We start from the raw sequence: 50,192 nt of genomic DNA, 5'->3' as shown, positions 1-50,192 counted from the left end.
GCACCAATACCATCGCGCGATAATCCAAGCCGGTCTCAACCATGACGACAAAAATCGAAGCCCTCGAACTCGCCCTGAAAAATGCACTGGGCGAGGGCGCTGCCATTACCGTGGCGCTGGGCGAAGTAACGGTAGTTGTGAAGGCCAGTGAATATCTGGCCTCCATGCGAAAGCTGCGCGACGATCCCGCGCTGCGTTTCCAGGAACTCGTCGACCTGTGCGGCGTCGACTATTCGTCCTACGGCGAAGGCACGTGGGACGGACTGCGTTTCGCAGTCGTCTCGCACCTGCTGTCGATCGAACACAACTGGCGCGTGCGCGTCCGCGTGTTCTGCCCGGACGACGACATGCCGCTGGTCGAATCCGTCACCGGCGTCTGGCGCAACGCCAACTGGTTCGAGCGTGAAGCGTTCGACCTGTTCGGCATCCTGTTCGAGGGCCACGGCGACCTGCGCCGCATCCTCACCGACTATGGCTTCATCGGCCATCCGTTCCGCAAGGACTTCCCGGTTTCGGGCTATGTCGAGATGCGTTACGACCCCGAGCAGAAACGCGTGATCTACCAACCCGTGACGATCGAGCCGCGCGAGAACATTCCGCGCGTGATCCGCGAAGAAACCTACGGGATGAAATAATGGCTGAGCTTAAGAATTACACCCTGAACTTTGGTCCGCAGCACCCGGCAGCGCACGGCGTGCTGCGTCTCGTGCTGGAACTGGACGGCGAAGTGATCCAGCGCGCCGACCCGCACATCGGCCTGCTGCACCGCGGCACCGAGAAGCTGGCCGAGACCCGCACCTACCTGCAGTCCGTGCCGTACATGGACCGCCTCGACTACGTCTCGATGATGTGCAACGAGCACGGCTACGTGCTGGCCATCGAGAAGCTGCTGGGCATCGACGTGCCGATCCGTGCGCAATACATCCGCACGATGTTCGACGAGATCACCCGCATCCTGAACCACCTGATGTGGCTGGGCGCGCACGCGCTGGACATCGGCGCCATGGGCCCGTTCCTGTACGCGTTCCGCGACCGCGAAGACCTGTTCGACGTGTACGAAGCCGTGTCGGGCGCGCGCATGCACGCGGCCTACTACCGCCCGGGCGGCGTGTACCGCGACCTGCCGGACGTGATGCCGAAGCACCGCGAATCGCCGCTGCGCAGCAAGAAAGCCATCGACGAACTGAACGAGACCCGCCACGGCTCCGTGCTGGACTTCATCGAGTCGTTCACGAAGCGCTTCGACGGCTATGTCGACGAATACGAAACCCTGCTGACCGATAACCGTATCTGGAAGCAGCGTACCGTCGGCATTGGCGTCGTGACGCCGGAAGACGCGATGGGCATGGGCTTCTCGGGCCCGATGCTGCGCGGTTCGGGCATCGCCTGGGACCTGCGCAAGGTCCAGCCGTACGCGGCCTACGACAAGGTGGAATTCGACGTCCCGGTCGGCACCAACGGCGACTCGTACGACCGTTACCTCGTGCGCGTGGAAGAGATGCGCCAGGCCAACCGCATCATCAAGCAGTGCGTCGCCTGGCTGAATGCCAATCCGGGCCCGGTCATGACGAGCAACCACAAGGTCGCCCCGCCGTCGCGCGTGGACATGAAGACCAACATGGAATCGCTGATCCACCACTTCAAGCTGTTCACCGAAGGCTTCCACGTCCCGCCGGGCGAGGCCTACGCGGCCGTCGAACATCCGAAGGGCGAGTTCGGCATCTATATCGTTTCGGACGGCGCCAACAAGCCGTACCGCCTGAAGATCCGCACCCCGGACTATGTCCACCTGCAGAGCCTCGATGAAATGGCGCGCGGTCACATGATCGCCGACGCCGTCACCATCATCGGTACGCAGGACATCGTGTTCGGCTCGATCGACCGATAAGAAGGGTAGAAAAGATTATGTTATCTGAGCAGTGCTTGAAAAAAATCGACCGCGAGTTGGCCAAGTACCCGGCCGACCAGCGCCAGTCGGCCGTGATGGCCGCGCTGGCCCACGCACAGGTCGAACTGGGCTGGCTGTCGCCGGAAACGATGCAGGAAGTGGCCGACTACATCGGCATGCCCGCGATCGCCGTGCAGGAAGTCGCCACCTTCTACAACATGTACAACATCAAGCCGGTCGGCAAGCACAAGATCACCGTGTGCACCAACCTGCCGTGCGCCCTGTCGGGCGGCGAGCGCGCCGGCCAGCGCATCAAGGATGCCCTGGGCATCGAATGGCGCGAGACCACCGAGGATGGCCAGTTCACGCTGCTGGAAGGCGAGTGCATGGGCGCCTGCGGCGACGCGCCGGTCATGCTGGTGAATAACCATCGCATGTGCTCGTTCATGTCGGACGAGAAGATCGACGCCCTGCTGGAGGAACTGAACAAATGACCAGCCTGCACGACCGCCACATCAATCCGCTGATCCTGAAGGATCTGAACGGCGACAACTGGCACCTGGAAGACTACGTCAAGCGCGGCGGCTATTCCGCGCTGCGCCGCATCCTGGAAGAGAAGATCGCCCCCGAGGCCATCATCGCCGACCTGAAGACGTCCGGCCTGCGCGGCCGCGGTGGCGCGGGCTTCCCGACCGGCCTGAAGTGGAGCTTCATGCCGCGCCAGTTCCCGGGCCAGAAATACCTCGTCTGCAACACCGACGAAGGCGAGCCGGGCACGTTCAAGGACCGCGACATCATCCGCTACAACCCGCACGCGCTGATCGAAGGCATGGCCATCGGTGCGTACGCGATGGGCATCACCGTGGGCTACAACTACATCCACGGCGAGATCTTCCAGGAATACCTGCGCTTCGAAGAGGCGCTGGAAGAGGCGCGCGCCGCCGGCTTCCTGGGCGACCGCATCCTGGGCACGGATTTCTCGTTCCAGCTGCACGCGCACCATGGCTATGGCGCCTACATCTGCGGTGAAGAAACCGCGCTGCTGGAATCGCTGGAAKGCAAGAAGGGCCAGCCGCGCTTCAAGCCGCCGTTCCCGGCCTCGTTCGGCCTGTATGGCAAGCCGACCACGATCAACAACACGGAAACGTTCGCAGCCGTCCCATTCATCCTGAACATGGGCGCCGCCGATTACATGGCGCTGGGCAAGCCGAACAACGGCGGCACGAAGATCTTCTCGATCTCCGGCGACGTCGAGCGTCCGGGCAATTACGAAGTCCCGCTGGGCACGCCGTTCGCCAAGCTGATGGAGCTGGCCGGCGGCATGCGCGGCGGCAAGAAGATCAAGGCCGTCATCCCGGGCGGTTCGTCGGCGCCGGTCGTGCGCGGCGACGTCATGATGCAGACCGACCTGGACTACGACTCGATCGCCAAGGCCGGTTCGATGCTGGGTTCGGGCGCCGTGATCGTCATGGACGAGACCCGCTGCATGGTCAAGTCGCTGCTGCGCCTGTCCTACTTCTATTACGAGGAATCGTGCGGCCAGTGCACGCCGTGCCGTGAGGGCACGGGCTGGATGTACCGCATGGTCCACCGCATCGAACATGGCCAGGGTCGTCCGGAAGACATGGACATGCTGAACTCGATCGCCGACAACATCCAGGGCCGCACCATCTGCGCACTGGGCGATGCCGCCGCGATGCCGGTCCGCGCCATGATCAAGAACTTCCGCGAAGAATTTGAATATCACGTCGAGCACAAGCACTGCCTGGTGCCGACTTACCTCTAAACCAGGTCAGGTAACGATCAAATGGTTGAAATCGAATTAGACGGCAAGAAAGTCGAGGTCCCACCAGGTTCGATGGTGATGGACGCCGCAAACAAACTGGGATCGTATATCCCGCATTTCTGCTACCACAAGAAGCTGTCCATCGCGGCCAACTGCCGCATGTGCCTCGTGGAAGTGGAAAAAGCGCCGAAGCCGCTGCCCGCCTGCGCTACCCCGGTCTCGCCGGGCATGATCGTGCGCACGCACAGCGACAAGGCCGTGCAGGCGCAGAAATCCGTCATGGAATTCCTGCTGATTAACCACCCGCTGGATTGCCCGATCTGCGACCAGGGCGGCGAATGCCAGCTGCAGGACCTCGCCGTGGGCTACGGCAAGAGCGAATCGCGCTACGCGGAAGAGAAGCGCGTCGTGGCGCCGAAGGAAGCCGGCCCRCTGATCTCGATGGAAGAGATGAGCCGCTGCATCCAGTGCACCCGCTGCGTGCGTTTCGGCCAGGAAGTGGCCGGCGTGATGGAATTCGGCATGGTCGGCCGCGGCGAGCACTCGGAAATCACGACGTTCGTCGGCAAGTCCGTGGACTCGGAAGTGTCGGGCAACATGATCGACCTGTGCCCGGTCGGCGCGCTCACGAGCAAGCCGTTCCGCTATTCCGCACGTCCGTGGGAACTGCAGCGCCGCCGTTCGGTGTCGCCGCACGACTCGCTCGGTACCAACCTCATCGTCCAGGTCAAGGGCGGTAAAGTGATGCGCGTGCTGCCGCTGGAAAACGAGAACATCAACGAGTGCTGGCTGTCCGACAAGGACCGCTTCTCGTACGAAGCCCTCGACAACGCCTCGCGCCTGACGCAGCCGATGATCAAGCAGGACGGCAAATGGATCGAGACCGACTGGCAGACGGCGCTGGAGTACGTCGCCCACGGCCTGCGCAACATCCGCCACGAGCACGGCGCCGACTCGATCGCTGCCATCGGCACCGCGCACTCGACCGTGGAAGAACTGTATCTGCTGCAGAAAGCCATGCGCGGCTTCGGCATCGAGAACGTCGACTTCCGCCTGCGCCAGACCGATTTCGCGCTGGACGGCACCGTGGTTCCACACCTGGGCATGCCGATCGCCGAGCTGTCGAACCTGAAGCGCGTGCTGGTCGTCGGCTCGTTCCTGCGCAAGGATCACCCGCTGGCCGCGACGCGCCTGCGCGCCGCCGTCAAGTCGGGCGCCAGGCTCTCGATCGTCCACGGCTCCGCTGACGACAACCTGATCCCGACCGCGAACCGCTTCATCGCCGCGCCGAGCGACTGGCTGGCCGCGCTGTCGGAAATCGCCGTGGCCGTCGCCGCTGCGAAGAGCGTCGCCGCGCCGGCCGGCCTGGAAGGCGTGACCGCGGGCGATCTGGCCAAGGCCGTCGCCGCGACACTGGTCGTCGAGAACGCCGCGGATCCGGCGGCCGCTGCCGTGCCGGGCGCCGTCCTGCTGGGCAATGCCGCGATGTACCACCCGCAGGCTTCGAAGCTGCACGCCATCTCGCAATGGATCGCCGAACAGACCGGCGCGAAATTCGGTTACTTCGTCGACGCCGCCAACACGGTCGGCGGCTACCTGGTGAACGCCACGTCGAAGAATGCCGCGAACCTGTTCGCGCAGCCGAAGAAAGCCTACGTGCTGCTGAACGCCGAGCCGGAACTGGATGCGGCCAACCCGGCGCAAGCCATCAAGGCCCTGCGTGGCGCCGAGATGGTCGTCGCGATGTCCGCGTTCAAGCACGGCACCGACTATGCCGACGTGCTGCTGCCGATCTCGCCGTTCAGCGAAACCGCCGGCACCTTCGTCAACTGCGAAGGCCGCGCACAGAGCTTCAACGGCACCGTCAAGCCGCTGGGTGAAACCCGTCCGGCCTGGAAAGTGCTGCGCGTGCTGGGTAACCTGCTGGGCCTCTCCGGCTTCGACTACGAGAACTCGGAAACGATCCGCGACGAAGCACTGGGCAAGGGCACCATGGACCTGTCCTCCAGGCTGAACAGCCAGGCAAAGATCGCCGTGGCCGGCGCCTTCTTCGGCAACGGTGAGCAGTTGGAGCGCCTGGCCGACGTGCCGATCCACTTCGCCGACGCCGTCGCGCGCCGTTCCGAACCGCTGCTGCGCACGGCCGACGGCCAGGCGCCGCTGGCGACCATCTCGGCCGCGCTCGCTGAAAAGCTGGGTGTCAATGCCGGCGACCAGGTCACCGTGTCGCAAGGGCAGGGCAGCGTCGTGCTGACGGCCAACATCGACGCGCGCCTGCCGGCGAACGTCGTGCGTGTCGCGGCCGCCCATGAATCGACGTCGGTACTGGGCGACATGTTCGGTCCGATCAACGTAGCTAAAGCATAAAGCAGGGGAGCCCAAGCAAAATGTCGGTACCTGACATGATCAACAACCTGAACAGCGCCGGCGCGAGCCTGGTGGGCCCGGCCCTCTGGCCCGCCGCGTGGACGCTGCTGAAAATCGTCGTCGTCCTGCTGCCGCTGATGGGCCTCGTGGCCTATCTCGTGCTGTGGGAGCGCAAGCTGATCGGCTGGATTCACATCCGTATCGGCCCGAACCGCGTGGGCCCCGGCGGCCTGCTGCAGCCGATCTCCGATGCCCTGAAGCTGCTGCTGAAGGAAATCGTGATCCCGGCGAAAGCCACGCCGAGCCTGTTCGTGATCGGCCCCCTGATGACCATCATGCCGGCACTGGCCGCGTGGTCCGTCATCCCGTTCGGCCCGCAGGCCGCTCTCGCCGACGTGAACGCCGGCCTGCTGCTGCTGCTGGCGATCACGTCGATGGAGGTGTACGGCATCATCATCGCCGGCTGGTCCGCCAACTCGAAGTACTCGTTCATGGGCGCGATGCGCGCATCGGCGCAGATGATCTCGTACGAAATCCCGATGGGCTTCGTGATGGTCGTCGTGCTGATGGTGTCGGGTTCGCTGAACTTCTCGGACATCGTCGGCGCCCAGACCCGCGGCTGGGCCGTCGATCACGGCATCAACATCCTGTCGTGGAACTGGCTGCCGCTGCTGCCGCTGTTCGTCATCTACATCACGTCCGGCCTGGCGGAATGCAACCGCCACCCGTTCGACGTGGTGGAAGGCGAATCGGAGATCGTGGCCGGCCACATGGTCGAATACTCGGGCATGTCGTACGCGATGTTCATGCTGGCCGAGTACGCCAACATGATCCTCGTCGCCACCCTGGCATCGATCATGTTCCTGGGCGGCTGGTCCGCACCGTTCTCGTTCCTTGAATTCGGCGGCGGTTTCGGCGGTTTCTTCTGGCTGTTTGCCAAGATGTTCCTGATCGTCTCGCTGTTCATCTGGGTCCGCGGCACGTTCCCGCGCTACCGCTATGACCAGATCATGCGTCTCGGCTGGAAAGTGTTCATTCCGCTGACCCTGATCTGGCTGGTGCTGGTCGCCGGCTGGATGCAGACGCCGTGGAACATCTGGAAGTAAGGAAGCACACAAAATGACACGAGTTAAAGAGATCCTCGGCAGCCTGATGCTGTCCGAGCTGATTAAAGGTCTGGCCCTGACCGGCAAGTACGCGTTCTCGCGCAAGATCACGGTCCAGTATCCCGAGGAAAAGACCCCCATCTCGCCGCGCTTCCGCGGCCTGCATGCGCTGCGCCGCTACCCGAACGGGGAAGAGCGCTGCATCGCGTGCAAGCTGTGCGAAGCCGTGTGCCCGGCGATGGCCATCACGATCGAATCGGCGCAGCGCGAAGACGGCACCCGCCGCACGACGCGCTACGACATCGACCTGACCAAGTGCATCTTCTGCGGCTTCTGCGAAGAATCGTGCCCGGTCGACTCGATCGTCGAGACGCAAGTGCTGGAGTACCACGGCGAGAAACGCGGCGACCTGTACTACACCAAGGAAATGCTGCTGGCCGTGGGTGATCGCTACGAGAACGACATCGCCGCCGCGCGCGAAGCCGATGCCAAGTACCGCTAACAAAAAAAGGGCTCCTGCGTAAAGTCATGGAATTTACAACTGTTCTGTTCTACGCGTTCTCGGTCGTGCTGGTGCTGGCCGGGTTGCTCGTTATTACCGCCAAGAACCCGGTGCACGCCGCGCTGTTCCTGGTGCTCGCGTTCTTCAACGCTGCCGGTCTCTGGATGCTGCTCAAGGCCGAGTTCCTGGCCATCGTGCTGGTACTGGTCTACGTCGGCGCCGTGATGGTGCTGTTCCTGTTCGTCGTGATGATGCTCGACATTAACATCGACCGCATGCGCAAAGGCTTCTGGGGCTACCTGCCGGTGGCGTCCGGCGTCGGCGCGCTGATCGTGCTGGAAATGGCCACCGTCCTGTGGCGCGGCTTCCTGGGCCAGGGCGACGCCCCGGCCGAGGCTTCCGTCGGCCACATCGGCGGCACCCACGAACTGGGCCGCCTGATCTACACCCAGTACATCTACGGTTTCGAGATCGCCGGCCTGATCCTGCTGGTCGCCATCATCGCCGCCGTGGCGCTGACCCTGCGCAAGCGCAAGGACACCAAAGCCATCGACCCGGGCCTCGCCGTCCGCGTCAAGCGTAACGACCGTCTGAAGATCGTCAAGATGCAGACGGTGAATCAGAAAGCAATCGACGAGGCCGCCATTGCCGCTGCCGCCGCTGCTGCACAAGCGAACACCAAGGAGGCGCAATGACCCTGTCGCTCGCTCATTACCTGATCCTGGGCGCGATCCTGTTCGCGATCTCGGTGATCGGCATTTTCCTGAACCGGAAGAACATCATCATCCTGCTGATGGCCATCGAACTGATGCTGCTGGCGGTGAACCTGAACTTTGTGGCGTTCTCGCATTATCTGGGCGACGCGGCAGGGCAGATCTTCGTGTTCTTCATCCTGACTGTCGCGGCCGCCGAATCGGCGATCGGCCTGGCGATCCTGGTGGTCCTGTTCCGTAACCTGGACACGATCAACGTGGAAGACCTCGACAGCCTGAAGGGCTAAGCGGTTTGTCTGTCAACCTCCTGATCTCCTGATAAATACGACAAAGGTTCAAAATGGCGGGGCAAATTAACCCTAATCTCTTGCTGGCGGTGCCACTGGCGCCGCTCGCGGGCTCGGCGATCGCCGGCCTGCTCGGCACCAAGTTCTTCGGCAATGTGGTCGGCCGGGTGGTATCGCATTCTGCGACCATCCTGGGCGTGTTCATCGCCATGGTCATCTCGATCATGACGCTGAACCAGGTCATCGATGGCGCCACGTACAACGGCGACGTCTACACCTGGATGACGGTCGGCACCATGAAGATGACGGTCGGCTTCAAGATCGACGCGCTGTCCGCGATGATGATGTGCGTCGTCACGTCCGTCTCGCTGATGGTCCACATCTACACGATCGGCTACATGGCGGAAGACGACGGCTACAACCGCTTCTTCTCGTACATCTCGCTGTTCACGTTCTCGATGCTGATGCTGGTCATGTCCAACAACTTCCTGCAGCTGTTCTTCGGCTGGGAAGCGGTGGGCCTGGTCTCGTACCTGCTGATCGGCTTCTGGTACACGCGTCCGACCGCGATCTTCGCGAACATGAAGGCATTCCTCGTGAACCGCGTCGGCGACTTCGGCTTCATCCTCGGCATCGGCCTGCTGCTGGCCGCCACCGGCACGATGAACTACGACGAGACGTTCGCGAAATCGGCGCAACTCGCCGGCATGACCGTGCCGGGCATCGGCTGGCCGCTGCTGACGGCTGCCTGCATCTGCCTGTTCATCGGCGCGATGGGCAAGTCGGCGCAGTTCCCGCTGCACGTCTGGCTGCCGGACTCGATGGAAGGTCCGACCCCGATCTCGGCACTGATCCACGCCGCAACGATGGTGACGGCCGGTATCTTCATGGTGACCCGCATGTCGCCGCTGTTCGAGCTGTCGGATACGGCACTGTCGTTCATCGTAGTCATCGGCTCGATCACCGCGCTGTTCATGGGCTTCCTGGGCATCATCCAGAACGACATCAAGCGCGTCGTCGCGTACTCCACGCTGTCGCAGCTGGGCTATATGACGGTCGCACTGGGCGTCTCGGCCTACAACGTCGCCGTGTTCCACCTGATGACCCACGCGTTCTTCAAGGCGCTGCTGTTCCTCGGTGCCGGCTCCGTCATCATCGGCATGCACCACGACCAGGACATGCGCAACATGGGCGGCCTGCGCAAGTACATGCCGATCACCTGGATCACGTCGCTGCTGGGCTCGCTGGCACTGATCGGTACGCCGTTCTTCGCCGGTTTCTACTCGAAGGATTCGATCATCGAAGCGGTTGCTGCCGCCAAGGAAGCGGGCATGGCCGGCGCGGTCTTCGCCTACGTCGCCGTGATCGCCGGTGTGTTCGTGACCGCCTTCTACTCGTTCCGCATGTACTTCCTCGTGTTCCACGGTGAAGAGCGTTTCGGCAAGGCGCACGGCGAGGCGTCGCACCGGCACGACCACCACCACGCGCACCATGACGACCATGCTCACGATGGCGAAGGCAAGGACCCGACCGCACTGCACGAGGCCACTGCCCATCACGAAGAGGACGAGGACGACCACGGCCACCACGGCCTGGCCCCGGGCCAGAAGCCGCACGAGTCGCCGTGGGTCGTTACGCTGCCGCTGGTCCTGCTGGCGATCCCGTCCGTCATCATCGGCTTCTTCGCGATCGGCCCGATGCTGTTCGGCGACTTCTTCAAGAACGCCATCGTCATCAACGCGGAGCGTCACCCGGCAATGGAAGAACTGGCGCACGAATTCCACGGCGCCGCCGCGATGGGCGTGCACGCGTTCACGTCGCTGCCGTTCATCCTGGCCCTGGGCGGTGTCGTCGCCGCGTACTACTGCTACATGGTGAACCCGCGTGTGCCGGCCTGGTTCTACAAGACCCTGCGTCCGATCCACACGCTGCTGGACAACAAGTACTACATGGACAAGTTCAACGAGATCGTCTTCGCCGGCGGCGCACGCCTGACGGGCAAGGGCCTGTGGCAGGTGGGCGATCGCGCGCTGATCGACGGCCTCGTCGTCAACGGCTCGGCGAAGCTCGTCGGCTGGTTCTCGACCATCGTCCGTACGTTCCAGACTGGTTACATCTACCACTATGCGTTCGTGATGATCCTGGGCGTGCTGGGTACGCTGCTGTACTTCTTCCCGTTCTGGCACGCTTAAAAGAGAGAAAAACAAGATGCAGTCTACGATTTCTACCTTTCCTCCTTACCTGAGCCTGTCAGTATGGCTGCCGATCCTGTTCGGCGTGATCATCCTGGCGGTGGGCCGCGACAGCAAGGCGGGCTTCACCCGCGTGCTGTCGCTGGTCGGCGCGATCGTCAGCTTCCTGCCGACGATCCCGCTGTTCACGCAGTTCAGCACTACGGCCCACGGCCCGCAGTTCGTGGAAAAAGCCGCCTGGATCGAGCGTTTCAACATCCAGTACTACCTGGGCATCGACGGCCTGAGCCTCTGGTTCGTGCCGCTGACCGCGTTCATCACGATCATCGTCGTGATCTCCGCCTGGCAAGTGATCGAGGAACGTGTCGCCCAGTACATGGGTTCGTTCCTGCTGCTGTCGGGCCTGATGATCGGCGTGTTCGTCGCGCTGGACGGCCTGCTGTTCTACTTCTTCTTCGAGGCGACGCTGATCCCGATGTTCATCATCATCGGCGTGTTCGGCGGCCCGAACCGCGTGTATGCGGCATTCAAGTTCTTCCTGTACACGTTCATGGGCTCGCTGCTGACGCTGATCGCGATCATCTACCTGTACAACAAATCGAACGGCAGCTTCGACATCCTGGCATGGCATCAGCTGCCGCTGTCGATGAAGGAACAGGTCCTGATCTTCCTGGCGTTCCTGATGGCGTTCGCCGTCAAGGTGCCGATGTGGCCGGTGCATACCTGGCTGCCGGATGCCCACGTGGAAGCGCCGACCGGCGGTTCCGTCGTGCTGGCCGCGATCATGCTGAAGCTGGGCGGCTACGGTTTCCTCCGTTTCTCGCTGCCGATCGCGCCTGACGCCTCACACTACCTGGCCCCGCTCGTCATCGTCCTGTCGCTGATCGCCGTGATCTACATCGGCCTCGTCGCCATGGTGCAGGCCGACATGAAGAAACTGGTCGCGTACTCGTCGATCGCCCACATGGGCTTCGTCACGCTCGGCTTCTTCATCTTCAACGAGATCGGCGTGCAGGGCGGCATCGTCCAGATGATCTCGCACGGCTTCGTGTCGGGCGCCATGTTCCTGTGCATCGGCGTGCTGTACGACCGCATGCACTCGCGCCAGATCGCCGACTACGGCGGCGTCGTCAACACGATGCCGAAGTTCGCCGCATTCTCCGTGCTGTTCGCGATGGCCAACTGCGGCCTGCCGGCCACCTCGGGCTTCGTCGGTGAATTCATGGTCATCCTGGGCGCCGTCAAGTTCAACTTCTGGACCGGCTTCCTGGCCGCCACCGCCCTGATCCTGGGCGCGGCGTACTCGCTGTGGATGGTCAAGCGCGTCGTGTTCGGCAAGATCGGCAACAAGCACGTGGCCGAACTGCTGGACCTGAACGGCCGCGAATTCGCCATGCTGGGCGTGCTCGCCCTGCTGACCATCTACATGGGCCTGTACCCGGCGCCGTTCACCGACACGATGCAAGTGTCCGTGGCCGACCTGCTGCAGCACGTGTCGGTCAGCAAGCTGCCGGCGCAGGCCGTCGCCACGGTCGCCGCGCACTGATCGCGCATTGACTCGATAGGGCACAACAACGAAATGAATCCGATGATTAACACCCAAGCCGTGCTGGCCGCCAACAACCTGGGGCCGGTCTCTGCAGAAATCTTCCTGGTCATCGCGTCCTGCGCCATCCTTCTGATCGACATGTTCCAGAAGGAGGGCAAGCGCACCCTGACTTACATCCTGTCGCTGCTCACGCTGGTGGGCTGCGCAGTGATCACCTATGCCGACTTCAAGGCCGGCACGACGACCTACACGTTCTACAATATGTTCGTGTCGGATCCGATGGCGAACCTGCTCAAGCTGTTCACCTACCTGGCGGTCGGCGTCACGCTCGTGTACTCGCGCCAGTACACCGGCGAGCGCGGCATGATGTCCGGCAACATGGGCGGCGAGTTCTACGTGCTCGCGCTGTTCACGATGCTGGGCCAGATGATCATGATCTCTGGTAACAACATGCTGCCGATCTACCTGGGCCTGGAAATGATGTCGCTGTCGCTGTACGCGCTGGTGGCAATGCGCCGCGACCACGCGACCTCGACCGAAGCCGCGATGAAGTACTTCATCCTCGGTTCGCTTGCGTCGGGCTTCATGCTCTACGGTATCTCGATGATCTACGGCGCCACCGGTTCGCTGGACATCACGACGATCGCCAAGCTGGTGTCGAGCAACGCCGCCAACCACACGATCCTCGTGTTCGGCCTCGTGTTCGTCGTGGCCGGCATGGCCTTCAAGCTGGGCGCCGTGCCGTTCCACATGTGGGTGCCGGACGTGTACCAGGGCTCGCCGACCGCGGTCACCCTGCTGCTGGGCGCCGCGCCGAAGCTGGCCTCGTTCGCGATGATGATCCGCATCCTGGTCGAAGGCCTGCTGCCGCTGGCGATCGACTGGCAGCAGATGCTGCTGGCCCTGGCCGTGGCGTCGCTCGTGATCGGTAACCTGACCGCGATCGCGCAATCGAACCTGAAGCGCATGCTGGCCTACTCGACCATCGCGCAGCTGGGCTTCGTCCTGCTGGGCATGATGGCCGGCGTCGTCGGCACCCGCGATACCGCGAATTTCGCGAACATCGCCACCGCCTACAGCGCCTCGATGTACTACACGATCACCTACGTGCTGACCACGCTGGGCAGCTTCGGCATCATCATGATGCTGGCGCGCTCGGGCTTCGAAGCGGACACCCTGGCCGACTTCAAGGGCCTGGCCAAGCGCAGCCCGTGGTACGCGCTCGTCATGACCGCCCTGATGTTCTCGCTGGCCGGTGTGCCGCCGATGATGGGTTTCATGGCCAAGTGGGCCGTGCTGGATGCCGTCGTCGGTTCGGGCCAGCTGTGGCTCGCGATCATCGCCGTGGCGGCCTCGCTGGTGGGTGCGTTCTACTACCTGCGCGTCGTGAAGGTCATGTGGTTCGACGAGGTGGCCGATGCGTCGCCGATCTCGACCCCGCTCGACATGCGCGTCGTGCTGTCGCTGAACGGCATCCTCGTCGTCCTGCTGGGCGTGCTGCCGGGCCCGCTGCTGGCGGCTTGCCTGTCGGCCATGACGCTGACCCTGAAGTCGTAAGGCCTCGGTGGACGTCTCCCTGGCCAGCTGGTTGGTGATCGCGGTCGCACTCGCGTTCGCCAACCTGCCGTTCCTCAACGAGAGCATGTTCGGCTTCATTCCCGTGAAGCCTCTACTGAACAGGAAGCACGGGAAATACTTCGTCGTGCGCCTGTTCGAGTTGGCTGTTTTATACTTCATCGTCGGCGCGCTGGCCCACGCCCTCGAATCCCGCATCGGTACCGCGTTCACCCAGACCTGGGAGTTCTACGCGATCACCGCCTGCCTGTTTCTCGTGTTGGCCTTTCCGGGTTTCGTTTTAAGATACCTCCGCAAGCGCCGCGGCTGAGCACCGACGTCCATGGCGCCGGTGCATTCAACAACAAGTACCGGAGCCTCCATGGACGATCATCTCAAAGAAGTACAAGTCGACAGCGAGCTCGCCTACGACGGCCATTTCCTCAAAGTCTCGCGCGACCGCGTGAAACTCCCCGACGGCAAGATCACGCAACGCGAATTCATCCGCCATCCCGGTGCCGTCGTGATCCTCGCGCTGTTCGACGACGGCCGCGTGCTGCTCGAACGCCAGTACCGCTATCCGAACGACCAGGTCTTCATCGAATTCCCGGCCGGGAAGATCGACCCGGGCGAAGCCTCGCTCGCGTGCGCCAAGCGCGAACTGGAAGAGGAGACGGGCTATACCGCGACGGATTGGCATTACGTCTGCACGATCCACAATGCCATCGCATATTCCGACGAGCACCTCGACCTGTTCCTCGCGCGCGGCCTGACCGCGGGCGACGCGAAACTGGACGACGGCGAGTTCCTCGAGACCTTCACGACCACGATCCCCGAGACGCTGGAGATGGTCAGGCGTGGCGAGATCACCGACGTGAAAACGGTGATCGGCACGTTCTGGCTGGAGAAGTTTGCCGCCGGTACATGGAAGCCTGAATAAGGTGCACGTCGCCGCGCTAAGCCTGGCGCTGCTCGCGGCGAGCGGCCTCGCGTCCGCGCGCACGACGTTCGAGGCGGATTGCGACGACGCGGCCCGCGACGCCGGTGCCACGTTTTCCACGCGCGCAAGCGGCTGGCACATCGACAACACGGTGTCCTACCGCGACCTCACGCGGATGAAGCGTCCGGGCGTGCGCAACGGCTTTGTGCTGGGCCTGACGCGCACCGAATCGCGCGTGGCGATCCAGGTCGACGGCACGCTGCTGGCGTCGCCGGGCGGCCGCACCGAATGCGTGATGCCGCGCATCGCCGTTACCCTGTATTACCAGCCCATCGTCGTGTACGTCGGCCGCGAGTTCGAGCCGGAGTCGTGCGCGTACCGCGAAATACTTGCGCACGAAATGCGCCATCTCAAGTCTTACCTGGACTATCTGCCGAAAGTGGAAGAGCGGGTGCGCGCGAGGCTGGGCGGGCGTTTTGCCGGCAAACCGTTGTATGCGCGCACCGGTGAATCGCGCATCCTGCTCCAGCGCGAGATCGACCGCAACTGGATGCATTACATTAAAGGAGAAATGGGCCGCGTGGAAAAGCTGCAGGTCGCCATCGACAGCCCGCAGGAATATGCGCGACTGAGCAAAGTTTGCCAAGGTGAGGTACAGTCCCTTATTGGATCGACAAGACGTCCGCGATCGTAGACTAATTTACATGACTCAAGCACCACGTTATTTCGCCCTCATTCCCGCTGCCGGCGTCGGCGCCCGCATGGGAGCGAGCAGCCCCAAGCAGTATCTGAAGATCGGCGGCAAGCCCATGCTCAGGCACACGCTCGATGCCTTCCTGTCCAGCGAGCTCATTGCACACACATTTGTCGTCGTGAGCCCGGACGACCCCTATATCGACACCGTCGCGCCAAACCACGGCGTGACGGTCCTGCGCTGCGGCGGCGCCAGCCGCATGGAGTCCGTGCGCAACGGCCTGGCCGTGCTCGCGAATACGCTGTCTAGCTCCGACTGGGTGCTCGTACACGACGCCGCGCGTCCCGGCCTGACGGCCGAACTGATCGAGAAACTGATCACGGACACGGGCGACCACCCGGCCGGCGGCCTGCTGGCGCTGCCCGTGGTCGACACGGTCAAGCGYGGCATCGATGGCGAGGCGTGCGGGACCGTGCCCCGCAACGGCCTGTGGCTGGCCCAGACCCCGCAGATGTTCCGTTATCAATTGCTGCGCGAAGCGCTCGCGGCCGCTAAAGATCCGGCGGCGATTACCGATGATGCCAGTGCGGTTGAAGCCCTCGGATTGAGCCCAAGATTGGTGGAAGGGCATCCCCGCAATCTCAAAGTGACGCTGCCTGACGACATCCGGATCGCCGAGATGTACCTGACAGTGTCCCAACCTGAATTCGTGTAAGGCGTGTAAAGAACATCATGGCTCTCGCATCGTACAACCCGACTCCGCCGTTCCGTATCGGTACCGGCTATGACTGCCACGCGCTCGTCGAGGGGCGCAAACTGATCGTCGGTGGCGTCACCATCCCGCACCGTCTGGGCCTGCTGGGCCATTCGGACGCCGACGTGCTGCTGCACGCCATCATCGACGCGCTGCTGGGTGCCGCCGGCCTGGGCGATATCGGCAAGCATTTCCCGGACACCGACCCCATGTTCGCCGGCGCCGACTCGCGCGTGCTGCTGCGCGAAGCGGCGAACCGCGTGCTGGGCACCGGCTACACCATCGGAAACGTCGACGCGACCATCATCGCGCAACAGCCGAAGATGGCGCCGCACATCCCGCAGATGGTGTCGCGCATCGCCGAGGACATCGGCGTGTCGCCGCAGCAGGTGAACATCAAGGCCAAGACGAACGAGAAGCTCGGCTTCCTCGGGCGCGAAGAGGGCATGGCGGCGCAGGCGACGGCGTTGCTGATCCGGGCGCAGGCCTGAGCGTCCGCATCGGGGACGTTGGGTGGGCACCCCGTGCCCACGCGAACGCATGCGGGCGGCGAACGTCCGCGTGGGCACAGGGGTGCCCACCCTACGCCGTTGGTGGAATGATGGCATCATGTCGGTTCCGCAATAATTTGGGGACGACATGACCGCGACCAACCCGCGCGCCGCCTGGGGTTTGATCCTGGCCGCCAGCGCCATCCTGATGATCACGATGGCCGCGCGCCTGACGACGGGCCTGTTCCTGTCGCCGCTGAACACGGCGACCGGCCTGGGCGTCGCCTCGATCAGTTTCGCCATGGCCGTCGGCCAGTTCATGTGGGGCGCGTCGCAACCCGTGTTCGGCGCCGTCGCCGACAAATACGGCTCGGCACGCGTGATCGTGCTGGGCGCCGTACTGCTGGCCGGCGGCCTCGCGGCCACGCCGTTCGTCTCCACGCAATGGGGCCTGCTCGTCACGCTGGGCATCCTGTCGGCCAGCGGCGCCGGCGCGGGCAGCTTCTCGATCCTCATCGGCGCCACGGCGCAGCGCCTGCCGCCCGAACGGCGCGCGTTCGCGTCCGGCTTCATCAACGCCGGCGGCTCGTTCGGCCAGTTCGTGTTCGCACCGCTCGTGCAGATGCTGATCGCCAGCGCGGGCTGGGTCACGGCGATGCTGGCGCTGGCCGCCACCACATTGTTCACGATCCCGCTGGCGTGGCCCCTGCGCGGCAGACCGCCGGCACAGACCGCCATCGGCCACGGCGCCGTGCCCGACGTCACGCTCGGGCGCCAGGTGCGCGACGCGTTGCGCGACCGCAGCTACCTGTGCCTGCATGCCGGCTTCTTCACGTGCGGCTTCCACATCGCCTTCCTCGTCACGCACCTGCCCGGCGAGGTGGCGTTGTGCGGGTTGCCGGCCGGCGTCTCCGCCACCGCGCTCGGCCTGATCGGCCTGTTCAACATCGCCGGCTCGCTGACGGCAGGCAGCCTGGCGCAGCGCTACCGCATGAAATGGCTGCTTGCCTTGATGTACGGCAGCCGCGCCGTCATCATCGCCGCGTACCTGCTGGCGCCGAAGTCGGCGTGGACGTTCTACGTGTTCGCGGCCGCCCTCGGCTTCACCTGGCTCGCCACGGTGCCGCCGACGGCGGGCCTCGTCGGCAAGCTGTTCGGCATGCGTTACCTGGCGACATTGTTCGGGCTCACCTTGCTGTCGCACCAGATCGGTGGCTTCTTCGGCGCGTGGCTCGGCGGCCTCGCGTTCGTGCGCTTCGGCGACTACACGTGGATGTGGTACGCGGACATCGCGCTGGCGTTGCTGGCTGCCCTGGCGAACCTGCCGATCCGCGAGGCGAAACCGGCCTCCGCGCCGGGCGCCGCGGCCGCAGCGGCGGAAGCGTAAGCGATGGCGCGCGATCCGTGGGCCTACCGCGACGTGGCCGTGGAATCGGTGCCTGACGCGCGCACGGGCCGGCTGCGCATCAAGCCGATGGCGGGGCAGGCCTATGCGACGTCGATGCGCGTGCAGTGCTCGCGCGCGCTGTCCGACCCGGCGCGCTACCCGGCCGGTACACGCTTCCTGATCCGCGCCAGGCTGACGGACCGTGCCGGCGGGCCGCCGTTCCTGTACGCGTGGCATGGCGACCCCGTGCGCGTGCTGACGCCGCGCGAGGTGCGCACCTTCCTCGACGAATACCGGCGTAGGCGCATCTGAACGGCGGAAAGGGCGGAAAATACGGTCCGCGCGGAAAATCGTTAAACTTTAGGCATTGCAGGACAACCATGGAACGAAAGGACCGTCATGGCAACACGTAAGATCGCAGTGCTCGTCGGCAGCCTGCGCAAGGAGTCGTACACCCGCAAGCTGGCCAAAAGCCTGATGCTGGCCGCGCCGCCCACGCTGGAACTGGACATCGTCGACATCTCCCAGCTGCCTCTGTACAACCAGGACGACGAGACCGATACGCCGCCCGCCACCTGGGCCGAGTTCCGCACCCGCATCCGCGAGGCCGATGGCGTCCTGTTCTGCACGCCGGAATACAACCGTTCGCTGCCGGGCGTGCTGAAGAACGCGATCGACGTCGGCTCGCGCCCCTACGGTCAGGCCGCCTGGACGGGCAAGCCGTGCGCCGTCGTCAGCAACTCGCCGGGCGCGCTGGGCGGTTTCGGCGCCAACCACGCCTTGCGCCAGTCCCTCGTGTTCCTCAACATGCCCTGCATGCAGTCGCCGGAAGCCTATATCGGCGGCATCGGCAACAAGTTCGACGGCGACCAGCTGACGGACGAGAGCCTTAAAACGTTCCTGCAGCAGTTCATGGAATGCTTCGCGACGTGGGTGGAACGCCATGCCGACTGATGCCGCACGCAACCCGATCGCGGTCCGGGAAATCGACCACATCGTGCTGCGCGTCGTGGATCTCGCGCGCATGCTGCGCTTCTATGGCGACGTGCTGGCTTGCCGCGAAGTGCGGCGCCAGGACGAGATCGGTCTCGTGCAGTTGCGGGCCGGCAGCTCGATGATCGACCTGATCCCGATAGCCGGCAAGCTGGGCGCGATGGGCGGCGTCGCGCCCGGCAGGGAAGGGCGCAACGTGGACCATTTCTGCCTGCGCGTCGAGCCGTTCGACGAGGCGGCGATCCGCGCCCACCTGACTGCGCACGACGTGGAGGCGGGACCGGCGGCACCGCGCTTCGGCGCCGAGGGCGAAGGCCCGTCGATCTACCTGCAGGACCCGGAAGGCAATACCATCGAGCTGAAAGGGCCGCCCACGACGCCGTTCGCACCATGACACCCGAGGGCGACGGCGAAGGCACGCGGCCGTACGTCCAGCAGGCCCCGGTCGCGTACGGCAAGCCGCCGCCGGGCCTGCGGCGGCGCATGTACGACGTCATCTTCGAGGCCGACACCCCGGCCGGCCGCCGCTTCGACATCGCCCTCGTGGCCGCGATCCTGGCGAGCATCCTCGTCGTCGTGCTGGACAGCGTGCCCAGGCTGCACCGCGACCACGACGCGCTGCTGGGCGCGTGCGAATGGGGCTTCACCCTGCTGTTCACGGCGGAATACGTGGCGCGCCTCGTGTGCGTGCAGCGGCCGTGGCGCTACGCGGGCGGCTTTTTTGGCGTGATCGACCTGCTGGCCATCCTGCCCTCGTATTTTTCGCTGCTCATGCCGGGCGCGGAATTGCTGCTCGACATCCGCATCCTCCGCCTGCTGCGCGTCTTCCGCATTTTCAAGCTCACCTTGTACATCGAGGAATACACGCGCCTGGGCGAAGCGCTTGCGGCCAGCCGCCGCAAGATCCTCGTGTTCCTGTCCGTCGTGCTGATGGCGATCCTGATCCTCGGCACCATGATGTACGTCGTCGAGGGGCCGAAGAACGGCTACACGAGCATTCCCGTCGCGATGTACTGGGCGACGGTGACGATGACGACGGTGGGCTATGGCGACATCACGCCGCATACGAACCTGGGCAAGGCGATCGCGTCGTTCATGATGCTGCTCGGCTGGGGCATCCTGGCCGTGCCGACCGGGATCGTGACGGCCGAGATGACCTTGCGCCGCAACGATCGCCGCGGCGGCGCGGCGCGTGCAGCGCGCCCGCCACGCGCCTGCGACGCCTGCGGCAGTACGGGTCACGAGGCCGACGCCAGGTTCTGCAAGGATTGCGGGGCGGCGCTGCCGGCGCGATCAGGTAGTTCAGGAAAGATTTGGTGCCAGAAAACCACATCAGCATTTGACGGTTGTCAGTATATTAGGATTTGATAGAATTGACGTACACACGGTGTCCCTGCGAGTTGGATTTTCTCAGCGGACGGCCCCGATCATGAACGTTGCTGAGCTCCTGTTGGTATTATGACAATTCCTGTCTTGCCATCGGATGTGGACACTCCGACCGTCCTGATTATCGACGACACACCCGCCAATGTCGGGATCCTGGTGGAGTATCTCGAAGGCCGCAAGGTTCGCGTGGCCGTCGCCCAGGAAGGCGAGGAGGGGCTGGCGCGCGCCGAATTCGTGCGGCCCGACCTGATCCTGCTCGACGTGATGATGCCCGGCATGGACGGCTTCGAGACCTGCCGCCGCCTGAAGGCCTCCGAGACGACGCGCGACATTCCCGTGATCTTCATGACGGCCCTGTCCGAAGTCCAGGACAAGATCTCGGGCTTTTCCTCCGGCGGCGTCGACTACGTCACCAAGCCCTTCCAGATCGACGAAGTCTGGGCGCGCGTCACGACGCACCTCGCGCTGCGTCACGCGCAGAAACTCCTGGCCGAACAGAACGCGCAGCTGCAGCAGGAAATCGCCATGCGCCGCCGCGCCGAAGAAGACCTGCAGGCCGCCAACAATGCGCTGGAAGAGCGGGTGGCCGAGCGGACCGCCGAACTGGTCCGGACCAATACCATCCTGGAAGAAAAGATCGCCGCCTACAACCAGGCAGAACGGCGGATCGACTTCATGGCGCACCACGATGCGCTGACGGGACTCCCCAACCGCCTGTTGCTGGAAGACCGGATCAACCAGGCGATCGCCCAGGCGCGCCGGCACCAGGACGAACTGGTCGCAGAGCTGCACATCGACCTGGACCACTTCAAGACCATCAACGATTCCCTGGGCAACCAGGTCGGCGACCGCCTGCTGCAGGCCGTCGCGGCGCGCCTGCAGGAATGCACGCGCGAGGGCGACAGCCTCGGCTGCCTGGGCGGCAATGCGTTCGGCATCTGCCTGGCCGCGCTGCGCGGCAGCAACGACGCCGCGCTGGTGGCCAACAAGATCCTCGAAGGGCTTAGCCAGCCGTTCTTCGTCGACGACAACAAGCTGCACGTCGGCGCCAGCATGGGCGTGAGCCTGTTCCCGTCCGACGGCAGCGATGCGTCCGCGCTGCTGCGCGCGGCCCACGCGGCCATGTACCAGGCCAAGCAGAAAGGCCGCGGGAATTACCAGTTCTTCACGCCCGCGCTGCACGAGGCGGCCAAGCGGCGCATGGCGGCCACGAACCAGCTGCGCCAGGCGCTCGCGCAGAACGAGTTTTCCGTGTACTACCAGCCTCAGGTGGACATGGAGAGCGGCCGCATCTTTTCGGCGGAAGCGCTGCTGCGCTGGACGCCGCCCGGCAAGGCGCCGCGTTCCTGCGCCGAGTTCATCGCCATCGCGGAAGAAACGGGGATCATCGTGCCGATCGGCGAATGGGTGCTGCGCCAGGCCTGTGCTCAACTGAAGCGCTGGCGCGACAGCGGCCATCCGGACATGCGGATCGCGGTCAACCTGTCGGCGATCCAGTTCGCCCAGGGCAACCTGACGCATTGCGTGGCCCAGGTGCTCGACGAGACCGGCCTGCCGCCCGATGCGCTCGAGCTGGAAATCACGGAAAGCATCACGATGCAGCCCAGCGACGAAAACATCGCGGTGCTGAGGCAGCTCAGCGGCATGGGCGTGCAATTGTCGATCGACGATTTCGGCACCGGCTATTCCAGCCTCTCCTATCTGCATAACTTCCCGATCCACGCCCTCAAGATCGACCGCTCGTTCGTCATCGGCATCAACGAGGATGCGCATGATGCGCCGATCGTCACGGCCATCATCGCGATGGCGCACAGCCTGCACCTGAACCTCATCGCGGAAGGGGTCGACAGCGCCGAGCACGTGTCCTTCCTCACGTCGCATGGCTGCCCGTCCGCGCAGGGCTTCTATTACAGCCAGGCGGTGCCGGCGGAATCGATGACCCTGCTGTTGAACCAGAACTATGTGGCGGCGACTGGCGGCGGCAGGATGAGCGCCGCATTGCGCTAGTCAAGGCTGCGGATCCGGCGCCCGCGCCGCCTCGTGCGCCTTGCGCAGCCGTCCCACCAGGGCCAGGATGGCTTTCGACTGATAGCTTTCCGCCAGCGCGCGCAGCTGCTGGGCGAAGGCGCCGTACCGCGCATCCAGGCCTTTCAGGTAATCCGCGCGGGCACACAGGCTCTGCATGTTGCCCACCATGGCCAACTGGTACAGCGCCTCGATCTCGTCCTCGGGCAGGACGACGGGCTCGACGTCCTGCGCGGCGCCCGCGTCCGTCGCCGGCGCGCCCGGGGCAGGTTCCGTCGTCGTCGTCCAGGTCAGGGACAACCGTTCGCCGATGATCTTCAGCAGCGCGTCGTTGTCGATCGGCTTCGGCACGAAGACGTCGGCGCCCGCCTCGTAGCAGAGCATTTCGTCCTCGCGCGTGGCGCTGGCGCTGGACGCGACGATGGGAATCTGCGCGAAGCGCGGCCGCTTGCGGATCTCGCGCGTCGCTGCGCGGCCGTCCATCACCGGCATCATCACATCCATCACGATCAGGTCGGGGCTGACGGCGTCGAGCAGGTCCAGGCATTCCTGGCCGTTCTCGGCATCGACCACGTCGAAGCCCAGCGGATGCAGCGCATCGATCAGCAGCACGCGGTTCTGCGGCACGTCGTCCACGACCAGCAGCTTCTTGCGCGGGCCCTGGTAGCCGGTGACCTTCTGCGTGGGCTGGAACGTGCGCTTCACGAGGGCAACCGGCAAATCCAGTTCGAACCAGAACAGGCTGCCCTTGCCCGGTTGGCTCGCGACCTCGATGTTCCCGCCCATCATGCGGATCAGCTGCTGGCTGATCGCCAGGCCGAGCCCGGAGCCGCCTTCGCGCCGCTGCGCGTCGCCGACCTGTTCGAAGCGCTTGAAGAGGTACGCCATCTGTTCGGCGTCCATGCCGATGCCGGTGTCTGCGACTTCGAAGCGCAGCCGTGCCCGGTCCGGCGCACCGGATTCACCCGCTTCACCGTCCGGCTGCGCGGGCGTGTGCGCGACGTTCAGCACGCGCAGGCTCACTTCGCCGCGATCGGTGAATTTCACGGCATTGCACAGCAGGTTCAGCAACACCTGGCGCAGGCGCTTGTCGTCCGCCTTGACGTCGGCCGGCAGGTCCGGCGCCGCATCGCACCGGAACGACAGGCTTTTCTCCTCGGCCTTGACGCGGATGATCTTGCTCACCAGGTCGAGCAGGGCGGGCACGTTGCAATCGGTCGGATACAGGCTCAGTTTGCCGGCCTCGATCCGCGCCAGGTCGAGGATGTCGTTGATGAGGTTGAGCAGGTGCTGGCCGCTGTCCTGGATGGTCGCCAGGCCGGACGCGTGGCGCCGGCTCAACTGCCCGGCGTCGCGGCGCAGGATCTGCGCATAGCCCAGGATCGCGTTCAGCGGCGTGCGCAGTTCGTGGCTCATGTTGGCCAGGAAGGTACTCTTGACCTGGTTGGCGATCTCGGCTTTTTCCTTGGCGATCTGCAAGTCGTGCGTCCGCTCGTCGACGACGCGCTGCAGCTTGCGCGCCTGCGCCTCGAGCTGGTGCACTCGCACGCGGTAGAGCGCATGGATCAGCGCCGCGCCCAGCAATGCCATCACGACGCGGAACGTCCAGGTCTGCCACCACGGCGGTGTGATGGTGATGGCGAGTGCCGCGCCGGTCTCGTTCCAGACGCCGTCGTTGTTCGAGGCTTTCACACGGAAGACGTAATTGCCGGGCGCGAGATTCGTGTAGGCCGCTTCCCGGTGCGCGCTGTCGACATAGGTCCAGCCATGGTCGAAGCCTTCGAGCTGGTAGGCATACTGGTTCTTGGCGGGCCAGCGGTAGTTCAGCGCGGCAAACTTGAATCCCAGGCTCGACTGGCTATGATCGAGACTGATCTCCCTGGCCAGGTGGACGCTCGTGCGCAGCGGGGAATCGGGTCCGGCCACGACCTTGTGTTTGAACAGCGACAACTCGGTGATGTACACCGGCGGCGGATCGGCATTGTCCTTGAACGTGTCGGGCCGGAACGTGGTCAGGCCGTTGGTGGTGCCGAAATACATCGTGCCGTCCGGGGCGCGGTAGACGGAGTGGTTCCAGAACTGGTTGCTGGGCAGGCCGTCGCGCGCATCATAGGCCCGGACCTTGCCGGTGGCAGGCGTGATGCGCACGAGGCCTTTGTCGGTGCCGGCCCAGATATTGCCGTCCGCATCGCCCTCCAGCGACATCACGTAATTGCTCGGCATGCCCTGTCGCGTCGTAAAGACGGTGAACTTGCGGGTGCGCGGATCGTACAGGTTGACGCCCACGTCGGTGGCGATCAGCACGGTGCCATCGGCCAGCTCGGCCAGGTCGTTGGTGATCAGGCTGGACAGGCCGTCCTCTTCGCTGAAATTGGTGAACTTGCCGGTGCGGGGATCGAGCCGGCTCAGGCCGGCATCGGCCGCGACCCAGACCGAGCCGTCGCTGGCGGCCAGCACGGCGTTCGTCAGGTTGTTGCCCAGGCTGGACGGGTCGGCCGGGTTGTGCTCGTACAGGGTGAGACGCTTCTGCTTCGGATCGAAGCGTTGCAGGCCCACGCCGTAGACCGCCATCCACAGCACGCCGTCGCGGTCGGCCACCATGTCGCTGATGGTGCTGTCCGCCGCGGCGCCCATGCCGGGGGGCGCATAGCGGCTCAGCTTGATCCGTTCGAAACCGTCGGTGCGCTCGTCGTAACGGTCGAGGCCGGCCCGGGTGGCCAGCCAGATCGTGCCGTCCGGATCGCACACGAGTGCGGTGATCGCCACTTCCGACAGGCTGCGCGGGTTGCCGGGCTGCGGCAGGTAATGGCGGGTCGACTGCATCCCCGGGTCGTAGCGGGTCGCGCCCGAATCCTCGCTGACGACCCACAGCCGCCCGCGGCGATCCTGCACCATGCCCGACACCAGCATGCGTCCCGACGTGGCGGTCAGTCCCGTCTGCTGCAACGAGGAATGGAAGCGCCCGGATTCCTCGTCGTAGCGGACGAGGCCGTTGAACGTGGGGATCCAGAAGGCGTGGTCCTGTGCCTCGATCATGTATTCGGTGAGGTTCGACGCCACGCTCAACGGGTCGCCCGGGCTGTAGCGGTAATGGATGAACTTGCCTGTCTTCGGGTCCATCCGCTGGATGCCGCCGCCCCAGTTCGAGGTCCACAATTGTCCGCGGCTGTCGCGCATCACCTTCAGCACCGCGTTGTTCGACAGGCTGCCCGGATCGTTGGGATCGTGCTGGAACAGGATGAATTTGCCCGACTTCGGATCGAAATGATTGAGGCCGCCATCGGTGGCGATCCACAGCGTGCCGTCGTCGTCCAGGTACAGGCCCTCGACCGAATCGTTGGCCAGCGAATTGGGGTTGCGCTCGTCGTGGCGGTAGTGGCTGAACTTGCCTGTGGCCGGGTCCAGGCGGTCGAGGCCGCCGCCATAGGTGCCCACCCACAGCATGCCGTTCTTGTCCTGCACGACCTGGGTCGGGATCGGATTCGCCAGGCTGTCGGGTTGCTTCGGATCGTGCCGGTACACCGTCGCCTTTCCGGTCCTCGGATCGAGCCGCGACAGGCCGCCCGCGCTCGACACCCACATCATGCCGTCCCTGTCCTCGAACGCGAACCAGACATTGTTGCCGGCGATGCTGTCCGGCTTGCCGTCGTCGTGCGCGAAGAAGGTGAACTGTTCGGTGGCGATGTCGAGCTTGAGCAGCCCGTTCCCCCACGAGCAGAACCACAGGCTGCCATCCCGGGACTGGTAGATCGTCTGGTAGAACTGCGCGACCTGCCGCTTCGCACCCGGCGGCACCGGGCGGTAGACCGTGAAATCCGAACCGTCGAATTTCGAGATGCCGTTGCGGGTGGTCGCCCACAGGAAGCCGTACTTGTCCTGCGCGACCGCGAACACGAGGTTGTTGGCGAGGCCGTCGCTGACGCCGAACCGCTGGAAGGCTTCGTTGTACCGGGTCTTTTCCGCGGCGGGGCCCGGCGCACCCTGCGCCGGAAGAGAATGCAGCGCACCCAGCGCGACCAATGTCGCGACGATGGCCCGTCCGGATCGGAACGGGCGCCTGCCTGGCTCTGCGTCCATGTGGGCTCCGTTGCTAGAAATCGTGTCTGACACCGATATCGAACGTCCTGCCGATTGCCCCGCTCAGGTGGAACGAGGGATTGAAGTTCATGTTGATGTACGCGGCCGGATCGAGCGGCGCGATCTTGTCAAACACATTGTTGACGGAAAAATAGAGTTCCGTGTGCTTGTCGAACCGATGGCTCCCGCGCAGGCTCACGGTGCTGTACGAGGCCACGCGGCAGTCGTTCGGCGCCGGCGTGCCGTCGGCGAACTGGTTGAAGCAGGGCGCGTCGTGGAAGTCCTTGTTGAGATAGCTGCCGATGTACGAAAAGACGGTCGACAGGCGGTTCGACCCGCGCTCCCACGCCAGTTCGGCATTCAGCCGGTGTTTCGGCGTCCCCGTGTTGCCGCTGACGACCATCGGTCCGTGGGTGCCGGCATAATCGACCGTCGGCCCGTCGCCGAACCGCTTCTTGTAGTAGTCGAGGTAGGTCCAGGTCACCCTGGCGCTCAAGGTGCCGAGGTTGCCGAGCTGGTGGCGGTGGTTGACGTCGACGTCGAGCCCCTGCAGGCGCGATCGGGAATTGTTCTGGAACGGCGCGCTCACTTCGAGCACATTGCCCTGGCTGTCGCGCACGACGGACGCGCCCTGGAACGCCGAGGGGTTGTTCAGGATGGCATACGGGTCGGCCCCGTTGATCTCGCTGCTGCGCTCGAGCCACCAGTACGTGACGCCGAAGCTCGTCGCGGGCCGCGGCTCGTAGATCGCGCCGAGAGTCACCATGCGTGCCTTCTCGGGCTTGAGGTCGGGATTGCCGATCGTCCTGACGACGGTGAGGAAGCCGCTGCCGACCAGGTCGAGCGCCGCCGCGTTGGTGTTGCTGGCGCCTTGCTCGACTTCGTTCGGCGCACGGAAGCCTTCGGCATAGGTGCCGCGCAACACCAGCTGGCTCCATGGCTTCCACTTGATGCCCAGCTTCGGCGTGACCGAGGTTTCCGAATTCTTCACCTTGTCGACCCGCACCGCGCCGTCGATTTCCAGCGTCGTCGTCAGCGGCGCCCGGGCTTCGGCGAATACCGAAGTCACTTTCTGCTCGCCGCTGTAGACGTAATACGGCCAGCCGACGATGTCGCCGGTATCGGTGTAGCGCGGCGCGGGTGCGTCCAGCGTCTCTTTCCGGTACTCGGCGCCGACCGACAGGCCCAGCGGGCCGCCCGCCAGCATCATCAGGTCGCGCGAGGCCTTGAAGTCGAGCAAGGTCAACGTGGCGACGTTGTCGGTCGAGATCTCCGGGGACAGGGCCTGGTAGAACGCGGGCGGATTGAGGCCGGCGTTGGCGCCGAGGCGGTAGTAGCCGAACGGCCCCGTGCCGTCGAGCCCTGCGCGCAGCACGCTGTCGCGGATGAAGCCGCGCAGGATGCGCGTGGTCGTCGTGCGGCCGTACAGCAGGCCCGTGTCGTAGCTCCAGCCGGACCATTCGCCCTTCGTGCCGACCAGCGCGCGCCAGGTCGCGCTGTCATGCTCGAAGCTGCGCGACCCCGCGTCGGCGATCAGGTAACTGAGGAGCGCATCGGTGCCCAGCGGGTTGTCCGGGTGGCTCGCCGGCAGCGGCAGGAAGGTATTGTTCTTCACCTGGTTGGTGGCCGGATCGATCCACAATTCGTTGGCCGCCGTCGGGCCGAATACCCACCTCGACTTCGTGTCCGAGGCAAACCTGCCCAGTTCGAAATACGGCTCCATCGCGTCCGACAGCCGCATCGAGCCGCGCACGTAAATGTTGACCTTGTCTTCCGAGGGCAGCAGCGTGCCGTACTCCTTCGTGCGGTCGTAGATGCAGCCACCCAGGCCGGCCGGCAGGCCGATGGTCGAGTTGCAGCCCGGCAGCTGGTGCCAGGTGACGGGGCCGGTCGCGGGGCTGACCGCGCCGAAGCGGTTCGGGTTCGAGGCCCCGGTCGCATTGTCGAACCAGCCGCCGAGGTTAGGTCCCAGTCCGCCGGCCGTGAACGCGTAGCCGTACGGACGCAGGTCGCCGTTGCCGATCCATTTGCGATCGGCCCGGTCCCCGCTCGAGACGTTGCCCTGGTGCGAGACTTCGATGTTGGCGAACAGGTTGTAGCCATCGGTGGCCAGGTTGCCGATGCCGCCCGTGAGGCTGGCCCGCGGCGTCGCGCCGCCGCCGTGCTGCGCCCAGCCGTAGCTGACGTTGGCGGAGGCGCCCTTGAACTGGCTGCGCAGGATGATGTTGACGACGCCGGCGATCGCGTCGGAGCCGTAGATTGCCGACGCGCCGTCCTTCAGCACTTCGATGCGGTCGACGGCGTCCAGCGGAATCGCGCTCAGGTTGACGAACGTGCGCTGCACGTCGTCGGCAAGGCCGTAGTGCACCATGCGGCGGCCGTTGACGAGGACCAGCGTGGCATTCACCGCGAGGCCGCGCAACGCGACGCCGGAGGATCCCATCGCGAAGCCGCTGATGTTGCCGAGGCCGATCGAGCCGTTGTTGTCCACGGTAAGCGAGCGCACGACGTCGGACAGCGTCGTCTTGCCCGACCGTTCGATGTCGGCGCGCGAAATGATGTCGACGGGCGATGGGGTTTCTTTGTCCGTGCGTTTCAGGCGCGAGCCGGTGACCTCGACGACGGGAATACGGGGCGGGCTGGCCGCAGGACCGGGTTCGGACTGGGCATGAACAGGGACGGCCCAGGGGCCGAGGGTGGCTGAGAAGGAGAACGCGAGCGCGTTCCGGAGAGTCTGTTGAAGCGTCAACATATGCCCTCGTCGTAGAACTAAACCGATATCCACTCGAGGCGGGCCACGGTGCGGCTCCACTTGGCCAGAGTGGCGTCACGACTTGTTCATTGTACTCTCCTCTTGTTCGTACGCACTTCCTGTTGCACGGTTCTGTTGCCATTTTGGTGCGAGGCTGGCACGCGGCGACCACGCTGTTTCCGCATGGATCGCCGCCTCCGGACACGATGCCGCGCCGGTGCTCAGAACTTGAATCCCAGCCTTGCGTAGTAATAACCGCCGTTGATGCCGAACGGCGCGAACGACGGATACACGGTAACGGCCGCGTTGTCCAGGTTCGCGCGCTGCTCGGCGAGCAGGCCCGCATTGACGTGGTCCGGGTACTGGTTGAACAGGTTGTTCGCACCCGCCGACAGCGTCCATGCCTTCGTGAACTGGTAGCTGACTTCCAGGTCGGTGATCGCAGCCGGCTTGACTTCCGTCTTGTAGTACGTGGCGCCGTCCGACGACTGCAGTTCCGACGACTTGCCGTAGAACGCTTCGCGTGCACTGATCGTCCACGCGCCCGATTTCCACAGCGCGCCCAGGTTCACGCGCACGCGCGGCGAGGCCGTCTCCAGGTCCGAGATCGCCGTGGCGTCCAGCAGCGTCTGCGGCTGCAGCTGCGCGGGCGCCTGGTTGACCTTGATGACGTCGACCTTGTTCCAGTTGGCCGCCAGCGACCAGTCGACCTTGCCCCAGCCGCCATAGTTGCTGTTCAGCGTCGCGACGAATTCCAGGCCGCGCGAGCGCGTGTTGACGGCGTTCGAGAAGATGTTGATGCCGGTCTGGACGACGGTCGGGTCGAGCGCGTTGCCGTTGGCGAGGATGGCGGCCGTGACGGCCGGCGAATTCACCGCGCCGCCGGAGCCGTACAGCGAACCGGACCCGACGATGCGGTCGCGGATCGTGATCTGGTAGGCGTCCAGCGTGACGGACGCGCTCGTGGACGGATTGATGACGATGCCGGCGCTGATGTTGGTCGACGCTTCCGGCCGCAGCCCGTCGACGCCGACCAGCTTCGCGCCCGGGGAGTTCGGCGCCAGCTGCACGAACGCGCTGCGCGGCGACACGTTGGTGGCGGAATAGTATTCCTCGGCCAGCGTGGGCGCGCGGAAGCCGTTCGAATACGTGGCGCGCAGGCCGACGACCGGGGAAAAGTCGTAGCGGGTCGTCAGCTTGCCGACCTTCGCCTTGCCGAAGTCGCTGAAGTGCTCGTAGCGGGCAGCCAGGTCGACGGTCCATCCCGCCACCGGCTGGCCCGACACGTCCACGTACGCGGCCTTGTTCGTGCGGCTGTGCGAGCCGGCGTCCGTCAGCGAAAAGCCGGGGAACGATTGCGCGCCTTCCTTGTAGCGCGAGGCCGGATCGCCGGCGCCGATCTCGTACTCGTCGCGGCGGTGCTCGAGGCCGATGGCGACGTTCAGCGGCGTGGACCAGCCCACGGCGAACTCGTGGTTCAGGTCGAAGTTGTTCGTCCATTGGCTGGCGACGAACTTGCCGGCGTAGAAATCGAGCGGCGTCGCGCCCGTGTCCGCGAACAACGACACGTTGCCCGAGTGCGCGACGCCCAGCTTCGCCTCGTCGCGGCCGTAGGTGCTCGACAGGTCCCAGTTCCAGTTGCCCGCCAGCTTGCCCTTGATGCCGGCCGTGTACGCGTAGTCGTTTTCCTTGAACGTCTCCTGCGGCGAGAAGCCGAGCGGGTAGATGGCCGGCAGACGGCTCGGCATGCGGTAGTTCTCGAACGCGGCCGCCTTCTTGTGGCCGTACGTGGCGAAGCCGTACAGCGTGAGGTCGGGCGTGAGGTCGGCGCCGAAGTTGGCGGCAACGATGTGCTGGCGGTATTGCGCGTCGCCGGAGATGTGGTTCACGTTCGGGTAGCCCGGTGCATCCTTCAGCTGCGGCATTGCGGCCAGGTTGCCCGGATCGGTGACGCGCGGGTCGATGCCGCCGCGGTCGGAAAAGCCGTGGTACTTCGTCTCCACCGTCAGGCTGAGGAATGCGTCCGTGAACGGGGCCAGGCCGAGGTTGGCGCTGGCATCGCCCGTGTGGCCGCCGCCGTCGCCATAACCGCCCCCGTTGACGTTGCCGGTGAGGCTGCGGTAGTTCGACTTGAGGATGATGTTGACCACGCCCGCGATGGCATCCGTGCCGTACTGCGCGGCGGCGCCGTCCTGCAGCACCTCGATGTGGTCGATGGCGGCGACGGGGATGTAGTTCAGGTCCGCCGCGGCGCCGCCCTGGTAGGGCCCGCCCAGCACGGACAGGTTCGAGGTGCCGTGGCGGCGCTTGCCGTTGACGAGGACGAGGGTATTGTTCGGCGACAGGCCGCGCAGGCGCGCCGACAGCGTCATGTTGGCCATGTCGCTGCCGAAGGCCTGGGCGGTCAGCGACGGCAGGTTCTGCGCCAGCGCCTGGATCAGGTCCGGCTGGCCCGTGCGCTGCAGCGACGTCGTGTCCAGCACCTGGATCGGCGATGCGCTGTTCTCGGCTTTCAGTCCCGTGACGCGCGTGCCGGTGACGATCACGACACCGGTGTTGAGCGGGCCTGCTTCGGCGGCCGCCGCCGCCGGCGCAGCGGCGGCGGCGGGCGCGTCGGCCGGCTTGTCGTCGTCGGCGGCATGGGCGCCGAGACCGCAGGACAGGACACCGGCGGCGACGCCGGCATGGAGGATGGCCTTGTGCATATGAATCCCTTATCTGAACTATGTTTTGGAAGTGAATGTCTCCGCGGGTTGAGCTGCCCCGATTATTTTTTTGCGGCCACGACCTCGATCTCGACGAGCCAGCCGGGATTCGACAGGCCGGCCACCTGGACGACGGCGCGCGCCGGCAGGTTCGGCTGGCTGCCGCCGAAATACTGCGTATAACCCTCCATGAAGCCGGCGACGTCGGCGCGGCCGTTGCGTGCCGGATCGCCGACGAGGAAGACCTGCATCTTGACGACGTCGCCCATGGCCAGGCCCATGCCTTGCAGGATCTCCTTGATTTTCGCGAGCACGCCGGCGGTCTGCGTCTTCGTGTCGCCGAACGCGGCGGGCGAATTCGGATCGGCCGCCTTGTCGACCGTGGGCGGCACCTGGCCGCTGATGAAGTGCAGGGTCGTCCCCGGCGGCAGCGTGACGGCCTGCGCGATCGGGAAGTCGGAGTTGGGGATTTTGTGGCGCACGATCGCAGGCGCTGCCGATGCGGTCAAAGGCAGGGTACAAGCGAGGGCGCAGGCGAGCGCGAGGGCGGCGGTGTGGCGGCTCATTGTCGTTTTCATGGGACTCCGATAGGTCAGTGTTTGTTGCCGAAACGGCTGTGCGATGCGGGCGCCACGCCGAGGGCGGCGCGCGTGCTGCCGACGTCCTGCCCGGACACGGGCGGCGCGCTGTTGCCCCAGCTGGACCGGACGTAGGTCAGCACCTGGGCGATCTCGTCGTCGTCGAGGCTCCCGGAAAAGTCCGGCATGCCGCCGCGGCCCTTCAGCAGCACGGTGGTCACGTCGCCCGGGGCGCCCTGCACGAAGGCGTTGCCGGCGAGGGCGGGAAAGGCGCCGGGGATGCCGCGGCCGGTGGGCTGGTGGCAGGCGGCGCAGTTCTTTGCGAACAGGCTCTTGCCGTCCATCGTGTCGGCGTGGGACAGGCCGGCGCACGCCGCGAGCGCGGCGGCGAATACGTGTTTGATGCTCATGCGCTTGCCTTCCCGTGGAGTCGTTCGATCTGCTGCCAGGCCGATTCGATGGCACCGGCCTGCCAGCCCGTCAGGTAGCTCAGGTGCTCGCCCGCGAGCAGCACGCGGCCTTCGCCCTCCAGCAGCACCGGATAGGCCTTCTGGCGGCTCGCGTCGTCCCATTCGGCCCAGCCGCCCAGGTTGTACTGGACGCGGTGCCAGGCCACCGAGAACGCGTTCTCGAATGCGGCGCGATAGGGCGGGAAGATCTTCTCGCCCGCGCTCACGGCGAACTCGGCGCGTTCGCCAGGCGTGAGGGCGCTGACTTCGATGGCGTCGATCGCATAGTGGTAGTAGCCGAGCAGCACGCCTTTCTTCGACTGCCAGCCGGACGACGGCAGCGAGATCGTGTTGATGCCTTTCAGGTCGGTGAGCACGTGGCCGCCGTAGATGTGGTCGTCCTCTTCCCAGAAGCGGCGCTTCATCTGCAGGCCGATCTTGCCGACCGGCGCATACGACACGGCCTTCAGCGCGCCCTTGAACCCGTCCGAGAAATCGGCGTCGATGGTGCGCAGCACGGACAGCGGTATCGTGCACAGGCAGTAATCGGCCGTCACGTGCGTCACGTTGCCGCTCTTCGTGTCCTTGACGGTGACCGTGACCTTGTCGGGCGACTGGCGGATCGCCTGTACCTCGGCGCCATGGCGGATCGTGCGGCCCAGGCGCTGCGCGAAGCCCCACGCGATCCTGTCCATGCCGCCGACGGGCTGGAACATCGTCGCGTGCATGGGAAATTCCTGCACGGCGCTGTAGACCTTGCCCACCTTCGATGCCAGCAGCTCGCGGAATCCGAGCGGGTCGGCCAGCCGGCCCGGCCTGAGGCCCGCGCCGGGCGGGTCGGCATAGCCCGCGCCGTTGCGGCCGCGGTACATGAGGTCCTGCGTCGACAGCGCGCCCTCGTGCGCCAGGTAGTCGAGCAGCAGGTGCTGGTCGTCGGCCGTCAGTTCGGTATCGAGCTGTTTCGCCTGCACGGACTTGGCCAGCAGTTCCGCCACGTGGCCGCGCATGTCGGCCTTGATCTGCTCGGGACGCAGGCGCTGCTTCGAGAACGGCCCGGCATCCTCCATGTAGACCCAGGCGTGGTCGTTGTCGTTGACCATCACTTCAAGCGGAATGCCGAACTGCTTCGTGTAGTACAGCGTCGACTGGTGGTCGAGCGGAATGCGCCATGGGCCGTGGTTGATGTACAGGCCGTCGTCGAAGCGGCACGTCTGCGCCTCGCCACCCAGCTCATGCAGCGTGAAACCCTTGCGCGCCGTCTGGCAGCGCCCGCCCGCGAAGGGCCGTGCCTCCAGTACCTCGACCTGGTAGCCCAGCTTGCCGAGTTCCCAGGCCGCCGTCATGCCGGCCAGGCCCGCGCCGAGAACGACGATTTTCTTGCCCTTGCCGCTGCCGGACAGCGCGGGCGGGGCGTTCACCCGCGAGGCGATGCCCATGCCCCAGGCATTCAGCGTGTTCAGCAGCAACGCCGAGCCGCCGATTCCCGCTGCCCGGTAGAGAAATTCGCGTCGCGTCAGCGATCGTGTCAAACGTTTCATCCGCACCCTCTTGTGGTTATTGCAGGAACCTTCTTCGGTCACTTGAGTTTCAGCAATAGCCGTGCCAGCGACGTGCGGTTAATAGAACAAATCTACGTTAAAAATAAAGTCTGTTTCCACGAAGGGCAAACGTAAGATTGGGGTAAGCGGGAATTCCAAAATAAAGTTCGTTTCGCGCTGATGCCTCCCGGGTTGGGCATGCGGACCGCGCGACGTGCCATACAAACTTTATTTTTTGCCGATCAAACTTTGTTTTCGAGGTCGGGCAAGGCGCATCCCGGCGACGTGCGCATCAGGCGGGGAAGGTGGGGAAGGTGGGAAAGACGGCGTCCCGGCCCGTCATGATGCACTGCACCATGCCGGGTCGGGATGCACTGGATTGGCTAGGGCAGCCGCGCGGACTGCACCGCTGCAGTGTTGCGCCGGCGTCCCTGGACGGGGGGGCCATCCTTGTCCAGCCAGTAGCTGAACTGGCCGAAGCTGGGCAGGTCGGCCGCCGGGCGGCCGCGGTAGAAATCCTGCAGCATCTGCTGGTACGCGGCACGGCGCGAGAAGTCGGGATGCGTGGCCGCATAGCGCGCGACGGCCACACGGAAGATGGCGCGCATCTCGGCATCGGTGTTCAGGCCCGGATGCTCACCCGACTTGCGCGGGCGGCCCCGCTTGACGCCTTCGCTGGCGCCGCGTGTCTTGCCGCGCGCGCCGGAATTGCCGTAGTCGGGGAGAAGGGCGGCGACGGTCTGGCCGCGTTCCCAGAAGCGGCGCAGGTAGCGCAGCACGCTCGGCCGCGACACGCCATGCGCGCGTGCGCAGGCGGCCACCATCGCGGCCCGCTCGCGCGGCTGGTACAGCGCGGGCACCTGTGCCTGCAGGCCCTGGATGACGTCCCAGGCTTTGGCCTGCATGTCGAGGTATTTCTGCGGCAACGGCGCGGGCGGCACGGGCGCCGCGAACGGGTCGTCCTGCAACAACCTTGCGCGCCGGGTCAGCACGTCATCGGCCAGCACCTGCAGCGCCACAGTGCGCGGCTGGCTGTGCTGCAGGCCGAGTTCGAAGGTAAACGCCAGGGAACGGTCGGGCGCGATCCACAGGATGCGGATCGTGCGCACCGGGTTCGCATACTGGATCACATCGTTTGGTAGAAACATGGGCAGCTCCCGGACGAATTCAGGAACTTGTACCCATGCAAGTATCGCGCCACCTCAGTCCGACAAGCCCGACACGATTAGCCCAGATCAAAGGAGTCCCGCCCCGCCCCTTTAGTCTGTGAGCTCCGTTCCGCGGCGGATGCGGCGGCACGTCAACCCAATCTTTTTTGTGAGGCAAACATGTATCCGTTTCCACAAACCATCGCCCCGGCAGTGCGCACCCATATCGATGCCCAGACGGCATTCATGAACGACATGTCGAAGTCGCTGTTCAGTTCATTCCAGCAGATGTGCGACCTGAACATCCGGCTGGTGCAGACGATGCTGGAAGAAACGACGCTGGCCGGCAAGCAGGTGTTGAGCGCGGACCGCCAGTCCGAACTGCTGAGCGCCGCCACGTCGCGCACCCAGCCCGCGGCCGACAAGCTGCGGGCCTACCAGCAGCACATCGCGCGCCTGGCGGCCGATGCCCAGGTCGAGCTGGCCCGCGTGACGGAACAGCATGTCCAGAACACGACCCGCACCGCGCGCGCCCTGGCCGACGAGGTGGCGCGCGACGCCAGTGAGCAGACGGAGCGCGGCCTGCGTGCCCAGCAGGAAACCGTGCGCCAGTTCAGTGACCCGTTCATGCGGCCGGGCGACAGCGGCGCGCAGCCGGGGCAGATGCCGATGGGCCAGCAGTCGTCCGGCCAGCAACAGGGTAGCCAGCAGCAGCGGGCCAGCACGCACTGAAGGCGGCGCTCATGCCGGCTTCGGGCCGGCCAGGCCGGCGGTCGTCGTTGCGGCCGGGGTGGCAGCCCGCATACGCGGTCCGAGGCCGAACAGTGGACGCAGCAACGGTATCCGGCGCACGATCTCGAAGCCGCCGAAGCTGAGCACCGTCACCAGCACGACGAGCAGCAGCGCTTCGAGGCCGGGCGGACGGTGCAGGGGCTCGAGCGCATGGGCCAGCACGACGATCAGCGTCTGGTGCAGGATGTACACCGGGAACACGGCCTCGGTCAGGTAGCGCCGGGCCGGGCCGTCGCGATCCAGGTGCTGCCGCGCGAAGCCGCAGGCGGCCACGATCGCGCTCCAGCACACCAGCGCGACCATGGCCCGCATCGGGTAGGCGAGCAGTTCCCAGCGGGTGCCGGCGACGGCGCCGTCGGGCAGCGCGTACCAGATCATCATGGCGGCCCAGCCGCCCAGCGCCAGCGCGAGGCAGGTCCAGCGCAGCTTTGCTACGCGCGGCCAGAAGTCCGGCACGCGCGCCATCAGGGCGCCGAGCAGGAAGAGGGGCAGGTAGTGCGCATGGTTGTACCAGTCGTCGACGAGCGCGTGGGTGATGGGGAAGCGTTCCAGCATCAGGATGCGCGCCAGCGCCAGCAAGGCCGCCGGCAGCACGACGATCTTCCACCCGGAGAGCACGCGGCCGAGCCAGGCGGCGAGCCGGTCGACGCGGGTGCCCAGCGCCAGCGCGAGAAGCGCGAGGACGGCCRTATAGGCCCACAGGTAGGCGACGAACCAGAGGTGGTTCCAGGTCGGCAGGATCAGGCAGCCGTCCTGGCAGAAACCGTGGTAGCCGCGCAGGTAGAGGTGCATGAAGTCGGCGTAGCTGCCGGCATAGCCGAGTTTTTCGACGACCTCGAAATACGACTGCGGCGGCACGATGACGAGCATGCCGAACAGCAGCGGGATCAGCAGGCGCCAGCTGCGCCTGCGCAGGAACACGCCGGGGCGCAGCTTCGCCAGCATGCAACCGGACGCGACCCCCGACACGAGGAACAGCAGCGACAGGCGCCACGGTGCCGACAGCATCATATAGGGTTCGAGGGCGTCGCTGGCATGGGGGCTCTTCACGTGCCAGCTCCACGTCACGTAGTACATGCCGACGTGGTAGAGGATCAGCAGGAAGAACGCGAGGATGCGTACCCAGTCGAGGAAGTGATAGCGCGGCAGCGTGGCCGGCGGTGCGGATTCGGACAGGCGGACAGTGGTCATGGCGTGATTCATTGAGTGGATGAATGACGCCAGACTAGATCCCGGCCGGCACGGGCGCGAGCGCAATGTGGCGAGCCGGGAGCGGGGTGGGGCGAACCGGACGCCGGCCACCCCGCGGTGGTCGGCGTCCGTCCGGTCAGAGCCCGGCGGTCTTCGTCGCAGGCGCGGCCAGCTCGATCTTCAGGGCCGCCGCGTGCGCGGTCGGCAGGCGCTTCGGCAAGGTCACGGCCAGCACATCGTCGCGCTGCGTCCATGTGAGGGCCGATTTGTCGCCCAGCAGGTGGACCGAGCGGATCGCCCCGTCGGCATCAGCGCGTCCGGATCGAAGTGTTCCGCCTTCCACAACGGAATGATGTCCTTGTAGCCGGCCTTGGACGGGTGACCGTAGTGCTCCAGATGATGCTGGTATTGCGGCTGGCCCTGGATATACATATTGCGCGCATACCAGTCGCCGGCGCGCGGCACGGCCGGCGGGCCCCAGTGCCGGCCAGATGCCGAACTTGGCATCGCGGAACCAGTCCGGCACCCGGTACTGCTTCAGCGAGGCGTCGTCGTTGGTAAGGGCCGGGGCGTAGCGGCGCGACATCGTCGTCCGCGGCGAAGGCCGGTAAAGAGCATGCCAGCAGGCCGGCGAGTGCACAGTGTCGAAGTTTGCGGGGCGCCATCTTTGTTATCTGCTATCGAGAAGGTGTGCACAAGTGCTCACCGATCCCTTCCTGCCCCGAGCCGTCCTGCTGACCGTGCTCGTGCCTGACAGGCGTTACTTCCCCGCCTCCCGCCGGGTCATGGCCGGCGGCAGTGCCCGGCGTTACCGCCTGGCTCGCCTCGGGTAGCGCCGTTTGCGCCGCATGGGCGCCGGTGGCGAGCCGTGGCAGATTGACCGCCGCGTTCACGTCGCGGTCGTGATGCGCGCCGCAGCCTGCACTGGTCCAGGTGCACTCGCCGAGCGCGAGCTGGTCGTTACGCTCCCAGCGCTGCGGAGTCTTGACCGTGGTCCCCAGCAGCCTGGCGGCCTGTCTGAATCCCATTGTGCTTTCCATGATCACGATTGGACACGTCTACTTACATTTGGTTCGACTAGAGTCGAGCGCCATGAATAGTAAGTATCGGGATGTGCGAGCCGCGCGATGATAGCCCGTGCGTCATGCGCCATGCGCAGGTTGAGCAGTACTGTTGGTGCGCCTGGCAAATTTTATGAAGCCCGTCCGGGCGCGGGACGAAGGCTGAAACGGGTTGGTAACAATTGCAACCTAGAATCTTTTTTTCGTCCCGTCCGAAGGCCAGGCCATGTCCATGGAATCCTCCCGCCGTTTTTCCTCTTTGCTCGACGCCGTGTATGGCAAGACCGTAAAAGGCCGCGACGAAGTGACGCGGCGCGCCCTGACGCTGAACGGCCGCCAGCGCAGCGTGCTGATCATGCTGGATGGCCGCAAGTCGTGTGCGGCGCTGGCGCCGCTGATGCCGGCAGGGCAGGTGGCGGCGATCATCGAGGAATTGCTGGCGCTGGACCTTATTGCACCATGCGGTGGAACTGCCATCGCCGGCGACGCCGGTCTCGACCGCGTCAGGCGCTACATGGTCGGCGCGGCGCGCACGCATCTGGGGCTGCTGGCCGAGGAAGTCGTCGCGCGCATCGAGCGCGCGAGCGATGCCGGGCAGTTGCGTGGCGTCGTCGGGCACTGGCACATGGCGCTGCGGGATTCGAAGCATGGGCGTGCCGCGGCCGGGGACTGCCTGCGCGAAGTGCGGGAGGCGCTGCGGCAGGCTGGCGTCGAGGCCTGATCCGTGAAGAGCAAAAAAAAAGCCCGCTGGGTAGCGGGCTGAATCTATTTTCTTGGAGGAAGATAGAGGAGACAGGAACCATGATGCTGCATCGCACAAAAACAGTCCAATGATGTTTCGTGATAGCAGTTATCCGATTGCCATATGTCTTTCTTCCTTACAAATGGAACTGGCCGGCGCGCTCGGGCTGGTAGACGACTTCGACCACTTCCACGCCGATGCTGCGGCCGCCGGCACGCTCCCAACGGACGCGGTCGCCTTCCGACAGCCCGAGCAGCGCGCTGCCGACGGGGGACAGGATCGACAGGGTGTCGCCGTCGTGGTCGACGTCTTTCGGATAGACGAGGGTCCTGCACCATTCGCCGCCCGCATCTTCCAGGCGGAAGCGGACCGTCGAATTCATCGTCACGACGCGGGGCGGCATGTCCCACGGTTCGAGGACGGCGGCGCGCGCGAGTTCATCCGACAGCGCGTCCCGGGTGGATGCCTGGGCGGACGGCAGCCGGTCCAGCAACTGGTCGATGCGGTTCAGATCGAGTGTGGAAATGGTGATGTTTGGAGGCATATTCATACTCCTCATGAAACGAGTGAATGAGTGGACCCGCGGGCGCCGGCTTACTCGAATTCGAGCAGCAGCAGACCGAGGGGGAGGCACAAGGCCAGGAGGAAGCCGATCCGCTGGCGCAGGCGTTGGCGGCTCGCGATCAGGTCGTTGAGCGCCCGGAAGCTGGGCGGACGGCGTCGGGATACGGGGCGGATTCTCATATGGCGTAAACAAAGGGTGTGCAAAGCCGCCTGGACGACCAGGTGGCGGGTCAGCGTCGAGGAAAGCCCGGCAAGCGGCGCAATGCCGTTGCCGAGCCTAATCAAGCCGGGCGAGGAGGCGTGGCAGGCAGAACGCCGTGCCACGGGCAACGGATGCGGGGCGCGCGGAAGCCGCCATCGCGAGGACGGGAGCGGGAGCAACTCGACAGGGAGAAAACATCGTGTGAACCATCGCGCAACCTTGGATCGTTGGAACCGGGACGATGGCGCAAGCCACGTCTGAGTAACCAATTGTACATCATGTCGTGCCGACAGGTAGTTTCGCTTGCCGACGGTGGACATCCATCCAAAGACGGATCCGGCCGGGTCCGTTGCGGTGTAGATTCGGGCCATCCAAACCGTTCGCAAAGGAGCACCCATGACGACCCCCGACCTCGATTACATCCATGCCCCGGCCGCCGCGCGCGCTACGCCCGGCTTCGACCGCGCGGTGCGCACGGCCGGCCGGGTCCTGGTCGGCGTGCTGTTCCTGTGGGCCGGCATCGACAAGGTGCTGGGCTGGCAGGRCGCGCTGCAGGAAGTGGCGGCGGGCGGGCTGCCGGCGCCCACGGTGATGCTGGCGTTGACCGTGCTGCTGCAGGTGGCGGGGGGCGCCGCGATCATCGCCGGACGGTGGCTGGCACCGAGCTGCTGGGCGCTGGCTGGTTTTACGGCATTGGCGACCGTGCTGTATCACGGCTTCTGGCATGCGACCGGGGCCGCGCGGCATGCCGCGCTCATTCCGTTCATGGAGCATGTGTGCATCGTCGGGGGCTTGCTGGTGGTGTCGACGCTGGAGCATCCCCGCCGTTGACGTGTCCCTGATTAGGTCCGCCACACCACCCGGTTGCGGCCTTCCTGCTTGGCGCGGTACAGGTGTTCGTCCGCCGCCTCGAACAACTCGGCCGCGCTTTCCGGTCCGTGCCCGCCGAGCGTGGCGCCGCCCACGCTGACCGTGAGCATGGACGAGACCTGCGATGCCGCGTGCGGCAGTTCGAGCGCGGCAATCGCCGCGCAGATCCCGTCCACCACGTGGCGTGCCTGGACACCGTCCGTGTCCGGCAGCAGCAGCACCAGTTCCTCGCCGCCGTAGCGCGCCGCCAGGTCGGCCGGGCGGCGCAGGCTGGCGGACGTCGTGCGCGCGACGGCGCGCAGCGCGCGGTCTCCGGCCGGATGGCCGTAGTAGTCGTTGTATTGCTTGAACGCGTCGATGTCGAGCAGGGCCAGCGACAGCGGCCAGCCGTTGCGCTGGGCGCGCTGCCATTCCTGGGCGTACAGCTCGTCGAAGCGGCGCCGGTTCGCCAGCTCCGTCAAGCCGTCCACGTGCGCCAGGCGTTCCAGCATGCGGCGCTGGCGCACGAGCTGCAGGTGCAGCGCCACGCGCGCCATCACGACGGTGGCGTTGAACGGCTTGGCGATGTAGTCCGACGCGCCCAGCTTGAGGCCGTTGGCCTCGTCCTCCGGGCGGTCCAGCCCGGAGATGAAGATCACGGCGATCTGTTCGAGCTGAGGATCGGCGCGCAGCCGGCGCAGGACTTCGTAGCCATCCAGGTCGGGCATCATCACGTCGAGCAGGATCAGGTCCGGCGCATGGCGCGCGGCCCGGTCCAGCGCCTGTTCTCCATTCTTCGCCAGCAGCACCGTGTACTCGGGCTTGAGCAGCTCGGCCAGCACCTGGCGGTTGATCGCGTCGTCGTCGGCGATCAGGACTTTTTGCGGTTCCACGTTCACGATGCAGCCTCCGCCTGCTTGTCGACGGCGCGTTCGAGCACGTCGAGGTGGGTGAGCGCGCGCTCGTATTCGATCTCGTCGACGGCGGCGTGGATGGCGGCCAGCACTGCGGCGTGGCGCGGGTCGGCCAGTACGCCCTGCAGCTCGGCCAGCGCGTCCTCGGCGCGCGCGTCGTCCGTCTCCAGGAAGCCGCGCAGGCGCGCCATCGCGGCGCCCGCGTCGAGGCCGCTGACGGCTGGCGCCTGCACGGCGTCGATGCGCGCCAGGCCCGAGAGYACGCCGTCCAGCGCGACGATCAGGTCAGGCGCCAGTACGGCGATGCGTTCGTTGCGCCCGGCGCGCAGTTCCTGCTCCAGCGTGCCGGCCAGGGTGGCCAGCGGCGTCGCGCCGATGTAGGCGGCGCCCGACTTGAGGTTATGCGCCAGCATCTGCAGCGGCGCGTAATCGCCGTGCGCCAGCGCGTCGCGCATTTGCCGCGGCGCGGGCGCGTACTCCTGCAGGAAGCTGGCGATGCGGCGGCGCAGGCGCTGCGCCTGGCCACCGGCATTGGCCAGCGCCCGCTGCCAGTCGATGCCGTGCATGGCCGGCAGGCTGGGCGCCGTGGCGGCAGCGGGAGGCTGCGCGGGCTGCATGGGCTGAGCGAGGGGCGGTACGGCGGCGCGGCCTTCGAGACGCTGCGGATCGATCCATTTCACGAGGGTGCGCAGCAGCAGCTCCGGATCGATCGGCTTGACGATGTGGTCGTTCATGCCGGCCGCGAGACTCTTCTCGCGGTCGCCGGCCATCGCGTGCGCCGTCATGGCGACCACCGGCACCTGGGTGCAACGGGGCAGGGCGCGCAGCGCGCGCGTGGCCGTGTAGCCATCCATGCCGTGCATCTGGATATCCATCAGCACGAGGTCGTAGTCGCCGTCGCGCGCCATCTGCACGGCTTCCTGGCCGCCCGTGGCGACGTCGACCCGCATGCGCGCCACCGCGAGGAAGTCGAGTGCGACTTCGCGGTTGTTGGCGTTGTCGTCGACGAGCAGGATGCGCGCGCCGGCCAGCCGCTCCGCATCGCCCTGCGCACCCGGCGCGGACGGGACGACGGCGCCGCCCGCGGCCGGCCCGGCGAGATCGGGACGCAGCACCTGCAGCAGGCTGTCGTACAGCAGCGCCGGGCCGACCGGCTTGGTGAGGAAGCCGCACTGGGGCAGTTCGCCCTCCTGCTGCAGCACGCCCTCGCGGGTACAGGCGCTCACCATCAGGATGGCGGGCGGCGCCGCGAAGCGCGCGTCGGAGCGGATGCGGCGGATCGTCTCGACGCCGTCCCAGCCCGGCATCCTGTAATCCATCAGCACCACCTGGTACGGCTCGCCGTCGTGCACGGCCTGCGCCAGCCGGGTCAGCGATTCCTCGCCGGAAGCGACGCCGTCGGCCTGGATGCCGAAGCCGTCGAGCATCTCGACGAGCGCGTCGCGCGCGCCCGCGCTGTCGTCGACGACCATCACGCGCATGCGCTGCAGCTGGGGGCCGGTGGCCGGCGCGGGCTCGGCGCCGGCGTCGGCGATGCCCAGCGGGACCGTGAAGCTGAAGCGGCTGCCCACGCCCGGCGTGCTGGTGACCGTGATCGTGCCGCCCATCAGCTCGACGAGCTGCTTCGAGATCGACAGGCCCAGGCCCGTGCCGCCGTACTTGCGGGTGATGGAATTGTCGGCCTGGGTGAACGACTGGAACAGGCGCGCCAGCTGCTCGGCGTCCATGCCGATGCCGGTGTCGCTGACGGAGAAGCGCAGCACGACGCGGCCCGCGTCGCGCTCGGCCACTTCGACGGCGACGACGATCTCGCCTTCCTCGGTGAACTTGACGGCGTTGTTGGTCAGGTTGATCAGCACCTGGCCCAGGCGCAGCGGGTCGCCCACGAGGCGGCTCGGCACGCCGCGCGGCACGCAGAACACGAGTTCCACGCGCTTGGCGTCGGTCTTGATGGCGGTGATGCTGGACAGGTGTTCGAGCATCTCGTCGAGATCGAACGGCACGGCGTCGAGCGTCATGCGGCCGGCCTCGATCTTGGAAAAGTCGAGGATGTCGTTGATGATGCCCAGCAGGTGCTCGCCGGCGCCGAGGATCTTGCCGAGGTAGTTGCGCTGCTTCGGATTCGGGTCGGCCATCAGCGCGAGGCGGCTCATGCCGATGATGGCGTTCATCGGCGTGCGGATCTCGTGGCTCATGTTGGCCAGGAATTCCGATTTCATGCGGGTCGCGGCCTCGGCGCGCAGCATGGCTTCCTGGATGCGCTTGGTGCGCAGGCCCAGGATGCGCATGAATACGATCATGTCGAACGTGCCGCCGAACTGCGTGGAGTTCAGCGTCCAGTAGGTGGCGTCGAGGCCGCCCTTGATGACCTGCGCCTGCATCGCCGAGCTGATGAAGCTCGCGGCCCAGCCGACGAGGAAGTAGACGCCGACCGTGTCGCCGCGGCGCGCGCGGTTGAACGCGCCGGGAAGGCCCAGCAGCATGGGCATGATGCCCAGCGAACCGACGACGGCCACGAGGACTTCGTCGTGGATCAGGTCGAAGCCGAAAGCGCTTGCCGCGACCACGCACAGCACGGCGCCGGTGCGCATCAGGCGCGGGAACACCCGATCCACGCCGGGCCGCGTCAGGGCTTCGCCGACGAACAGGTAGCCACCGCAGGACGTCATCAGCGAGATGATGCCGGTGGCGTGCACGAGGGCCCACGTGCTGGTGCCCCACAGGTATTCGGCGCCGAGGCCCCACCACGCGATGTTGTAGAGGGCCAGGCCGCCGATCAGCAGCGAGTACTTGGCGAACAGGATCTCGCGCAGGTTGGCCCACTGGGCGAGGCTGTACAGCAGCAGGCACAGGGACAGGCCCATGAGGATGCCCTGCACGAGCCGGTCGCGCAGCGCGCCCTGGTAGAACGCGTCCGGTTTCTCGAAGGTGATCGGCAGGATCTTCGGGCCGTTCGTGTCCACGCGCAGCAGCATCTCGTAGTCCGTTCCCGGTGCCAGGTGCATGACGAAGGCCGGCACAGGTCCGCCGAGGGCGTCCGGAGCGCGCACGGTCCGGTCCGTACCGCCGCGCAGGTGGCGCTCGATGCGGCCGGCGCGCGCGACATACACGTCGACGCGGCTGAGCAGGCCGAAGTCGAACTTCAGGGCCCAGGCGCCGTCGCCGCCGGGCGCCGTGTGGACCGGCACGCGCAACCACACGATACCTTTTTCCATGCCCAGCGTCGCATAGGCGGCATGCGGYGGCGTGAAGCGTCCGGGCGTGGCGACGAGGGCGGCGGCGTCTTCCCGGCTGGCGGGATCGCGCAGCAGGGTCACGGCCGGCCAGGCCTCGACGCGGAGCGTGGCATCGTCCAGCACGAGCGGCGCCGGGGCGGCGCGGGCCATGCCCAGTACGGACAGCAGGACGCACAGCAGCGCCAGTGCGAGCAGGCGCGGCATGCGCGGCGAATCAGGAAAGGGCAGTGCCGGCATCGTTCATCCTCGAGGGGGCGGACTTTGCGCGCCCGGTGAAGCGGCGCTCGATGGCATTCATCCAGCGCGGCGCCCTGGCGTCGTTGCCCCAGGCGCTCACGGCGTCGTTCACCTGGCCCAGCAGGGCATCCGGCAGCTTCAGCGGGCGTGTCTCGTCCATCAGCAGCTTCGCGGTGAGGTTGTAGCCCAGGATGCGCGTGACGAGGCGCGAGATCGAGAACCCGTGGAACACCAGGCGTCCGAACGCGTCGATGACGCGCACGAGGCCGAAGCCCAGCACGAACAGCACGCGCGACAGCAGCGACACGTGGCCGTTCAGGCCCAGGTCGCGCGCCGCGTCCTTGCCGACCAGGCGGAGCGTCAGCAGCACCGGGAACGGCTTCAGCGGCCGCAGCGGGATATAGCTTTGCAGCGTCCCGACGAGAGCGCCGGCCAGCGCGGGACGCGGGTCGGGTGTGCGGTCCTGGCCGCGCGCGGCGGCCTGGATGGCGGTGAACATGCGCGTCGCCTCCGGCATCGTCTCCGGCATCATGCCGCGTTCGATGCCGATCACGTGTCCCAGCACATTCCAGGTGTGCATGTACGCGTTCTCGTCGGCTTCGTCGAGGCCGAGGCCGAGGCGGCGCAGGCCCTGCAGGAACACGTAGTCGAAGGTCAGCAGCGTGTAGGCCAGCTCTTCCTGGTTGCAGGGCAGGCCGAGGCGGTCGATGTCCCAGCCGTGCGCGTACAGCGCCTGGTGCATTGTCCCGCCCCTGGTCAGCAGGCGCGGGAGGCGGCGCGGCGCCACCAGCGCGTCGGCCACGTCGCCGCGCAGCACGAGGTAGCGGATCATCGCGTGGATCAGGCGCACCTTGATGGCCTGGGCGATGCCGCCGCCGGACGGAGCGGTCAGGCCGCCGTGCATCATGACGGGGAAGATCATGGCGGCCGTGGCGCGCACGCGGTAGTCCGTATGCTGTTCCAGCTGGCCGGCCGCATGCAGCACGGCGGCCAGGTCGGGGAGCACGTAGCACTGCGGCAGGCTCGCGCAGAACAGCAGCGTGCACGACACCATGCTCATTTCCATGAACAGGACTTCGGCGCGCGCGATGGCGGCGGGGTCGGCCCAGTCGGGCAGCACGCGCGCCTCGGCCACGTACGCTTCCAGCGCGGCGGCCATTTCCGCGGGCACGCCGGGACTGGCGCGCCAGCCGTCCAGTTCACTGTTCAGCTGCCAGCGCGCGATCTCGGCGTTCAACGGCGCGATCGTCGCCATATCCGGGCCGCCCGGATGGCCGGGGCCGAAAATGCGCGCGATGGTGGCGTCGGCCAGCGGGTCGGCGCGCAGGGTTGGGTCGTCGGCCAGGCCGGGTTCGAGGGCGTCGCGTTTCATGCGGCCTCCTTCAGCGTGTCGGCCGCAACGGCGGCGGGTGCGTCCACCTGCGCGGCCGGGCGGACGAGGACGCCCTTCCAGCGCAGCAGGCCGACGGTCGCCGCCAGCAGCGGGAAGCCCATCGCGAACAGGGCGATGGTGCGTGCCTCGACGGGGTAGCCGAGTACCATCTGGTAGACCATCAGGCCGGCGTACACCCCCAGCGGCACGACCACGTGGCGCGCCGCGGCCGGCGCGGCATCTGCCGCCGGGCTGACGCGCGCGAGGCGGCGGAACGCGAACAGGATCGCGAACGAGACGGTCATCCAGCCGGCGAAGCCCTGCACGGTCTCGCCGAACCACGCGCCGTCCGTCTTCTCCATGATCCAGGCCTTGAGCACGTACACCATGTAGGGGTCGACGCCCAGGTCGTAGCAGGTGACGACCATCGCGCCCAGCAGCGCCATGATGGCGTCGTGGCGCGCCGGCGCGGGCCGGTCGACGGGATCCTGCCAGGCGATCAGGTTGGCGATCACGTAACCGATGTAGGTGAGGGCGAACCACATCATCGGGATCACGACGGGTACGTCGCCCAACTGCGGGCCGAGCACGGTCGTGTACGTGTAGCTGCCGAAGAACCAGCCGTACGACGCCCCCATCTGTTCGCCAAACCAGCCGCAGCTGGTGGCGATGGCGACGAGGCGCAGCGCGGCCGTGCCGCCGAGCAGGCGTTCGGCGCTGGCCCAGCAACAGCCGAACATCAGCAGCGAGCTGGCGACGAGCAGTACGGTGGGCGTGCCGCCGATGCGTGCGGCCAGGGGAAGCAGGAGGGCGGCCAGCAGGACGGTGGCGGCGGCGGGAAGACGACGGTGCTGCAGCAGGGGCATGAACTTGGTCACGGTGGCTCCAGGGCGCGGCGTGGTACAGGGACGGCCGCCGGCACGCGGCGGCCGCGGTCGGGTCAGAAACGGTAGTCGAAGCGGACGTCGGCGGTGCGCGGCTCGGTCGGGACGGCGAGGCCGACCGAACCGATCGTCATCGGCCGCACCTCGTTCTCGAGATTGCGCACGCGCGCCAGCACGCTCCAGCGCGCGCCGGACGGTTCCCAGCCCAGGTGCAGGTCGGATTCCGTATGGCCGGGGACGCGGTACTTCAGCCCCGCCTGCGGCGCACCCAGCAGGTAGCTTGCGCTGGCGCGCGTGTTCACGCCGGCCTTCAGCTGGCCGCCGGCGAGCGCCACGAGGTGTTCCCAGCCGAGCGACAGCGTGCGTGCCGGCGTGCGGTCCAGCTTCACGCCGGCCCAGGAGTGCACGCCGTCCGGCGTATAGCTGACGTAGTGCGCGTCGAGCAGCGTGAGGGCGTACGTGAAGCGGTCGGCACGGGTTGCCAGTACCTGGCCATCCGCTTCCAGGCCGCGGATGGCGGCCTCGCCGGCGTTCGTCGTCTCATAGCGCGGCTTGCCGCCCACGACCGCCACGTTGGACAACTGCAGGTTGCGGTAGTCGTAGTGGAACACGGCCAGGTTCAGGCTCGCGCGGCCGTCCCAGAAGCGGGTCTTGGCGCCGGCCTCGTAGGCGCGCACCGTCTCCGGCTGGTAGGTCAGCGTGGCGGCGGGCAGCGCGCTGCCGGCCGGGCAGCCGATGCCGTTCTGCGCATCGCCCGCCGCGCAGCCGTCGTTGAAGCCGCCGGCCTTGTAGCCGGTGGCGATCGATCCGTAGACGAGCGTGGCCGGGGCGAGGTCGTAGTCGAGGCCCAGGCGCCACGTGGTCTTGTCGGTGCCGATGCGGCCGGCGTTCAGTTCGCGCAGGTCGGTGGCGGCGTTGAACGCCGGCGCGCGCTGGTAGCCGATAGTGCCGGTGCGGGCCTTGTCGTCCTCCGTGTAGCGGGCGCCCGCGGTGGCGCGCAGGCCGTCGGCCACGCGCAGCGTCGCCTGGCCGAACACGGCCTTGCTGCGCGATTCGACCGGATCGTTGGCGAACACGTAGTAGGGCGGCAGGCCGACGGCCTGCAGGTCGCGGAAGTAATAGACGTCGCGCGCGCGCTCGCGGAACCAGTACACGCCGCCCTGGGCGCTCAGCGGGCCGGCGCCGTTCGTCGCCAGGCGCAGCTCGTGCGAGTCCTGGTTGTAGTGGCCGGAGAACGGCTGGCGCACGCCGAGCGCGATCGTCGGCGTCACGCGGTAGTAGAAGTTGTACAGGTAGTCGTGGTCGAAGCTGCGGTGCGCGCCCAGCCACGACAGCGTGGCAGGCCCGAGGTCCCAGTTCAGTTCCGCCGTCAGGCTGGATGCCTTCTTGTGCGAATATCCCTGCTCGAAGCGCGTGTTCGGCGGATTGAAGCGGTAGGTCAGCTGGCGATCCGTACCGTCGCCGTTCCACACGGGCTGGCCGGTCGCGATGCCGCCGTAGAAGTTGGAATCGGGGACCGTGCTGTCGTTGTTGCTGTCGTCGCGGCTCGCTTGGTAGCGCACGAGCAGCGACGCGGCCGGGCCCAGCGCCAGCCTGGCGGACAGGCGGGCGGCGCGATCGTCGCGGTCCTGGCCCAGCTGGCGCGGCGTGGTCGTGCCGTTGCTCAGGTAGGCGTCGTGCTCGTTCCAGGTGGCGGCGGCGCGCAGCGCCAGCACGTCGTTCACCGGCACGTTGACCATGGCGCCGACCTTGCGCTCGCCCCAGTTGCCGATAGCAGCATTGACGTCCGCCTCGAAATGCGCCACCGGCGCCTTCGTGATCACGTTGACGACGCCGGCCGTCGTATTACGGCCGTACAGCGTGCCTTGCGGGCCGCGCAGCACCTCGACGCGGTCGACGTCGTACAAGGTCACGTTCTGGCTCTGCGGCCGCGCGACATAGACGCCGTCCACCATGAATGCGGCCGACGGATCGCCTTTTTCCGTGACGTCGGCATTCGACACGCCGCGGATCGTGATGCGCAGGCCGTCGTACGAATTTTCCAGGTAAGTGTTCGGCAGGCGAGCGGCGAGGGTGCCCGGCGTATCGAAGCCGCCGGCGTCGAGCTGGCTCGCCGTGAGCACGCTCATGGCCACGGGCGTCTTCGATGCCGGCGCGGCCGTGCGCTGCGCCGTGACGATCACTTCCTGGATGCCGGACGTTTCCGTACCGTCCGCCTGCGCCCACGCCGGCGCGGACAGCGTGCCGCACGCGATCGTGGCAATGGACATGGCAAGCAGGTCAGGGG

Annotated in this window: 43 protein-coding genes and 1 pseudogene; 26 read left to right on the top strand and 18 right to left on the bottom strand. The window is 66.2% G+C overall.

Going from position 1 to position 50,192, the window contains the following annotated elements; translation table 11 throughout:
* Positions 1–41 precede the first annotated feature (41 nt).
* The 23 genes from AC1DYX_RS02045 to AC1DYX_RS01935 all read left to right on the top strand — a co-directional run bounded on the left by AC1DYX_RS02045 (position 42) and on the right by AC1DYX_RS01935 (position 22,596).
* Positions 42–635 (top strand): NADH-quinone oxidoreductase subunit C, encoded by a 594-nt coding sequence (locus tag AC1DYX_RS02045; RefSeq protein WP_477255785.1) that lies wholly within the window; start codon positions 42–44, stop codon positions 633–635.
* Positions 635–1,888, top strand: coding sequence for an NADH-quinone oxidoreductase subunit D (locus tag AC1DYX_RS02040; RefSeq protein ID WP_477255783.1), 1,254 nt, complete (start codon positions 635–637; stop codon positions 1,886–1,888). Before AC1DYX_RS02045 ends, AC1DYX_RS02040 begins: the two co-directional genes overlap by 1 nt.
* Before the next feature lie 17 nt (positions 1,889–1,905).
* On the top strand, positions 1,906–2,382 hold the full coding sequence (gene nuoE / locus AC1DYX_RS02035; protein ID WP_477255781.1) for an NADH-quinone oxidoreductase subunit NuoE: 477 nt from the start codon (positions 1,906–1,908) through the stop codon (positions 2,380–2,382).
* Positions 2,379–3,674 (top strand): NADH-quinone oxidoreductase subunit NuoF, encoded by a 1,296-nt coding sequence (gene nuoF / locus AC1DYX_RS02030; protein WP_477255779.1) that lies wholly within the window; start codon positions 2,379–2,381, stop codon positions 3,672–3,674. Before nuoE ends, nuoF begins: the two co-directional genes overlap by 4 nt.
* Before the next feature lie 21 nt (positions 3,675–3,695).
* Positions 3,696–6,041 (top strand): NADH-quinone oxidoreductase subunit NuoG, encoded by a 2,346-nt coding sequence (nuoG, locus tag AC1DYX_RS02025; RefSeq protein WP_477255777.1) that lies wholly within the window; start codon positions 3,696–3,698, stop codon positions 6,039–6,041.
* Between the two features lie 20 nt (positions 6,042–6,061).
* A complete protein-coding gene (gene nuoH, locus AC1DYX_RS02020; protein ID WP_477255775.1) occupies positions 6,062–7,147 on the top strand; it encodes an NADH-quinone oxidoreductase subunit NuoH in 1,086 nt (361 codons plus the stop codon).
* 13 nt (positions 7,148–7,160) lie between these two features.
* Positions 7,161–7,649: an NADH-quinone oxidoreductase subunit NuoI gene (nuoI, locus tag AC1DYX_RS02015; protein ID WP_029757430.1), complete on the top strand. Its 489-nt coding sequence runs from the start codon at positions 7,161–7,163 to the stop codon at positions 7,647–7,649.
* Between the two features lie 26 nt (positions 7,650–7,675).
* Complete coding sequence (locus tag AC1DYX_RS02010; protein ID WP_477255772.1) at positions 7,676–8,344, top strand: NADH-quinone oxidoreductase subunit J; 669 nt, start codon at positions 7,676–7,678, stop codon at positions 8,342–8,344.
* A complete protein-coding gene (gene nuoK, locus AC1DYX_RS02005) occupies positions 8,341–8,649 on the top strand; it encodes an NADH-quinone oxidoreductase subunit NuoK (RefSeq protein WP_029757428.1) in 309 nt (102 codons plus the stop codon). The genes AC1DYX_RS02010 and nuoK overlap by 4 nt, the downstream gene beginning before the upstream one ends.
* Positions 8,650–8,702: 53 nt before the next feature.
* On the top strand, positions 8,703–10,841 hold the full coding sequence (gene nuoL / locus AC1DYX_RS02000) for an NADH-quinone oxidoreductase subunit L (protein WP_477255770.1): 2,139 nt from the start codon (positions 8,703–8,705) through the stop codon (positions 10,839–10,841).
* A 16-nt stretch (positions 10,842–10,857) separates the two neighbouring features.
* A complete protein-coding gene (locus tag AC1DYX_RS01995) occupies positions 10,858–12,387 on the top strand; it encodes an NADH-quinone oxidoreductase subunit M (protein ID WP_477255768.1) in 1,530 nt (509 codons plus the stop codon).
* A gap of 33 nt (positions 12,388–12,420) precedes the next feature.
* Positions 12,421–13,947 (top strand): NADH-quinone oxidoreductase subunit NuoN, encoded by a 1,527-nt coding sequence (nuoN, locus tag AC1DYX_RS01990; protein ID WP_477255766.1) that lies wholly within the window; start codon positions 12,421–12,423, stop codon positions 13,945–13,947.
* 7 nt (positions 13,948–13,954) lie between these two features.
* Positions 13,955–14,275: a DUF2818 family protein gene (locus AC1DYX_RS01985; protein ID WP_477255764.1), complete on the top strand. Its 321-nt coding sequence runs from the start codon at positions 13,955–13,957 to the stop codon at positions 14,273–14,275.
* Between the two features lie 51 nt (positions 14,276–14,326).
* Positions 14,327–14,884 (top strand): NUDIX domain-containing protein, encoded by a 558-nt coding sequence (locus AC1DYX_RS01980; RefSeq protein ID WP_477255762.1) that lies wholly within the window; start codon positions 14,327–14,329, stop codon positions 14,882–14,884.
* Positions 14,856–15,578: a hypothetical protein gene (locus AC1DYX_RS01975; RefSeq protein ID WP_477255760.1), complete on the top strand. Its 723-nt coding sequence runs from the start codon at positions 14,856–14,858 to the stop codon at positions 15,576–15,578. The genes AC1DYX_RS01980 and AC1DYX_RS01975 overlap by 29 nt, the downstream gene beginning before the upstream one ends.
* A gap of 10 nt (positions 15,579–15,588) precedes the next feature.
* Positions 15,589–16,293 (top strand): 2-C-methyl-D-erythritol 4-phosphate cytidylyltransferase, encoded by a 705-nt coding sequence (ispD, locus tag AC1DYX_RS01970; protein WP_477255758.1) that lies wholly within the window; start codon positions 15,589–15,591, stop codon positions 16,291–16,293.
* A 17-nt stretch (positions 16,294–16,310) separates the two neighbouring features.
* Positions 16,311–16,823 carry a 2-C-methyl-D-erythritol 2,4-cyclodiphosphate synthase gene (gene ispF, locus AC1DYX_RS01965; RefSeq protein WP_477255756.1) on the top strand — a complete coding sequence of 171 codons (513 nt, stop codon included), beginning with the start codon at positions 16,311–16,313 and terminating at the stop codon, positions 16,821–16,823.
* A 148-nt stretch (positions 16,824–16,971) separates the two neighbouring features.
* Complete coding sequence (locus AC1DYX_RS01960; protein ID WP_477255754.1) at positions 16,972–18,210, top strand: MFS transporter; 1,239 nt, start codon at positions 16,972–16,974, stop codon at positions 18,208–18,210.
* 3 nt (positions 18,211–18,213) lie between these two features.
* Positions 18,214–18,522, top strand: coding sequence for a hypothetical protein (locus AC1DYX_RS01955; RefSeq protein ID WP_477255751.1), 309 nt, complete (start codon positions 18,214–18,216; stop codon positions 18,520–18,522).
* An 87-nt stretch (positions 18,523–18,609) separates the two neighbouring features.
* Positions 18,610–19,164 (top strand): NADPH-dependent FMN reductase, encoded by a 555-nt coding sequence (locus AC1DYX_RS01950; protein ID WP_477255749.1) that lies wholly within the window; start codon positions 18,610–18,612, stop codon positions 19,162–19,164.
* Entirely contained in the window at positions 19,154–19,597 is a 444-nt protein-coding gene (locus AC1DYX_RS01945) for a VOC family protein (protein WP_477255747.1), read from the top strand. Before AC1DYX_RS01950 ends, AC1DYX_RS01945 begins: the two co-directional genes overlap by 11 nt.
* Positions 19,594–20,571: an ion transporter gene (locus AC1DYX_RS01940; protein ID WP_477255745.1), complete on the top strand. Its 978-nt coding sequence runs from the start codon at positions 19,594–19,596 to the stop codon at positions 20,569–20,571. The genes AC1DYX_RS01945 and AC1DYX_RS01940 overlap by 4 nt, the downstream gene beginning before the upstream one ends.
* 117 nt (positions 20,572–20,688) lie before the next feature.
* Positions 20,689–22,596 (top strand): putative bifunctional diguanylate cyclase/phosphodiesterase, encoded by a 1,908-nt coding sequence (locus tag AC1DYX_RS01935; protein WP_477255743.1) that lies wholly within the window; start codon positions 20,689–20,691, stop codon positions 22,594–22,596.
* Here AC1DYX_RS01935 and AC1DYX_RS01930 read toward each other — a convergent pair whose 3' ends face one another.
* From AC1DYX_RS01930 to AC1DYX_RS01900, 7 genes are all read right to left on the bottom strand, one after another.
* Positions 22,597–26,691, bottom strand: a complete 4,095-nt coding sequence (locus tag AC1DYX_RS01930) for a two-component regulator propeller domain-containing protein (RefSeq protein ID WP_477255741.1) — start codon at positions 26,689–26,691, stop codon at positions 22,597–22,599.
* Positions 26,692–26,704: 13 nt separating this feature from the next.
* The gene (locus AC1DYX_RS01925; RefSeq protein ID WP_477255739.1) at positions 26,705–29,443 is read right to left on the bottom strand and encodes a TonB-dependent receptor; all 2,739 of its coding nucleotides are present in this window, start codon (positions 29,441–29,443) and stop codon (positions 26,705–26,707) included.
* 221 nt (positions 29,444–29,664) lie between these two features.
* Complete coding sequence (locus AC1DYX_RS01920; protein WP_477255737.1) at positions 29,665–32,148, bottom strand: TonB-dependent receptor plug domain-containing protein; 2,484 nt, start codon at positions 32,146–32,148, stop codon at positions 29,665–29,667.
* A 62-nt stretch (positions 32,149–32,210) separates the two neighbouring features.
* Positions 32,211–32,726, bottom strand: coding sequence for a RidA family protein (locus AC1DYX_RS01915; protein WP_477255735.1), 516 nt, complete (start codon positions 32,724–32,726; stop codon positions 32,211–32,213).
* A 14-nt stretch (positions 32,727–32,740) separates the two neighbouring features.
* Positions 32,741–33,136: a c-type cytochrome gene (locus AC1DYX_RS01910; RefSeq protein ID WP_477255733.1), complete on the bottom strand. Its 396-nt coding sequence runs from the start codon at positions 33,134–33,136 to the stop codon at positions 32,741–32,743.
* The gene (locus AC1DYX_RS01905) at positions 33,133–34,713 is read right to left on the bottom strand and encodes a flavin monoamine oxidase family protein (protein WP_477255731.1); all 1,581 of its coding nucleotides are present in this window, start codon (positions 34,711–34,713) and stop codon (positions 33,133–33,135) included. The genes AC1DYX_RS01910 and AC1DYX_RS01905 overlap by 4 nt, the downstream gene beginning before the upstream one ends.
* A gap of 383 nt (positions 34,714–35,096) precedes the next feature.
* Entirely contained in the window at positions 35,097–35,861 is a 765-nt protein-coding gene (locus AC1DYX_RS01900) for a hypothetical protein (RefSeq protein WP_477255729.1), read from the bottom strand.
* Positions 35,862–36,041: 180 nt separating this feature from the next.
* On the opposite strand from AC1DYX_RS01900, the gene AC1DYX_RS01895 reads away from it, so the two are divergent.
* On the top strand, positions 36,042–36,593 hold the full coding sequence (locus AC1DYX_RS01895) for a phasin family protein (protein ID WP_477255727.1): 552 nt from the start codon (positions 36,042–36,044) through the stop codon (positions 36,591–36,593).
* Positions 36,594–36,602: 9 nt separating this feature from the next.
* Here AC1DYX_RS01895 and AC1DYX_RS01890 read toward each other — a convergent pair whose 3' ends face one another.
* The 4 genes and pseudogenes from AC1DYX_RS01890 to AC1DYX_RS01875 form a co-directional block, all read right to left on the bottom strand.
* Positions 36,603–37,844, bottom strand: a complete 1,242-nt coding sequence (locus tag AC1DYX_RS01890) for an acyltransferase family protein (RefSeq protein WP_477255726.1) — start codon at positions 37,842–37,844, stop codon at positions 36,603–36,605.
* Positions 37,845–37,980: 136 nt separating this feature from the next.
* Entirely contained in the window at positions 37,981–38,187 is a 207-nt protein-coding gene (locus AC1DYX_RS01885; RefSeq protein ID WP_477255787.1) for a hypothetical protein, read from the bottom strand.
* 20 nt (positions 38,188–38,207) lie between these two features.
* Positions 38,208–38,276 (bottom strand): annotated as a pseudogene (locus tag AC1DYX_RS01880) (hypothetical protein); the annotation flags it as partial.
* A 245-nt stretch (positions 38,277–38,521) separates the two neighbouring features.
* Positions 38,522–38,872, bottom strand: a complete 351-nt coding sequence (locus AC1DYX_RS01875; RefSeq protein WP_477255724.1) for a hypothetical protein — start codon at positions 38,870–38,872, stop codon at positions 38,522–38,524.
* A 265-nt stretch (positions 38,873–39,137) separates the two neighbouring features.
* Here AC1DYX_RS01875 and AC1DYX_RS01870 point away from each other — a divergent pair, with 265 nt between their 5' ends.
* Positions 39,138–39,626, top strand: coding sequence for a hypothetical protein (locus AC1DYX_RS01870; RefSeq protein ID WP_477255722.1), 489 nt, complete (start codon positions 39,138–39,140; stop codon positions 39,624–39,626).
* A gap of 157 nt (positions 39,627–39,783) precedes the next feature.
* Here AC1DYX_RS01870 and rnk read toward each other — a convergent pair whose 3' ends face one another.
* Together rnk and AC1DYX_RS01860 are read right to left on the bottom strand one after the other, a co-directional pair.
* Entirely contained in the window at positions 39,784–40,191 is a 408-nt protein-coding gene (rnk, locus tag AC1DYX_RS01865) for a nucleoside diphosphate kinase regulator (RefSeq protein ID WP_477255720.1), read from the bottom strand.
* A gap of 50 nt (positions 40,192–40,241) precedes the next feature.
* A complete protein-coding gene (locus AC1DYX_RS01860) occupies positions 40,242–40,391 on the bottom strand; it encodes a hypothetical protein (protein ID WP_477255718.1) in 150 nt (49 codons plus the stop codon).
* A 418-nt stretch (positions 40,392–40,809) separates the two neighbouring features.
* Between AC1DYX_RS01860 and AC1DYX_RS01855 the strand changes: the two genes are divergently transcribed.
* A complete protein-coding gene (locus tag AC1DYX_RS01855; protein WP_477255716.1) occupies positions 40,810–41,244 on the top strand; it encodes a DoxX family protein in 435 nt (144 codons plus the stop codon).
* 11 nt (positions 41,245–41,255) lie between these two features.
* Here AC1DYX_RS01855 and AC1DYX_RS01850 read toward each other — a convergent pair whose 3' ends face one another.
* From AC1DYX_RS01850 to AC1DYX_RS01830, 5 genes are all read right to left on the bottom strand, one after another.
* Positions 41,256–42,161, bottom strand: coding sequence for a diguanylate cyclase (locus tag AC1DYX_RS01850; RefSeq protein WP_477255714.1), 906 nt, complete (start codon positions 42,159–42,161; stop codon positions 41,256–41,258).
* A complete protein-coding gene (locus AC1DYX_RS01845) occupies positions 42,158–45,649 on the bottom strand; it encodes a hybrid sensor histidine kinase/response regulator (protein ID WP_477255712.1) in 3,492 nt (1,163 codons plus the stop codon). The genes AC1DYX_RS01850 and AC1DYX_RS01845 overlap by 4 nt, the downstream gene beginning before the upstream one ends.
* Complete coding sequence (locus tag AC1DYX_RS01840) at positions 45,627–47,021, bottom strand: oxygenase MpaB family protein (RefSeq protein ID WP_477255710.1); 1,395 nt, start codon at positions 47,019–47,021, stop codon at positions 45,627–45,629. Before AC1DYX_RS01840 ends, AC1DYX_RS01845 begins: the two co-directional genes overlap by 23 nt.
* Positions 47,018–47,899 carry a carotenoid biosynthesis protein gene (locus AC1DYX_RS01835; protein WP_477255708.1) on the bottom strand — a complete coding sequence of 294 codons (882 nt, stop codon included), beginning with the start codon at positions 47,897–47,899 and terminating at the stop codon, positions 47,018–47,020. Before AC1DYX_RS01835 ends, AC1DYX_RS01840 begins: the two co-directional genes overlap by 4 nt.
* Before the next feature lie 62 nt (positions 47,900–47,961).
* On the bottom strand, positions 47,962–50,192 hold a 2,231-nt coding region (locus AC1DYX_RS01830), incomplete at its 5' end, for a TonB-dependent receptor (protein ID WP_477255706.1).

The sequence above is a fragment of the Massilia sp. P2_C2 genome (assembly GCF_056404615.1).
The sequence above is the reverse complement of the archived record's forward strand: the minus strand, read 5'-3'. Positions and strand labels throughout refer to the sequence as shown.

Coding starts and splice junctions, on each gene's coding strand:
- AC1DYX_RS01920 (WP_477255737.1), bottom strand. CDS start 32,148: ATGCACAAGGCCATCCTCCATGCCGGCGTCGCCGCCGGTGTCCTGTCC.
- nuoH (WP_477255775.1), top strand. CDS start 6,062: ATGTCGGTACCTGACATGATCAACAACCTGAACAGCGCCGGCGCGAGC.
- AC1DYX_RS01940 (WP_477255745.1), top strand. CDS start 19,594: ATGACACCCGAGGGCGACGGCGAAGGCACGCGGCCGTACGTCCAGCAG.
- AC1DYX_RS01960 (WP_477255754.1), top strand. CDS start 16,972: ATGACCGCGACCAACCCGCGCGCCGCCTGGGGTTTGATCCTGGCCGCC.
- ispF (WP_477255756.1), top strand. CDS start 16,311: ATGGCTCTCGCATCGTACAACCCGACTCCGCCGTTCCGTATCGGTACC.
- AC1DYX_RS02010 (WP_477255772.1), top strand. CDS start 7,676: ATGGAATTTACAACTGTTCTGTTCTACGCGTTCTCGGTCGTGCTGGTG.
- AC1DYX_RS01860 (WP_477255718.1), bottom strand. CDS start 40,391: ATGAGAATCCGCCCCGTATCCCGACGCCGTCCGCCCAGCTTCCGGGCG.
- AC1DYX_RS01980 (WP_477255762.1), top strand. CDS start 14,327: ATGGACGATCATCTCAAAGAAGTACAAGTCGACAGCGAGCTCGCCTAC.
- AC1DYX_RS01950 (WP_477255749.1), top strand. CDS start 18,610: ATGGCAACACGTAAGATCGCAGTGCTCGTCGGCAGCCTGCGCAAGGAG.
- AC1DYX_RS01925 (WP_477255739.1), bottom strand. CDS start 29,443: ATGTTGACGCTTCAACAGACTCTCCGGAACGCGCTCGCGTTCTCCTTC.
- nuoN (WP_477255766.1), top strand. CDS start 12,421: ATGAATCCGATGATTAACACCCAAGCCGTGCTGGCCGCCAACAACCTG.
- AC1DYX_RS01995 (WP_477255768.1), top strand. CDS start 10,858: ATGCAGTCTACGATTTCTACCTTTCCTCCTTACCTGAGCCTGTCAGTA.
- AC1DYX_RS01840 (WP_477255710.1), bottom strand. CDS start 47,021: ATGAAACGCGACGCCCTCGAACCCGGCCTGGCCGACGACCCAACCCTG.
- AC1DYX_RS02040 (WP_477255783.1), top strand. CDS start 635: ATGGCTGAGCTTAAGAATTACACCCTGAACTTTGGTCCGCAGCACCCG.
- AC1DYX_RS01870 (WP_477255722.1), top strand. CDS start 39,138: ATGGAATCCTCCCGCCGTTTTTCCTCTTTGCTCGACGCCGTGTATGGC.
- AC1DYX_RS01910 (WP_477255733.1), bottom strand. CDS start 33,136: ATGAGCATCAAACACGTATTCGCCGCCGCGCTCGCGGCGTGCGCCGGC.
- AC1DYX_RS01900 (WP_477255729.1), bottom strand. CDS start 35,861: ATGTTTCTACCAAACGATGTGATCCAGTATGCGAACCCGGTGCGCACG.
- AC1DYX_RS02045 (WP_477255785.1), top strand. CDS start 42: ATGACGACAAAAATCGAAGCCCTCGAACTCGCCCTGAAAAATGCACTG.
- rnk (WP_477255720.1), bottom strand. CDS start 40,191: ATGCCTCCAAACATCACCATTTCCACACTCGATCTGAACCGCATCGAC.
- nuoK (WP_029757428.1), top strand. CDS start 8,341: ATGACCCTGTCGCTCGCTCATTACCTGATCCTGGGCGCGATCCTGTTC.
- AC1DYX_RS01875 (WP_477255724.1), bottom strand. CDS start 38,872: ATGGGATTCAGACAGGCCGCCAGGCTGCTGGGGACCACGGTCAAGACT.
- AC1DYX_RS01895 (WP_477255727.1), top strand. CDS start 36,042: ATGTATCCGTTTCCACAAACCATCGCCCCGGCAGTGCGCACCCATATC.
- nuoI (WP_029757430.1), top strand. CDS start 7,161: ATGACACGAGTTAAAGAGATCCTCGGCAGCCTGATGCTGTCCGAGCTG.
- AC1DYX_RS01945 (WP_477255747.1), top strand. CDS start 19,154: ATGCCGACTGATGCCGCACGCAACCCGATCGCGGTCCGGGAAATCGAC.
- AC1DYX_RS01905 (WP_477255731.1), bottom strand. CDS start 34,713: ATGAAACGTTTGACACGATCGCTGACGCGACGCGAATTTCTCTACCGG.
- AC1DYX_RS01915 (WP_477255735.1), bottom strand. CDS start 32,726: ATGAAAACGACAATGAGCCGCCACACCGCCGCCCTCGCGCTCGCCTGC.
- nuoE (WP_477255781.1), top strand. CDS start 1,906: ATGTTATCTGAGCAGTGCTTGAAAAAAATCGACCGCGAGTTGGCCAAG.
- AC1DYX_RS01930 (WP_477255741.1), bottom strand. CDS start 26,691: ATGGACGCAGAGCCAGGCAGGCGCCCGTTCCGATCCGGACGGGCCATC.
- nuoL (WP_477255770.1), top strand. CDS start 8,703: ATGGCGGGGCAAATTAACCCTAATCTCTTGCTGGCGGTGCCACTGGCG.
- AC1DYX_RS01955 (WP_477255751.1), top strand. CDS start 18,214: ATGGCGCGCGATCCGTGGGCCTACCGCGACGTGGCCGTGGAATCGGTG.